The sequence below is a fragment of the Pseudoalteromonas luteoviolacea genome (genome assembly GCF_001750165.1).
Classification (GTDB): domain Bacteria; phylum Pseudomonadota; class Gammaproteobacteria; order Enterobacterales; family Alteromonadaceae; genus Pseudoalteromonas; species Pseudoalteromonas luteoviolacea_G.
In genome coordinates this window covers 2518929-2576599 of the sequence record NZ_CP015411.1, presented here as the reverse complement: position 1 = coordinate 2576599, position 57671 = coordinate 2518929, and the positions used below count along the sequence as shown (strand labels likewise).

General features: G+C 39.3%; 51 protein-coding genes (2 of these 51 cut by a window edge). 33 read left to right on the top strand and 18 right to left on the bottom strand.

Translation table 11 applies throughout. The features are described 5' to 3' along the window. On the bottom strand, positions 1 to 1004 hold the 5' portion of the coding sequence (locus S4054249_RS10940) for a TonB-dependent siderophore receptor (RefSeq protein ID WP_046355528.1). The gene continues 1231 nt to the left of window position 1, outside the view; the window shows 1004 of its 2235 coding nt (coding positions 1-1004); its start codon is at positions 1002 to 1004; its stop codon lies beyond the left edge, outside the window. A gap of 380 nt (positions 1005 to 1384) precedes the next feature. On the opposite strand from S4054249_RS10940, the gene S4054249_RS10935 reads away from it, so the two are divergent. Then, on the top strand, positions 1385 to 2455 hold the full coding sequence (locus S4054249_RS10935) for a sensor histidine kinase (protein WP_046355527.1): 1071 nt from the start codon (positions 1385 to 1387) through the stop codon (positions 2453 to 2455). A 4-nt stretch (positions 2456 to 2459) separates the two neighbouring features. After that, positions 2460 to 3284: a LytR/AlgR family response regulator transcription factor gene (locus S4054249_RS10930; RefSeq protein ID WP_039610027.1), complete on the top strand. Its 825-nt coding sequence runs from the start codon at positions 2460 to 2462 to the stop codon at positions 3282 to 3284. Between the two features lie 92 nt (positions 3285 to 3376). Here S4054249_RS10930 and pyk read toward each other — a convergent pair whose 3' ends face one another. Further along, positions 3377 to 4810 (bottom strand): pyruvate kinase, encoded by a 1434-nt coding sequence (pyk, locus tag S4054249_RS10925; protein ID WP_046355526.1) that lies wholly within the window; start codon positions 4808 to 4810, stop codon positions 3377 to 3379. A gap of 434 nt (positions 4811 to 5244) precedes the next feature. On the opposite strand from pyk, the gene gndA reads away from it, so the two are divergent. Next, complete coding sequence (gene gndA / locus S4054249_RS10920; protein ID WP_046355525.1) at positions 5245 to 6618, top strand: NADP-dependent phosphogluconate dehydrogenase; 1374 nt, start codon at positions 5245 to 5247, stop codon at positions 6616 to 6618. Between the two features lie 68 nt (positions 6619 to 6686). On the opposite strand, the gene ansA is transcribed toward gndA, so the two are convergent. Both ansA and sppA read right to left on the bottom strand, forming a co-directional pair. Then, positions 6687 to 7697: an asparaginase gene (gene ansA / locus S4054249_RS10915; protein WP_046355524.1), complete on the bottom strand. Its 1011-nt coding sequence runs from the start codon at positions 7695 to 7697 to the stop codon at positions 6687 to 6689. An 84-nt stretch (positions 7698 to 7781) separates the two neighbouring features. Then, a complete protein-coding gene (gene sppA, locus S4054249_RS10910; RefSeq protein ID WP_046355603.1) occupies positions 7782 to 9650 on the bottom strand; it encodes a signal peptide peptidase SppA in 1869 nt (622 codons plus the stop codon). 239 nt (positions 9651 to 9889) lie between these two features. Here sppA and S4054249_RS10905 point away from each other — a divergent pair, with 239 nt between their 5' ends. From S4054249_RS10905 to upp, 4 genes are all read left to right on the top strand, one after another. Beyond that, positions 9890 to 11851, top strand: coding sequence for an FAD-dependent oxidoreductase (locus S4054249_RS10905; protein ID WP_046355523.1), 1962 nt, complete (start codon positions 9890 to 9892; stop codon positions 11849 to 11851). Positions 11852 to 11964: 113 nt separating this feature from the next. Beyond that, entirely contained in the window at positions 11965 to 12654 is a 690-nt protein-coding gene (locus S4054249_RS10900) for an HvfX family Cu-binding RiPP maturation protein (protein WP_046355602.1), read from the top strand. A gap of 81 nt (positions 12655 to 12735) precedes the next feature. Further along, the gene (locus S4054249_RS10895) at positions 12736 to 13284 is read left to right on the top strand and encodes an NAD(P)H nitroreductase (RefSeq protein WP_046355522.1); all 549 of its coding nucleotides are present in this window, start codon (positions 12736 to 12738) and stop codon (positions 13282 to 13284) included. 18 nt (positions 13285 to 13302) lie between these two features. Next, a complete protein-coding gene (upp, locus tag S4054249_RS10890) occupies positions 13303 to 13935 on the top strand; it encodes a uracil phosphoribosyltransferase (RefSeq protein WP_046355521.1) in 633 nt (210 codons plus the stop codon). A 56-nt stretch (positions 13936 to 13991) separates the two neighbouring features. Here the strand turns inward: upp and S4054249_RS25880 are convergent, their stop codons facing one another. From S4054249_RS25880 to S4054249_RS10875, 3 genes are read right to left on the bottom strand one after another with little or no spacing between them, the layout of a single operon-like run. Then, positions 13992 to 14642 (bottom strand): TVP38/TMEM64 family protein, encoded by a 651-nt coding sequence (locus tag S4054249_RS25880; RefSeq protein ID WP_080928322.1) that lies wholly within the window; start codon positions 14640 to 14642, stop codon positions 13992 to 13994. 24 nt (positions 14643 to 14666) lie between these two features. Then, a complete protein-coding gene (locus S4054249_RS10880) occupies positions 14667 to 15104 on the bottom strand; it encodes a DUF2141 domain-containing protein (protein ID WP_046355520.1) in 438 nt (145 codons plus the stop codon). A gap of 5 nt (positions 15105 to 15109) precedes the next feature. Then, positions 15110 to 15844 carry an SDR family oxidoreductase gene (locus S4054249_RS10875; RefSeq protein WP_046355600.1) on the bottom strand — a complete coding sequence of 245 codons (735 nt, stop codon included), beginning with the start codon at positions 15842 to 15844 and terminating at the stop codon, positions 15110 to 15112. Between the two features lie 191 nt (positions 15845 to 16035). On the opposite strand from S4054249_RS10875, the gene S4054249_RS10870 reads away from it, so the two are divergent. The 10 genes from S4054249_RS10870 to S4054249_RS10830 all read left to right on the top strand — a co-directional run bounded on the left by S4054249_RS10870 (position 16036) and on the right by S4054249_RS10830 (position 25529). Then, positions 16036 to 16554: a Crp/Fnr family transcriptional regulator gene (locus tag S4054249_RS10870; protein ID WP_052960928.1), complete on the top strand. Its 519-nt coding sequence runs from the start codon at positions 16036 to 16038 to the stop codon at positions 16552 to 16554. Positions 16555 to 16942: 388 nt separating this feature from the next. Continuing rightward, positions 16943 to 17701: an HNH endonuclease gene (locus S4054249_RS10865; protein ID WP_046355519.1), complete on the top strand. Its 759-nt coding sequence runs from the start codon at positions 16943 to 16945 to the stop codon at positions 17699 to 17701. A gap of 207 nt (positions 17702 to 17908) precedes the next feature. Continuing rightward, positions 17909 to 18286: a hypothetical protein gene (locus S4054249_RS10860; RefSeq protein WP_046355518.1), complete on the top strand. Its 378-nt coding sequence runs from the start codon at positions 17909 to 17911 to the stop codon at positions 18284 to 18286. Positions 18287 to 18357: 71 nt separating this feature from the next. Further along, complete coding sequence (locus S4054249_RS10855; RefSeq protein ID WP_046355517.1) at positions 18358 to 18558, top strand: hypothetical protein; 201 nt, start codon at positions 18358 to 18360, stop codon at positions 18556 to 18558. Positions 18559 to 19062: 504 nt separating this feature from the next. After that, positions 19063 to 19623: a hypothetical protein gene (locus tag S4054249_RS10850; protein WP_145925012.1), complete on the top strand. Its 561-nt coding sequence runs from the start codon at positions 19063 to 19065 to the stop codon at positions 19621 to 19623. A 419-nt stretch (positions 19624 to 20042) separates the two neighbouring features. Further along, positions 20043 to 20390: a hypothetical protein gene (locus tag S4054249_RS10845; protein WP_046355515.1), complete on the top strand. Its 348-nt coding sequence runs from the start codon at positions 20043 to 20045 to the stop codon at positions 20388 to 20390. A 400-nt stretch (positions 20391 to 20790) separates the two neighbouring features. Next, positions 20791 to 20964, top strand: coding sequence for a hypothetical protein (locus S4054249_RS26565; RefSeq protein ID WP_155401368.1), 174 nt, complete (start codon positions 20791 to 20793; stop codon positions 20962 to 20964). Positions 20965 to 21373: 409 nt separating this feature from the next. Beyond that, positions 21374 to 21808, top strand: coding sequence for a DUF4231 domain-containing protein (locus tag S4054249_RS10840; protein ID WP_046355514.1), 435 nt, complete (start codon positions 21374 to 21376; stop codon positions 21806 to 21808). A 460-nt stretch (positions 21809 to 22268) separates the two neighbouring features. Next, complete coding sequence (locus S4054249_RS10835) at positions 22269 to 24737, top strand: FAD-dependent oxidoreductase (RefSeq protein WP_046355513.1); 2469 nt, start codon at positions 22269 to 22271, stop codon at positions 24735 to 24737. Positions 24738 to 25067: 330 nt separating this feature from the next. Continuing rightward, positions 25068 to 25529, top strand: coding sequence for a GNAT family N-acetyltransferase (locus S4054249_RS10830; RefSeq protein WP_046355512.1), 462 nt, complete (start codon positions 25068 to 25070; stop codon positions 25527 to 25529). Positions 25530 to 25717: 188 nt separating this feature from the next. Here S4054249_RS10830 and S4054249_RS10825 read toward each other — a convergent pair whose 3' ends face one another. Then, positions 25718 to 27688, bottom strand: a complete 1971-nt coding sequence (locus tag S4054249_RS10825) for a hypothetical protein (protein WP_046355511.1) — start codon at positions 27686 to 27688, stop codon at positions 25718 to 25720. Positions 27689 to 27952: 264 nt separating this feature from the next. Between S4054249_RS10825 and S4054249_RS10820 the strand changes: the two genes are divergently transcribed. From S4054249_RS10820 to S4054249_RS10795, 6 genes are all read left to right on the top strand, one after another. After that, on the top strand, positions 27953 to 29272 hold the full coding sequence (locus tag S4054249_RS10820) for an FAD-dependent oxidoreductase (RefSeq protein WP_052960927.1): 1320 nt from the start codon (positions 27953 to 27955) through the stop codon (positions 29270 to 29272). Next, positions 29272 to 31113 (top strand): flavin monoamine oxidase family protein, encoded by a 1842-nt coding sequence (locus S4054249_RS10815; protein ID WP_046355510.1) that lies wholly within the window; start codon positions 29272 to 29274, stop codon positions 31111 to 31113. Before S4054249_RS10820 ends, S4054249_RS10815 begins: the two co-directional genes overlap by 1 nt. Before the next feature lie 40 nt (positions 31114 to 31153). Next, positions 31154 to 31579 (top strand): hypothetical protein, encoded by a 426-nt coding sequence (locus S4054249_RS10810; protein WP_046355509.1) that lies wholly within the window; start codon positions 31154 to 31156, stop codon positions 31577 to 31579. A 14-nt stretch (positions 31580 to 31593) separates the two neighbouring features. Further along, positions 31594 to 31902: a hypothetical protein gene (locus S4054249_RS10805; protein ID WP_046355508.1), complete on the top strand. Its 309-nt coding sequence runs from the start codon at positions 31594 to 31596 to the stop codon at positions 31900 to 31902. A gap of 435 nt (positions 31903 to 32337) precedes the next feature. Further along, entirely contained in the window at positions 32338 to 32817 is a 480-nt protein-coding gene (locus S4054249_RS10800) for a GIY-YIG nuclease family protein (protein WP_046355507.1), read from the top strand. 346 nt (positions 32818 to 33163) lie between these two features. Further along, the gene (locus tag S4054249_RS10795; RefSeq protein ID WP_046355506.1) at positions 33164 to 33349 is read left to right on the top strand and encodes a YqaE/Pmp3 family membrane protein; all 186 of its coding nucleotides are present in this window, start codon (positions 33164 to 33166) and stop codon (positions 33347 to 33349) included. A 90-nt stretch (positions 33350 to 33439) separates the two neighbouring features. On the opposite strand, the gene S4054249_RS10790 is transcribed toward S4054249_RS10795, so the two are convergent. Together S4054249_RS10790 and S4054249_RS10785 are read right to left on the bottom strand one after the other, a co-directional pair. Then, a complete protein-coding gene (locus S4054249_RS10790) occupies positions 33440 to 34252 on the bottom strand; it encodes a hypothetical protein (RefSeq protein ID WP_046355505.1) in 813 nt (270 codons plus the stop codon). 274 nt (positions 34253 to 34526) lie between these two features. Next, positions 34527 to 35369, bottom strand: a complete 843-nt coding sequence (locus tag S4054249_RS10785) for a LysR family transcriptional regulator (RefSeq protein ID WP_046355504.1) — start codon at positions 35367 to 35369, stop codon at positions 34527 to 34529. A 145-nt stretch (positions 35370 to 35514) separates the two neighbouring features. Here S4054249_RS10785 and rimK point away from each other — a divergent pair, with 145 nt between their 5' ends. The 5 genes from rimK to S4054249_RS10760 are packed head-to-tail and all read left to right on the top strand — an operon-like array spanning position 35515 to position 39017. Continuing rightward, on the top strand, positions 35515 to 36420 hold the full coding sequence (rimK, locus tag S4054249_RS10780; protein WP_046355503.1) for a 30S ribosomal protein S6--L-glutamate ligase: 906 nt from the start codon (positions 35515 to 35517) through the stop codon (positions 36418 to 36420). 20 nt (positions 36421 to 36440) lie between these two features. After that, positions 36441 to 37475, top strand: a complete 1035-nt coding sequence (locus S4054249_RS10775) for a succinylglutamate desuccinylase/aspartoacylase family protein (protein ID WP_046355502.1) — start codon at positions 36441 to 36443, stop codon at positions 37473 to 37475. Then, entirely contained in the window at positions 37472 to 37906 is a 435-nt protein-coding gene (locus tag S4054249_RS10770) for an ATP-dependent zinc protease family protein (protein WP_046355501.1), read from the top strand. Before S4054249_RS10775 ends, S4054249_RS10770 begins: the two co-directional genes overlap by 4 nt. Positions 37907 to 37908: 2 nt before the next feature. After that, positions 37909 to 38409: a DUF1003 domain-containing protein gene (locus S4054249_RS10765; RefSeq protein WP_046355500.1), complete on the top strand. Its 501-nt coding sequence runs from the start codon at positions 37909 to 37911 to the stop codon at positions 38407 to 38409. Continuing rightward, positions 38406 to 39017: a mechanosensitive ion channel domain-containing protein gene (locus S4054249_RS10760; protein WP_046355499.1), complete on the top strand. Its 612-nt coding sequence runs from the start codon at positions 38406 to 38408 to the stop codon at positions 39015 to 39017. The genes S4054249_RS10765 and S4054249_RS10760 overlap by 4 nt, the downstream gene beginning before the upstream one ends. 58 nt (positions 39018 to 39075) lie before the next feature. Here the strand turns inward: S4054249_RS10760 and S4054249_RS10755 are convergent, their stop codons facing one another. Then, positions 39076 to 41700 (bottom strand): TonB-dependent receptor, encoded by a 2625-nt coding sequence (locus S4054249_RS10755; RefSeq protein WP_046355498.1) that lies wholly within the window; start codon positions 41698 to 41700, stop codon positions 39076 to 39078. 149 nt (positions 41701 to 41849) lie between these two features. Here S4054249_RS10755 and S4054249_RS10750 point away from each other — a divergent pair, with 149 nt between their 5' ends. Beyond that, entirely contained in the window at positions 41850 to 42374 is a 525-nt protein-coding gene (locus tag S4054249_RS10750) for a YaeQ family protein (protein WP_046355497.1), read from the top strand. Here S4054249_RS10750 and yfaE read toward each other — a convergent pair. From yfaE to S4054249_RS10725, 5 genes are all read right to left on the bottom strand, one after another. Further along, positions 42366 to 42638, bottom strand: a complete 273-nt coding sequence (yfaE, locus tag S4054249_RS10745; protein ID WP_046355496.1) for a class I ribonucleotide reductase maintenance protein YfaE — start codon at positions 42636 to 42638, stop codon at positions 42366 to 42368. The genes S4054249_RS10750 and yfaE overlap by 9 nt on opposite strands. Beyond that, the gene (gene nrdB, locus S4054249_RS10740; RefSeq protein WP_046355495.1) at positions 42638 to 43768 is read right to left on the bottom strand and encodes a class Ia ribonucleoside-diphosphate reductase subunit beta; all 1131 of its coding nucleotides are present in this window, start codon (positions 43766 to 43768) and stop codon (positions 42638 to 42640) included. Before nrdB ends, yfaE begins: the two co-directional genes overlap by 1 nt. 620 nt (positions 43769 to 44388) lie before the next feature. Next, positions 44389 to 46371, bottom strand: a complete 1983-nt coding sequence (locus tag S4054249_RS10735) for a hypothetical protein (protein ID WP_046355494.1) — start codon at positions 46369 to 46371, stop codon at positions 44389 to 44391. A 180-nt stretch (positions 46372 to 46551) separates the two neighbouring features. After that, positions 46552 to 47019 carry a nuclear transport factor 2 family protein gene (locus S4054249_RS10730; RefSeq protein WP_046355493.1) on the bottom strand — a complete coding sequence of 156 codons (468 nt, stop codon included), beginning with the start codon at positions 47017 to 47019 and terminating at the stop codon, positions 46552 to 46554. Between the two features lie 38 nt (positions 47020 to 47057). After that, a complete protein-coding gene (locus S4054249_RS10725; protein ID WP_046355492.1) occupies positions 47058 to 47255 on the bottom strand; it encodes a hypothetical protein in 198 nt (65 codons plus the stop codon). 270 nt (positions 47256 to 47525) lie between these two features. On the opposite strand from S4054249_RS10725, the gene S4054249_RS10720 reads away from it, so the two are divergent. The 3 genes from S4054249_RS10720 (at position 47526) to S4054249_RS10710 (ending at position 53471) form a co-directional block, all read left to right on the top strand. After that, positions 47526 to 49106, top strand: coding sequence for a sensor domain-containing diguanylate cyclase (locus tag S4054249_RS10720; RefSeq protein WP_046355491.1), 1581 nt, complete (start codon positions 47526 to 47528; stop codon positions 49104 to 49106). 121 nt (positions 49107 to 49227) lie between these two features. Beyond that, complete coding sequence (locus tag S4054249_RS10715; RefSeq protein WP_046355490.1) at positions 49228 to 50634, top strand: YfcC family protein; 1407 nt, start codon at positions 49228 to 49230, stop codon at positions 50632 to 50634. A 272-nt stretch (positions 50635 to 50906) separates the two neighbouring features. Continuing rightward, on the top strand, positions 50907 to 53471 hold the full coding sequence (locus S4054249_RS10710) for a putative bifunctional diguanylate cyclase/phosphodiesterase (protein WP_046355489.1): 2565 nt from the start codon (positions 50907 to 50909) through the stop codon (positions 53469 to 53471). A gap of 83 nt (positions 53472 to 53554) precedes the next feature. Here S4054249_RS10710 and hemH read toward each other — a convergent pair whose 3' ends face one another. Next, positions 53555 to 54574 (bottom strand): ferrochelatase, encoded by a 1020-nt coding sequence (hemH, locus tag S4054249_RS10705; RefSeq protein WP_046355488.1) that lies wholly within the window; start codon positions 54572 to 54574, stop codon positions 53555 to 53557. Between the two features lie 227 nt (positions 54575 to 54801). Here hemH and S4054249_RS10700 point away from each other — a divergent pair, with 227 nt between their 5' ends. Continuing rightward, positions 54802 to 56352: a methyl-accepting chemotaxis protein gene (locus tag S4054249_RS10700; protein ID WP_046355487.1), complete on the top strand. Its 1551-nt coding sequence runs from the start codon at positions 54802 to 54804 to the stop codon at positions 56350 to 56352. A gap of 221 nt (positions 56353 to 56573) precedes the next feature. On the opposite strand, the gene S4054249_RS10695 is transcribed toward S4054249_RS10700, so the two are convergent. Then, positions 56574 to 57671: the 3' portion of a tyrosine-type recombinase/integrase gene (locus S4054249_RS10695; RefSeq protein ID WP_046355486.1), read on the bottom strand. The gene runs 111 nt beyond the window's last position; only the last 1098 of its 1209 coding nucleotides appear in the window; the start codon falls outside the window, past its right edge — the gene reads right to left on this strand; it ends in the stop codon at positions 56574 to 56576.

Below are 57671 nucleotides of genomic sequence, written 5' to 3'. Positions count from 1 at the left end.
CGCTTATCTGCGTTAAACTTTGGTGGCCAAGAGGCAAAAATAGTTCGATACTCAGAAGAGCTATCACTGTAGCGAGTAGACCAATTAACTTGCGTGTCTTCAGAAATACTGTGCTCAACAATTGTTGTGATTGCAAGTTGCTCCGTATCGTAGCGGTCCCAACCTGGTTCACTTACAAAGCGTTCACTTGGGATCTGTCCGTATTTAGCAGGTAAAATTGTGCCTTCATGAGGGAAGAATTGAGTTGAAGAACCTGTTTCGTTTTCTTGTATATTGGTCAGGATTGTTAAGCGAGTATCTTGATTGATATCCCAAGCAAAGCTTGGTGCAAACACAAATGTATTGTCTTCAACAAAGTCTGTTTGGGTATCGCTATTGCGGTATACACCTACAAAGCGAGCCTGGAATTCATCGCTGTTACCAAACGCCGTATTATAGTCACCTGCAAGTTGTACTCTGTCATAGTTACCAACTTGCGCCCAGATCTCACCTTGGGTTTCGCTGTGTGGACGTTTTGAAACTGAGTTTATGATACCGCCTGTTGATCCTTGACCATAAAGGACAGAAGAGGGGCCTTTTAAAATTTCAACGCGCTCAAGTGTATAGGGGTTAGTACGGGTATTGTTATAGTGTCCAAATTGCATCTGCAGGCCGTCTACATAAATTAGAGGGTCTACACCACGCACTTTTGACCAATCACCACGCGTATCAACACCATATGGACCGTTGTATACACCTGCTACATAGCCAATTGCATCTTGCAGAGTTTCTGCTCCTAAATCTGAAATACGCTTAGAAGTGAGTACAGATACAGAAACAGGAGTTTTTGTGATTGGTACATCAGATTTAGATGCACTCGCACTAACATAAGAAATTAGGCCTTTTGGGCTGACCTCAATGATTTCCATGTCATTCTTTTTTGAATCATCAGCATTAGATGCCCCAGAAAAGGCAATTGCAAGTGCCGATAAGAGCATTGGATATTTAGTTTTGAATGAGCGCATGAATTTCCCTTATAATTTAATTATCGCGCGAATACTATTGCAAGTGATAACGATTATCAATGGTGTTTTTGGTGTTTTTTAATGCAGAAACATATCGATAGATGTGTTGTAACAGCTAATCATAAAACTTCATTCAATATTTACATATGTACCCTAACGTTCTACGAATATGATTGCATTGAATACAGTTAATGAAAGGAGTTTTAATGAGTCTTATGACTGATATTTAAGGGTGAGTTTGATTCGTTGCGCAGGTGTTACAGTGTTTCAATGTACTATGAGTTTGCGGTTAATTGTTGGAAATACAGGACTATTGGTAGTGCTTAACGTGTTTTCTATGAGATATAATCCAAGGTAAGTTATAAGAGGTAAATATAAATTTGAATTGGCAAGCTTTAGTCGATAATCGACAACGATTTTTTTGGGTACTACAGATTTCAGGTTGGATCGGTTACGCTCTGGTCAACTACATAGGCTCAAAAGTATTTGAAATGCGTGACATATACGTTTTTGTCATCGTACTCAATGCGTATGCTGGTTGTTTAATGACTGTGCCTCTTAGATATCTATACCGTCGAGTATGGAATGCAAAGCCGTGGGTGCTAATATTCGTTGTTTTCAGTGTCTCATATATTACAGGCACGTTATGGTCCGTGGTTCAAAAGTACAACCTATGGGAGATATATCGTCATGGCTATCGCCCTGAAGAATGGTTTTATTATCTCCAGCAAGGACTTGATTCAGTATATATTGTACTGTGTTGGAGTGGGCTATATTTTGGTATTAAGTATTACCAGTTATTGCAAAGCGAACGTCAAAAAGCGTTAAAAGCAAACACAATGGCACATGAAGCACAATTGAAAATGCTGCGTTATCAGCTTAACCCTCACTTTTTATTTAATACATTAAACGCGATTTCTACGCTAATTTTGGTTGAAGAAAATAAAGACGCGAATCAAATGGTGTCTAGACTGAGTGACTTTTTAAGATACACCTTAAACACAGATCCGATAAAAAAAGTACCCCTTGAGCAGGAACTTCATGCGCTTCAATTGTATCTAGAAATAGAGAAAGTGCGTTTTGATGAGCGGTTAGCCATAGAGTTAGATGTCACTGAACAAGCAAAATATGCCCTTGTTCCAAGTTTAATATTGCAGCCGCTAATTGAAAATTCCATTAAATATGCCATTGCGCACATGGATGAGGGCGGCAAAATTGAAATAAAAGCGCAAGTGTTCGCCAATGAACTATTGTTAGAAGTTGGTGACAATGGTCCTGGGGCTGAACTAACTGATGGGCAGTTGAGTAATGCAAGTGGTGTAGGTATTGCCAATACCAAAGATAGATTAAAAACGCTATACGAGAACAACTACTCGTTTGTGTTATCAAATAATACGCCTTCAGGATTGAAGGCAAATATACGAGTTCCGTTTGAAAAGGCCGAGAATTGAAGTAATGAGCAAGATTAAAACGATAATTGTTGACGACGAGCCGCTAGCGAGAAAGGGCTTGTCAGTCAGACTAAGAGAATTTGAAGAAATAGAAGTAATTGAACTTTGTAACGGTGGACAAAAAGCTATAGATATTTGTCAGCAACAGGATATTGATTTGGTCTTTCTAGATATCCAGATGCCGGGTTTAAATGGCTTTGAAGTAGCACGCATTTTAAGTGAAAGTGTAAAACCTTTACCTGCTATTGTCTTTGTTACAGCGTTTGATCACTATGCGGTCAAGGCGTTTGAAATCCACGCTTTGGATTACATCCTTAAACCAGTAGATGACAACAGACTAAAACAGGCGATTGAGAAAGTGCAAAGTTATTTAAAGAACCAACAAGACAACGCCCATAAGAAAAAGCTAGCAAGCTTTGTGGCGGGAATAACCGGAAATAATTGCGAAGAGATACTTAAAAAATTAGCTACAGGCGATGCAATTGAAGACAAAAAGTTCCCTGAGTCGCTTGCAGTAAAAGAGCAGGGTGAAATTATCAGAGTGTCGACTGCCACTATTCAGTGGATTGATGCTGCTGGTGATTACATGTGTTTACACTGTGCTGATGGCCAGACACATATCTTGCGAAAGACAATGAAGGAACTAGAGCAAGAGCTAGATCCCAAACTGTTTGTACGAGTACACCGTTCTGCAATTGTAAATACTGGACAAATTAGTAAGTTGGTAACACAAAGCAGTGGTGAATATTTGCTTGTGCTGGACAATGGTCAAGAGCTGAAAGTAAGTAGAAGTTACAGAGATAAAGTTAAATCAGCGTTGGCGAGCTAATTTAGCCCCTCGAACGATTTTTTAGTCTGGTAGCCTGGTATAAAAAAGCCCAACACATCGTCGGGCTTAGTTTTTATCTGTTATCGTAATGATTACACAGTGACAATTTTCAACGTATTGGTTGCACCAATAGTTTCCATTAAGTCGCCATGTGTAAGAATTACGGTATCACCTTTTTCAAGAGAGCCACTTTCAACCAGCGAGTTCAATGCATCTTTAACCAAAGAGTCTGCTGTACAGCTTGTTGAATCGAAATATACTGGGTATACACCACGATACAATGCCGTTTGCCCCAGCGTTCTTGCATGGCGAGAAAGCGAGTAGATTGGTAAACCAGAACTTATCCTAGACATCAATTTAGAGGTGTTACCGGATTCTGTTAATGCGACGATAGCTTTAACAGAATCTAAGTGGTTTGCTGCATACATAGCAGACAGAGCTAACGTCTCCGATGTATCTGCAAACATGCTGTCTAGTCTGTGCTTTGAAATGTGTGTTTCTGGCTGAGATTCAGCACCCAAACAAACACGTGCCATTGTCGCGACGGTTTCTTCTGGGTAGTCACCTGCTGCCGTCTCAGCTGAAAGCATAACCGCATCAGTGCCATCAAGTACTGCGTTTGCAACGTCCATGACTTCAGCTCGGGTTGGCATTGGGTTGTCAATCATTGACTCCATCATCTGAGTCGCAGTGACAACGGTTCTGTTTAACGAGCGTGCACGGCTGATTATTTGTTTTTGTTTACCAACTAGCGCTGCATCGCCAATCTCAACACCTAAATCACCTCGAGCAACCATGACTGCGTCTGAGGCCAGTACAATATCATCGATTGCTTCAACTGTCTCAACAGCTTCTGCACGTTCGATTTTTGCAAGTAACTGAGCGTTAGAACCTGCTTTTTCTGCAAGGCCTCTTACATAACGCATGTCGTCGCCGCTGCGCGGGAAAGAAACGGCGATGTAGTCTACGCCAATTTCTGTTGCTGTAAGTAAGTCTTCTTTGTCTTTATCAGTAAAAGCAGGTGCCGTTAGACCTCCGCCTAATCGGTTGATGCCTTTGTTATTTGACAAGACACCACCAACTGTCACAGTACAATTAACTTTTTTACCAACAACTTCATCAACGGTTAGTTGAATTAAACCATCATTCAATAGTAAAAGGTCACCTGTGTTTACATCTTGAGGTAGTTCTTTATAGTCAATACCTACCGCATCAACAGTGCCTTCACCTAGGCCAAGTTCTGCATCTAGTGTGAATTTTGCGCCTACTTCTAGGTTGACTTTACCTTCTGCGAAAGTAGATACACGAATTTTAGGGCCTTGCAGATCCGCAAGGATTGAAACGTGAGTGTCTAGTCTTTTAGCGATTTCTCGAACAGCGTCTGCTCTGTTTTTGTGATCTTGCGCTACACCATGGGAAAAGTTTAGTCGTACTACATTAGCACCTGCGCGAATGATTTTTTCTAAATTATTATCTCTATCTGTAGCTGGTCCCAATGTGGCAACTATTTTCGTGCGTCTTAGCATCAGATTCTCCTGTGGACTGTTCTTGCTAACATCTTTCTTTAAGAAAAAGTGATTAATTATTGGTCTTAAAAAGCGCAATTGAGCAAATATTCTCAGATAATTACGCTTTTATGTAAAGTTTTGCCCTTAAACCCTTTTTCATACACAAATTAAATTATATGATCTGTATGACGTGATTATGACACCGGTGTCAGTGGGCGTCAATCTTAGAGTGAAAGAAGATTAATCTAAACACTCTGACTTACAATGTGTTTAACCAGTGTGTAAAGCAATCTTTTGCTTGTGTTGAACCACGTTGTGAGTAAAAAGTACTAAACTTCAAATTGTTTAGTTCTTGAGGTGGCCCGAGCAGAATATTATTGAATGCTAAGGTATAATGTACCGGACATCGTGTAGACGAATTTAAGTGTGGTTGTTACCGAGGAGGAAACTTAATGCAAGTTGCATTAGTTGGTTTAGGTGTAATGGGCAAAAACCTTGCACTGAACTTAATTGAGAAAGGTATGACATTAGTCGCCTATGATAAAAACCCAGACGCTGGTGCTGAGCTAATTAGTTGTGCGCAATCGTTGGGTGTAGAAGAGCGCCTCCATATCGTATCGGATCTCGGTGATATGGTTAAAAGGCTAGAGCCTCCTCGTTCGGTATTATTATTAGTACCCGCAGGCGAGCTTGTAGACAGTGTTTGTAATGAACTAATTGAAGCCGGCGTGTCAAAAGGCGACATCATTGTTGATTGCGGAAACAGTAACTACAAAGATGGTATTGCACGGAAACTTAAATACCAAAATAAATTTGAATTTGCCACTATGGGTATCTCAGGTGGTGCTGAAGGTGCAAGACACGGACCTGCGATGATGGCCAGTGGCTCAGAAGGCGGTTGGGAGCGATTGGTACCATGGTTTGAAAAAGTAGCTGCAAGCTATAACGACGAGTCATGTTTTGCGCGTGTTGGTCAATCTGCAAGTGGTCATTTTGTGAAAATGGTTCACAACGGTATTGAGTATGCATTGATGCAACTTATTGCTGAAGTTTACCATTTATTACGTATAGGTACTGGTCGCACGCCAAAAGAAGTTGCTGAAGTTTTCGAATCTTGGTCTGAGGGTGAACTTAACAGCTATTTGCTTTCAATTTCACGTCATATTTTAAGTCTAGAAGACAGCAGTCAAACACCTCTTGTCGATCTAATTGACAATAAAGTAGGTGCAAAAGGCACGGGCCTTTGGACTGCACAAAATGCACTAGAGTTGGGGATTGCAGTTCCTTCATTGGTTGCTGCAGTACAAGCACGTCACTTAACGAATACGATCAGTACGCTTGCAGCGAAAGAGATGACTTATCAAGCGAAAGAAACCCAAAAAATCGATATCGATTTGGATGAGCTTAAGTCAGCATTTTATTTTGCTAGCTTGCTCTGCTACCGTCAGGGCCTTGCGTTAATTAAAGGCGCATCACGTTCACATCAGTGGAAAGTTGATCTTGCTAAGACATTACAAACTTGGCGTGCCGGTTGTATCATTCGTGCAGATTATCTTGATGACATCGCAAAGGGTGTTGATTTCATCGATACACTTGAAGCAGAAGCGCATGCACTAAGAAGTATTACAGGGCAAGCTATCCAGACTGGCTTAGCATTCCCAGTACTTGCTTCGACACAAACTTATATTGCAACGCTAAGCACGCCTAGCAATGGTCACCTAGTTCAAGCACAGCGAGACTATTTTGGTGAGCATGGCATTAAAACACACAGTGGTGAGACTTCTCATTTAACTGATTTAGTCGATTTGCCTGAAAAGGTACGTTAATCAAAAAAGGCCACATAACGTGGCCTTTTTTAATGGTGTTTATTAACTCGGTATTGTGTCATTGAGTCTTATCTTGTCAGCTCTCCACGCAAGTTATCTTGCATTAGGTGTCGAATTGTTTCTAGCTCTAACTCCTGACTGAATAAGTAATGTAACTTTGTTAAACATGCTTCAAGCGTCATGTCATAGCCGCTGATCACCCCACAGTTCAATAATGCATTACCAGTTGCATAGCCGCCCATATTCACTTGACCTTGTATACATTGCGTTAGGTTTACAATGACAACACCACGTTCAGACGCACTCTTCAAGGTTGCCAAAATATCGTCCTGTTGTGGAGCATTTCCTACACCAAAACTAAGTAAAATAAGCGCTTTAACATCGGATGACAGTACATTTTCAACCATAGTGGCGCTAATTCCAGGATAGAGGTGCAGTACCGCAATTTGCTGAGATTGAATAGAGGTGACATCTAAGTCTTGATCGACATAAGGGCTCAACTTGCCTTCTTGGAGCTGAATATTGATCCCTACCTGAGCAAGCGGAGCTAGGTTAGGGGATGCAAAAGCATCAAACCCATCAGCATGCGCTTTAAGCGCACGATTACCTCTGAATAACTTATTGTTGAAAAACAAGCTGACTTCGGCAATGGGATAGTTTGCTGCAAGATACATTGCATTTAATAAGTTAACTTGCCCGTCAGATCTAAGCTGAGACAGTGGGATTTGAGAGCCTGTGACGATCACGGGTTTTGTGAGGTTTTCAAACATGAAAGACAGGGCAGATGCTGTGTATGCCATAGTGTCAGTTCCATGCAACACTACAAATCCATCATAATCATCGTATTTAGATTGAATATCTTCTGCGATTAATTGCCAATGCAGAGGAGACATGTCTGAAGAGTCAATGAGCGGACAATATTCATGAATATCAAATAACGGCATTTCTTCACGTGTGAATTCAGCGTTGTTCTTTACAGTTTCTGTGAGATAACCTGCAACGGGCACATACCCTTTGCTTGATTGCTTCATTCCTATGGTACCGCCAGTATAGGCAATGTAGATTTTTTTTCTTTTCATAAAAAAGCCCAGATTTTAATCTGGGCTTAGTATACCAACTGCAGCATCACATTGCAGTTTATTCATTAACCTTGTAACTATGAACTATTGCGACACATCACACATAGTACACAAACTATATATACTGTTTGGGTCGTTATATAGTTCAATCATATTTGCACTTTGTTGTACTTTATTGATTAGTTGATTGATGCTTTGCTGTGTTACTTTTTGCAGTGTATTAGGTTGCGTTGCATTTGGTAATAGTGATTGAACTAATTCGGCGCCGAAAATTTGTTGCATCAGCCGCTCTTTTTCACTAAGCGTTTGTTCTACTGTAAACACTTCATAATTTTCTAGGCTTGCTAGTGCAGCAGCAGATTTAATCGCCTCGTCCTTGTTACCAAGCTTGTCAATTAAACCAAACTCTAATGCTTGAGGTGCTAACCAAACACGGCCTTGAGCAACTTCATTTACATCTTCTTTGTCGAGATTTCTTGCTTCTGAGATCATTGATAAAAACTTGTCATAAGCATCTTCTACACCCATTTGTATAATGTCGGCGTATTGAGGGTCGATACCACGTGAGATAGAAGAAGACCTAAGCTCTGTTGTTGCAACACCATCAGAGTATACGCCAAGCTCTTTCAATGAATTTTCAAACGTGAAAATAGTGCCAAAAATACCAATGGAACCGGTAATGGTAGAAGGAGAAGCCCAGATTTCATTAGCGGATGCAGCTATCCAATATCCGCCTGAGGCTGCAACTGAGCCCATCGAGGCAACTATTGGTTTACCAGCCGCTTTGATAGCTAAAACTTCATTACGAATTTGCTCAGATGCAAACATACTACCGCCACCGGAATCAATACGAAGAACAACGGCTTTAACGTTTTTATTTAGGCGCGCTTTTCTGAGTAGTGCAGCAGTAGAATCACCACCAATCATTCCCGCCTTTCGTTTACCATCGACTATTTGACCTTTAGCAACAACCACTGCAACTTTGTCAGCGAAAGGGTTTGATTGGGCAGGGAAGCTAGATATTGAAGCCAAGTACTCTTTGAATTTTACTTGTTTGTATTTGTTGCCTTTAGCGTCAGTGCCAACCAACTCTACTAGTTTGTCATTAAATTGTTGATCAGTTTCTAATGAGTCAACCCAACCATATTTAATGGCGAATTGTGCAGAGTCGCCTGCAACCGTCGACATTTTCTCGCCAAACTGAGCTAACGTTTCATCAAAATTGTCTGTATCAAATGATCTGCGTGCAGCAACGTCTTCTTTATACTGCCCCCATAAGCTATTTAGCCACAATTTGTTGGCTTCTTTTGCGGCATCAGACATATCATTTCGGATAAATGGCTCAACCGCAGATTTATACGTGCCTACTCGGAATATATGTTGAGTTATTTGCAGTTTATCTAGCGCATCTTTGAAGTACATAGGGTATGTACCGAAGCCTTTTATGCTAATTCCACCATAAGGGTGCATAGAAATTTCATTGGCAGTTGAAGCTAGATAATATTGTGTTTGCGTAAAATAAGGGCCATGCGCATAAACAGGTTTGCCTGATTCTTTAAATTCCTCTAGCGCAGTAGTGATATCTCGTAATTTATCTAAGTGCCCGTGGTATAGACTTTTCAAATCTAAATGTATTGCTTTGATGCGATCATCATGGGCTGCTTTGTTGATAACTTTTACGACGTCATCAACAAGTACTTCCATTGGTTTGTCGCTCGGACCAAATGCATCATCAAACGCTGCATCTACAGGATCAATGTACGTTAATTGTTCTACAAGCATACCCGATAAATTTAATCGTAATACGCTATCTTGTGGTACGAGAATTTCCTCTTCTGATGACATCATAGCGATGACAACGCCAATGATAAGTACAACAAATACCAAGTTTACAAGTAGCCTGCGAGAGAAGTTCAACGCATGCCATATGCCTTTAAATAGTTTTGCGATCAGCTTCAATGTTATTCCTCTGGTTTTAGTACCGAAATGCTCTCATTATTATCATAACTTAGATGCGCGTGGAGTGTTACTTATAAAACGTAACGAAGTATTACTTCGCTCACTTTAGTCGCAATATTGTGGAAATATTATAAATTTATCTACTTTTGAGTAATAAATTTTTGCTTTTTACTTGCCAAAATCTTGAAATTGGTTAATGTTCACAGGTAAGACCAGTTACATTGGGGCGAGCAATGTTAGAACAAAAATTAAAACTTAAAAATTCTGAGCTACGTAACCGCTTGGTCATGGGATCAATGCATACAGGACTTGAAGAGGGGTGGCATAACCGAAAAAGGCTACGCGCTTTTTATGAGGAAAGGGCAAAAGGCGGAGTCGGTTTGATCATAACGGGTGGTTATAGTCCAAACATCCGAGGTAAGCTAACACCCGTTGCGTCTTCTTTCAATTCGCGTTACGACGTGATCAAGCACAAAGCGTATACCGATGCTGTTCATCAACATCAGGGGAAAATTTGTCTTCAGCTACTTCATGCAGGACGCTACGCTTACCACCCGTTTAATGTTGGTCCAAGTAAAATTAAAGCGCCGATTAATCCATACACGCCTAAATCAATGTCGATAGGCATGATTAAAAGTACTATCAAGGACTTTGCCAAGTCAGCTTACATGGCAGAAAAGGCTGGGTATGACGGCGTAGAAATCATGGGCTCTGAAGGGTATCTAATTAATGAGTTTATGGCACCGCATACTAATCATCGTACTGATGAATATGGCGGGACGCTGGAAAACCGCATGCGACTGGCTATTGATATTGTAAAAGCGGTCAGAGCACGTGTGTCTAGTAAGTTTATTATTGTCTTCAGACTATCTGTGATGGATCTAGTGCCTAACGGCTCCACCAGCGATGAAGTCACTGTGCAAGCCCAAGCGCTTGAAGCGGCAGGTGTGGATATTCTGAATACCGGCATTGGTTGGCATGAAGCGCGAGTGCCCACTATTGCTAGTATGGTGCCTCCTGGTGCATTTAGAGAAGCGTCAAAACGTTTAAAAGATGTTGTAGACATACCTGTTGTTGCTGTTAATCGGATAAATACACCTGAGCTTGCAAACAATATTTTAGATAAAGGCGAAGCAGATCTTATCTCGATGGCAAGACCATTACTGGCTGATCCTGAGTTTTTCAATAAGTATGCTGAAAATAAACCCGAGCAAATCAATATTTGTATTGGCTGTAATCAGGGGTGTTTAGACCATGTTTTCAAAGGTAAGCGAGCAACATGTTTGGTCAATCCGCAGGCCGGCTTTGAATTAGACTATCCACTGGAACAAACCTCAAGCACTAAAGATGTGTTAGTCGTCGGTGCGGGGCCAGCCGGGTTATCAGTGAGTTGCTATTTGGCTAAAAAAGGTCACAAGGTTACGTTGATTGATAAAAACGCACAGGCTGGTGGCCAGTTTAACTTGGCCATGCGCATCCCCGGCAAAGAAGATTTTAAATTGGCACTTAAGTATTTTTTAAACGAAGTAATACGGCTTGGAGTCAAAATGGAGCTTGGCAAATCTTACAGTAATGAGATGGCAGGTAACTTCGATGATATTGTATTTGCAACTGGAGTAAGCCCACGTATGTCCAAGATTGAGTGTAGCGACGGCAAACGCGTTTTTGCTTATGACGAAGTTATTCGTAAAGAGGTGGAGCTTGGTGAGAAAATCGCAATTTTAGGGGCTGGTGGTATCGGTTTTGATATGGTTGCCTTTTTAACAGAGCCTGAAAATCAATCAATAGAAGACTTTAAAGGGCAGTGGGGCATTGAGCAGTCCGTTGTGCCATCCAGTGAGCAGCGTAAAATATACATGCTTAAACGCAGTGCAGGTCGCTTCGGTTCAGGTTTAGGGAAGACAACAGGCTGGATCCACCGAGCCGTGGCTAAGCATCACCAAGTTGAGCAAATATCAGGCTGTGAGTATGTTTCTTTTTCCAAGAATGGACTGGTCGTTCGTGTTGACGGGAAAGAGCAAACACTTGATGTAGATACAGTGATAGCTTGTATTGGTCAAACTTCAAATGAGTCCGATTTTGATAAAGAAAGTTTACCTAGTAATCACCATGTGATTGGCGGTGCATTACTTGCCAGTGCGATTGACGCAAAACGCGCGATATACGAAGCTCTGCAAGTCGCAAGAAAGATATAAACAGTCAATAAAAAGGAAAACGGTTCATTAGAGCCGTTTTTTTTGTGCTGCAATAAAAGTTGGCGAGCTTCGGTCTACACTGTATGAATACTAATAAAGGTGTAGATCGTTATATGATTAATAAAATCCAATCCATTTATCAAACTAGCATCGAAAAAGCCGACATTCTAAGTGGACTTGCCCCACTTATTTTGAGGTTAATTGTTGCGCCAGTCATGATCATTGCTGGGTATAACAAACTTAATTTAGCTAAAGAAGATGCTGGCTTTTTAGAAAGCTTGCTAGCAGATGAAAACGTAGTTGCTTGGTTTGGCAATCCAGACTGGGGTCTAGGGTTACCATTTCCTGATTTACTAGCATTTTTAGCAGGTTGGACAGAGTTTTTAGGCGGTTGGCTTATCTTAATTGGACTGATGACCCGCTTGATATCCATTCCGTTGATGGTGACGATGTTCGTTGCAGCTACGCAAGTTCATTGGCATAACGGTTGGTTTTCGGTCGCGCCAGCAAATCCTGATACCAGTGCAGCGCAAGTATTTGCTTGGCTTGGTAGTGATACTGCAAAAGCGAGTTTGGAAAACAGCTTGCAAGTTGCAGAACGATTAGACAGGATTAAATCGATTGTCAGTACCCATGGGTTTCCAGAGTACCTATATGAGAAAGGGAATATCGTGATTTTAAATAACGGTATTGAGTTTGCTGCAATTTATTTTGCGATGTTTTTAAGCTTGTTCTTTACCGGAGGCGGACGTTTATTCAGTTTGGATTATTGGATAGCAAAACTACTTAGCTCAAAGACCTAAAAATATTAGGGAAAGTGCTAAACTTTCCCTAACACTTCAAGTTAAAATAATAAGTGTTTGTATATTATTAAGGAATTACATATGGATGCCATTGAGCTTTTGCTGACACGTCAATCTGACAGCAAGTTATCCTTTCCAGGCCCAAGTGAAGCGCAACTAGAAATTATTAAAAAAGCGGCGTTAAAAGTGCCAGATCACGGTGGCCTAGCACCATGGAAGTTTATTGTTGTTAATGAAGATGCACGAGATAAGTTAGGCGAAATATATTATAAAGCAGCAGTTGAAGAAGAGCAAAATGAGCGGACAGTGTCTCGCGCAAAAGAACTACCGCATCGCGCACCGATGATGATCATTGCTGTATCTCCATATCAAGAACATCCGAAAGTTCCTCGAGTTGAACAAATTGAAAGTGCAGCGTGTGCTTGTTTTGCAATGCAACAGGCTGCATTTGCGCAGCATTTGTCAGGTGTTTGGAGAACTGGCTACTTTGCACAAAGCCCAGCAGTCAAACGTGAGCTAGGGTTGAACGAAAAAGACGAAATTGTCGGTTTTCTTTATCTTGGTACACCAACAATTCAATGTGCGAAACCTGTTCGTCACGAACCCAATTCATTCTTCACTGAATTATAAATTTTACAGAGGCAAGTTATGGCACTTCATGTTGTTGAGCACCCATTACTACAACACAAAATAGGCTTACTACGTGAGCACGGTATCTCGACTAAAAAGTTTCGTGAGCTGGTGTCGGAAGTCGGCAACTTGCTGACTTATGAGGCGACACGTAATTTACCAACCGAAACCACCACGATAAAAAGCTGGACTGGTGATGATTTGGATGTACAAGAGATCAGAGGTAAAAAAATCACGCTTGTGCCGATTTTAAGAGCTGGCCTTGGTATGTTAGACGGTGTGATGCAGCTGTTACCTGCTGCAAAAATCAGTGTTGTAGGATTACAAAGAAATGAAGAAACACTGGAACCTGTTTCGTACTTTGAAAAGTTAGTTGGTAACCTAGAGTCAAGAAGGGCATTGGTCGTTGATCCAATGTTGGCTACTGGTGGCTCACTCATCGCGACAATTGATTTACTTAAAAAATCTGGCTGTAAAAACATTACTGCCATTGTCTTGGTTGCAGCACCTGAGGGTGTTAAAGCTGTTGCAAAAGCACACCCTGATGTTGATGTATTCACCGCTGCACTTGATAGCCATCTTAACGAAAATGGCTATATTGTGCCGGGCTTAGGTGATGCAGGTGATAAAATATTTGGCACACAAGCCTAATCTATTTGGCTGGCAAGCTCATTGTCAGCCATATCTTGTTTAAGAATGCGTTGTCTTTACTTTACCCCTATTTGTTTACTAAATACCCACCAACACACCCAGAAAAAACCAGTTAACCCGATGGCAGCATAGATAGCTGGCTTGGGATTTTCTACTGTACTAATTGAACCCGCATAAGCCGCGATACATGCATACGGAAAGGTGCTTATCATCCAATAAGTTATAAATTTCATAAATGGCATTTTGGTCATTCCAGCCATACATGCTGAAATCTCTGGTAGTATTGGGGTGGCTCTACAGAGTAAGATCACCACTGGGCCTCGTTTTTGAAATAATGCAATGGCATTTGCCCTTTCGATTGGATCTTTAATAAGTTTATCAAATAGTCTGTTACCGTATTTATAGCTAATCGCATAACCTGTAAAACCTGCGAGCAGCATACCTATTATCGCACTTATTCCAGCAGCATAGGGGCCTAGAAAAAATCCAGCTAATAATATAAGTGTCAGCGTAGGGACCGCAATAAATAAATCTAAAAAAAGTAGACCAATCACAATGAATGCGACTAAATGTATGTTTAACTCACCAGCGGCGTTTAACCACGCTTTAATATCCTCAATACTCAGCAACCCGCTTGTTTTTAGCACGATAAAGGTAGATGCAAAAAAGCAAAATAGTATCAACATAATTTTTAAAAGTGATTTCATAAAGAATAAGCCTGCTAAAAAATGTTATGGATAATGGACTGAGATTGAAATGGGTGAGGCAAGGTCAGTCAGTGATAGCTTTGCATCTTTAAACTTGGGAGGGCCACGCCAGCTAATTTTAGCACCATTTGAAAAGCCAAGCCCCTCAGAAGGAATGATACCCGTCCAATTTTTCGAGGTTGTTTGTGAGTTGTCTTCATCATGTAGTACTTTGATTGCAAACTCTGCTTTAGAGGTCGTAAACTCGACACTTAATGACTCTGCCGTTGGACTATGAAACTGAGTTTGCAATGCACTCTTATGCTTTATCGGAAAGCCATTTTCTTCAAACAACATCACCATGATGTGTCCAGGTCGTTTGGTATCTATACCGTTAATTTCCACTTGTACGCTCGTGGCGATTGCGGTTTCAGTTGTCATCAAAATTACTCCAAACATGATTAATTTATATAGTTTGTACATAGACGTTAAGCTCCTTTTAAGATGCGTTTGGCAAGACTTGGTGTAAGGGCATTTAAAATCCGTAAAATTTTAATTTTGCCGATATCATGCTGTGGGTCCTGCCTTTTTAACCCTTTAAGAATTGACTTGGCCGCGCATTCGGCTGATATTTTATTGTCGCCACGACCCTGGGTCATAGGCGTGTCAACTAGAGGAATAAAAGCCTGTAGTACCTTGATATTTGTATGCTCTAATTGGTAGCTTAAGCTTTGTGAAAATAGGTTGAGGGCTGCTTTTGAAGCGCAATAAACACAGGCACTTTTTTTGGCGACAAAAGACAGTCCAGAATTGATATTTAAAATAACCGATTGTGAGTCGCTGGCGTTGAGCGCAGGTAATAGCAAAAATGAGAGTGAACAAACAGCGGTAAAGTTCACATTGATTTCCCGAGCAATTTGTTCGTATTCAAAATTGGGGTCAGTAAATAATGGTTCGTTTTGTACTGCCGCGTTATTGATTAACACATCAATACGAGGATATTGTGCTTTTATTTGTTCAGATAGTGGTTTGTAGCATTCGGGATCAGAAAGGTCTGCAGAGAAACATATAACGTTTTTGTATCTCTTTTTGAGCTGCTCAAGTCGTTTACTATTTCGTGCGATAACAATAATGGTATTTTGGGCATGTAATTGGTCGACAATTTGTCGGCCAATGCCGGATGTTCCGCCTGTTATCACAATGACTTTATTTACTAAGTTCACGTCTGTATCTCCTATGATGAAACTGATGGCTACTTTAAAAGGCCAAAAACGAGACAGCATTAACCTATGTTAAAAATGGCTAAATATTTCATGTAAGCATCGTTCTGTGTGTCGTGTTTTATATTTGCTCACATCAGAAAACTAAGATCTGACGGGTGTGTTATGTCGTATGAAAAAGTAAAGGGAGAAAAATGGAACTACAAAGCTATATAGCGCAAAACGGCACTGTATTAGAAATTGAAAAGGGGCGACAAGTATTCGCGCAAGGTGAACTCTGTGAGTATGTCTATCTAGTGAAGACAGGTTTATTAAAAGCGTTTTATTTAACTGACGATGGTAAAGAGACTATCAAGTCATTTATCCAACCAGGCTCTATCATTGGGAGCCTAAATGCGGCCCATTGCAAAGTCCCTAGCACTTTTAGTTTGCAGGCGCTAGCGCATTGTAAACTTGTACAGATCCCCTTTAACGAATTGCTAGAGTTAAGCAAAGAATCTCTCTCCATCTCCCAAGAATTTATCAACATCCTGCTATCTTTATCATTAAAAAAAGAGCGCAGAGAATTTGAATTACTTACTTTATCAGCATCCCAGCGTTTTAATAATTTGTGTAATGCAGATCCAGATCTTGTTAAAAAGCTCACACAAAATGATATTGCTAGGTATTTAGGGATCACACCAGTTGCATTGAGTCGGATTAAGCATCAATAAGTCGTTAAAATCTTGGTACTTTTCGAATAAAGCTCGTACGTAAGCTATTTCGGTATGCGGTTTACTGCATTCACGGTCACATGAAGTATTGGTTTAGTCGCTTCAATACTTGTGTACTTTATCAAGTAGACCTAAAGAGCATGATACAGAAACTCTCAACGACAGTATTTTTCGGTTCTTTAATAGGAATTGTGTGTCGGTATATCAATGGTTATTAATGAGTTATAAGGCTGCATTTTTAATAAAGTGGGCAAGCCTAATGCTATCTTTTATTCGCTTACATAAATATAATTTCCTGTGGATGAATACAGACTATCTTATGAGTTAAGAATCGTAATGAGTGTGTTTAAAAAACCATCATGAGAAAGTTAGTTAATAGAGTAGAAAAATGTTTATTGAAGAAATTGAATTTAATTTGCTGAGCAAGAAATATAATATTCATTGGAGGCCAATTAAAGATAACGAAATAACCACGGGTAAACGATACATCATATCTGATAAGCAGTTTGAGTTGAGAGGTCAAAATATTAATGTTTTAGAGGTAATTAAAGGTAAATATCGAAGAGTGTCGACCCGGCAAGTAAGCAAGAATAGTCCATATTTGAGCTTTGATGTTTCTTCCTCTCATAGAAGCTCCAAGCAGAAATCCATGCTTCTTCATAGAGCAAGGCTGATATCCTTTGTTGGTGAAGATCCCAATAAAACAATCGCTAGGCATGGCTCTCATGGACAATACAATCATGATTTAGACAATCTGACTTGGGGGACACATGCGGAAAATATGCATGATGCAAAAGAACATGGCGTTCACAAAGGTGACAATAATGCCTCTGCTAAAATAACTAATGAGCAAGCATTAGCAATATACATATTATCTCAGTTAGAACTAATAACTCCAGAAGTGATAAATGCTCTGCCAATTGGAAAAGGCGCTGTGAGTAATATAAAAGCAAAGAGGAAATGGGAGCATGTTGTTACAGGTGATATTGAAAAGCTGGTTGATTTATGCAAAGAAGTTCAATCTGAACGTATGAAATCAGAGCTGAATAAACAAAAAGAAGAGTTAGAGAAACAACAAAAAAAGGAAGTAAAAGGAATAAATAATAATTTAAAGTCAAGGTTGCAACAATTAATATCTGAAATATAACTAAAGTCAATTTTATTAGTGATTTGTCGCAGTAGGTTTTGTATGCCTAGCCGATGATAATTGCTGGACTAACGGTTTATCTAGAAACAATAATGAAGGTGCGATTTTTGTCACTCTGGCACTCTATTTTATGACAAAACAACGCCTTGGACAGCATGTTCGAGATAGTTAGCATATGTATTTATTAGATTGAAAAAAGAGGGGTTAATGAAGTTAATATTTGGGGTTTCATTATTAGTGTTACTGACAGGCTGTATGGGTGTCAACACGATTGAAGGTGTCAAAGCCTCTGGCAAGGTTGATTCAAAGTGCTACAAATCAAGCTCTGTGAAAATGGACGGGAATACTTATGGCGAAACACTGAGTGTTTCAAAACACAAGAAATCTGGGGTAACAGAGATTATTGTTAAAAATATCCTTTACAAAGGACTTCACGACTTTTTGGTGGTCAATATTGCGACTGAAAATGATACGACAAGTGTTACATCATATGCGGCGACGTCTCGTGGTGAATACGCGTTTGAAAAAATCTCCCAAATTGCAAAAGGCCAGATACCAGAAAAGTGCCCAGGTAGCATTTTCTAGCAAGTGCAAAAAATTCGATAGCGAACGTATTGAGAGCGAAATGTTGATTGAAAGTAGGGTAGTTATCTCCAATGTCTAGCAATAGAAAAATGACAGATGAAGAGTTCTGTCAAATGATCACTCTGCTTTCTAAGTTCGCCGACACTGCAATGGACCAATTTGAATTATGGAAGTTTAATAACGATTCTGGAGAGGTACTTGTAAGTATGTCTTTAAGTGTGGGAAAAGATAGTTCAGCATATACTGATGTCACGAAACTCATAGAAAAATAAAGTAACCATAGAGCATGGAGCAGCAGGAAAATTAACTTAGCCAATCGTGCGATGTTGTCTTTCTAATGGCAACAAATAGCATTGCTGCAATTCATAGCTTGTGTGAAACTTGAACTAATACTTGATTAAAACCTCTGCATGCATCCTTTAAATACAAACATAATTGTGAGTTGGCACTGATGGGACTATACCTCTCTTAAGCTCTATCAGAAGGTCACATAGTTGCCTATAAGCAGGATTATATCCTTTACTATGATGCAAAAGTGGCTTTATTGCCTTTTCCACCATTTATAAAATAAGAGAGATTGAGCGTTGTATGCTCAACATCGCTTTCAGCATATTGCATGTAGAGAAGCTTTTCACCATCTAACTTTGGGTATACTTTGGTGACACTCTTCTCGGTTATTGCTATTATTCGCCTTTAAAATCACAGTGGTTAACTTTTTGTTATTTAATTTTTTGTTATTTAACTTTCTGTACGCCTAATTAAATAATCGGGTAAAAATGAAAAAACTTATACTATCTTTATTTTCCATGCTCCTAGTTTCTGGATGTGCAACTTTAAATACGCAATATCAAGGTGACGATTCTGGCTATGCGGTTATGTCTTTTTATATTAAGAATCACAACTTTGCTGGTGATTATGTTGTTTATGAAAATGAAAAAGGTGAATCAGGTCGGTTCTATTATCGTAAAGATGCAGCATGGGGGCGTTCAGAAAGGGATTTTGACGACGAGAGTTATAACGGTCGAGTCGAGCTACATCAATTAAAAGCTGGTAAGTATATGATCACAAAATATGAACAAATCCAAGGTGCGCGTACTTTTGAATATGAGGATTTTGAGCCATATAGCTTTGAAATTAAGAAAAATGAAGCGACATACTTAGGTGAGCTCACAGAATATATTGATGGCATTGGTAGATTGAAGGTGGTCGATAAATTTGAGCGCGATACTCAGATTGCAAAACAGAAAGGTTTACCAGAAAACATAATGATAAACAAGCAGCTTATGAACGAAAGCATGTTAAAACTAGGGGGTTCTAGGTACATACAAATACAGTAGAAATTAAATAGGATATGATCCAAGACGAAATTGAATGAGCTAATGGGTTCGTTCAATTTTATTTAAATTTTTATGTTGCACAGGAAGAAGGTGAACTCTTGGGTTTGATTTTTACTGGTTATTTATAACAGTATTATGATTTAATCAAAGTTATTAACATCATTTTTTGTATTAATAGTAAACACTTCCTGCACCACCTTTTCTATCGAATTAACTTTGCTTTATAAAAATATTAATCTTTTTTAAAAATAATAGTTGTTATAGTTTTATTATGCTATCTTTGCAAGTTAACGCAAAGTGATAGGTGTCTACGTAGTATTTTTTAAGTATGATTTTTGTTAACTATAACAATTCTATTTTGTTGAATTAATTGGTATCATCATTAATTACGAACTTTAAATATTATTAATAGGAAAATTATGTATAAATATTTACTAATGGCTGTAATTTTAGCGTTTTCGCTTCAGGCAAAAGCCAGTGGTGGCACTGATAGTGGTAAAATAGCTCAAATGTATGTTAATGGTGGTTGGACTATGGTTCATATTCCAAATATTGTTACTAATGTACGAGGCTCAAAAAACAATCCAGACAGTTGTAATAATAACTACTGGTTTGCAATTGAGCCAAATGATCCGAATTACACAACATTGCATTCTACGCTGATGGCAGCTCAGATAGCAGAAAAAAATGTACATTTTTGGGTTTCTGGATGTGGTGGGCAAAATCGTCACTACCCAAAAATAGTTAGTGTCTGGTTAACTAATTAATTAAATATAGAGTTCGCCATACTTCTTTTATAAAGCTGATTTAAAAGAATGTGGCGAACTTTATGTATAATATAAAATATATTTTTTCTTTATTTTTAGTAATGCACATAGTGCAAGCAGTAAACTGTTTTATACTTTCCCAAATTCACTTTTGATATGCCTCACATTTTCAAAATCAAGTAGTCTTGCTTAATCCATTTATACTTCGTTATTTGTATGGTTATGATTTCCATCAACTGACAGTGCAATCTTTCTTCATATGCTGGCTCATTGGTATCGTGTGCTAAAACGGCTTAATGCGTGCTTCAAAAGATTGTATTAAATTCTTTCAATTTACACTCAAGACACTTTATGCCAAGAATATTTCTGAACGTTTTTTAAACATGAAAAGGAAATTAGTATGAAATTGCAACTCAGTAAAAAAAATCTTAAAAACTTATGCGATAAAAAAGTTGTAGACTCAGAACAGACGCCATTGATCGCTGGTGGTGCCAGTGCTATTCCACCAACAAGAGTGCAAAAGGGTTGCCCTTATTTCTCTTATTATCCAGTGAATACGTGCCGTCCTCGTTAAATGCATCATCGCAAGGGTACAATTTGTGCCCTTAATTTATACTCGGTTGAAAAAGTAATATTGTTTTATCCTTGAGTTTTTTGTGAAACAAGCCTTTGTCAGCACCCTATAGCCGGTTAGTATAGAGGTTATGCTGCTTTCTACACGTGGATAGATTATAACTCTCGCAACTAGCTTCTACTTTTCCCAACACATATTGAAAACTCATGCTAAGTTCTCACCTGAGTTAAGTTCTATTTTCTGTGAAATTATATAGAGTTATGTGCTAATGTATTGTTACTCTATTCAGCCTCATATCGAGTGAGCTGTACGAGGAACTCTTTCTTGATTGCATCGCTTTTTTAAAGGCTGTCGAGGGGAAGATAAATCTATAGAAAGTGAAGTTTATTAGTTTTACACAGGTCAAATCATGAATAAAGAACAGTACTTAAAAGATAGAGTAGACAATCAGATTAATTGGTATAACAAAAAAAGCAAATCAAATCAAATGTGGTTTAAATCCTTAAGGATTATCGAAATCGTAAGTGCTGCCATTATTCCATTTGTCGCCGGTTATAGTAACTCGATTCCACATGGTATGGTTTTTATTGGTGTATTAGGCGTTATAATCGCTATTTGTGCCGCATTAACTGCTCTTAACAAATATCAAGAAAATTGGTTAGTGTATCGAACTACTTGTGAAGCTTTACTTCAAGAAAAGTTTTTATTTATGACAAATGCTAAGCCCTATAACAATGAAGAGGCATTTAGCAAGTTCGTAACTAGAGTTGAAAGCTTGCTCTCTAAAGAAAACACACAGTGGGCTCGCTCTGTTAAAGAAAAGCCAAATAGCAAATCAAAATAACAAACCAAAATTAGCTGCTTTAACACTTGGGCTTTATGTTCAAATAAGCTTTGAGTTCGGTTTCATAATATGGTTACAGAGTTATATATCGAGGTTTAAAACGAAGGTAACTTCGCATTTGTTGAATGAAGTTACCTTTCTTAGTCCATAAATACCTTCCAAATAATTCAAGGGGTACATGGTGCTCCTTTTCTTTTTTGTAATTTTCATAGCTGAATTCAATGTTCAGATTGACTTTGATATGTTATTGGTCGCTCAAAATACGACTGATTATTGTATGAGGCACCATCTGAAAGAATAGAGTTTGGGGTGCATGTATGCAGAGGGATTAAGGAATATTTCAGACCTTATCAAACATATTGTTGTAATAGCTTTTTGGTAAATCGCGTAATAGATTGTAATAGGAATAAATAATCCCCTTTTCTATAGTGATAACTTCTCACTAACAAGGAGCGAAATTATGTCCTTCATTTCAATGCCAAAAAATTTCCGTAAAAATAAAGCGGATACCGATCCGAAAGGATTTGTTCCTAACTCAATGATAGATACATTGTTTGACTATAAAACTTTTCTAGATAGTAGAGATTTAAATGGCTCGATTGCATTAAAGGCTCCAGAGCAACAAAAAAATATCGCTGTTATTGGGGGGGGAGCCTCTGGTCTAGTTGCGGCATACGAATTGTCAAAAATTGACAATATTCATGTCACTTTGTTTGAGGCGGCTGATCGCCTAGGTGGCAGAATGGATTCTGTGTATGTGCAAGATGGAGATCTCAATCAGAAGGTGTTTGAATTGGGTTGTATGCGTTTTCCCCCAACTTCATATACTTTATATCATTACTTAAATAAATTTGGGTTAAAGGCGACGCCCAACTTCCCCGATCCAGGCAAGGTACCGACCAAATTACTTTATGAAAATGAGGTCATTAATTGGCCGGCAGGCCAACCCACTCCTGATAACGAAGACTTCCAAAGAATAGGTGATGATTTTGGTAAAATCATCAACTTTTTGCTAGGAGACGCTTCGGCACCTGATATTGAAAATCCGAGCAAACTGTTTGATTACTGGGCAATTTACCAATCAGATCCCACTGAGCAAACTAAGCAAAAAGTAGTTGATGCCTGGCAGGGGATCCTTACCCAATATGTCGGAGTCACTTATTTTGATGCTGTATTTGAGTTAGCACAAAACAGATTGCTTGTAAGTCGTCCATGGACTCAAGAAGATATGAATAAATTCGGCGCTTTGGGGGTTGGGGCTGGCGGTTTTGGACCGTTATATGGTGTTGACTTTGTTGAAATATTAAGGCTTTTTGCCAATGGCTGGGAAGATAACCAAGAGTTATTATTAGATGGTATTGGCGCGTTAACACAAGCATTTGAGTTTGCATTATTAGATGCTAGGACAGCAAGTGGAAAACCAAAAGTTAGCATAGAATTGAATGCCAAAGTTAAGAGTCTTGTCAAACTTGCTGGTGACAAGTATGCGTTGTCAGTTAGCAATAATGGCGGGCAAGTGATTTCGTCTCAATTTGATTCGGTGGTAGTGGCAACCACGACTCGAGCGATGGAATACATGGGGCTTACAATAGCAAATGACCTTGATAGTTGTGAGTCTGAAAAGTCACAAGATTTAATTTCCCAGAATGTGAAAGTTGCGATAAGAAACCTCCATTTGATGAATTCATCAAAGCTTTTTGTCACGACTGAGAGTAAATTTTGGTACCCAGAAAACAACCCGCAAGGCAATGAGCTCCCGTTTAACATTCAGACGGATGAACTTATGCGAGGCTTATATTGTCTTAACTATGACGAAGATGTTGATGGAAAGCCAAACACACAAGGTAAGGGCGTAGTGCTGATAAGCTATGTTTGGGGAGATGATTCTTCAAAATTACTAGCGCTGAGTCCTGAAGAGCGTTTTCAACAATTTTTGCCAGCCATTTATGCCGTGAATCCAGAATTTGCAGCGTTACTTGAAAAGCAGACACAAAAAGTATCTTGTATTGACTGGGAAAGTACATCGAATATTTATGGGGCGTTTAAACTCAACTACCCTGGTCAAGAGCAAAGTAACAAAGATGCATTTTTCCAATACCAACAAGAAAATCAGGGTTTATTTTTAGCTGGAGATAGCATCTCTTGGGCTGGCGGTTGGCTTGAGGGGGCAATGCCAACGGGGATCAATGCGGCATGCGCAGCTGCGAAATATGTTGGTGCAAAAGTCATTGATAATTCGCCGCTAACAGATATTGCTAAAAATATGTATGACTATGGTATCGGTAGCAATACAGGCTTTTGTACTTTAAAAGAAAGTGGATTTTTAAGTGCTTCTTCTATTGCCGAATATCAATTTGGGCAAGGGGACTTCAGTATTGAGGCAACTGTTCGGACGCTAAGCCCAGGTACTGTCGTTGGGAATAAGTCTACGGCTGGTGGCAGTGGGGGCTACTTGTTGGTCATTCAGCCTGATGGTTCGATTAAATTCGCGACAGATAACGGTGAAACTTACTATCAGATTGAGAGCGAACTTTCCGATGTAAAAGACGGCAACTGGCATAGTGTTGTAGCTGTTCGTAAAGACGGAGAACTTACACTTCATTTGGATGGAAAGTTACTTGAATCAACTCAGTCTGGAGCCAGCAATCAAAGTCCTCTCAATGTTTCTAACTCCCTAGATGTGCTGATTGGTTCAGTTCAACAAAATCAAGAACCTTTTATTCACTATACTGGTGATGTTTCACAAGTAAGACTGTGGCGTCGCGCTTTAAGTGAGCAAGAAGTTGCTTCTCAGTATGAGCAAGGGACGATTATAGATAAAGAAGGCTTGGTGGCACATTGGCCCTTGGCTATTAATACCGATGATATTTCAGAGAATGAGAATAATGTATCTGTGAATGGTGATGTGACCTTTGAGTCGGTTTCATAGATCTACTTTTGCAGGTATCACAGGCGTGGTACCTGCAAAGCCTTTTGAATACCGCACTAGTACAAATGATGCGTCCATAACTTGTAAATGCTTAGGTTTACATCCTCAAATAAATCTATATTTTTCTCTTTATTACTTTTAATTTAGTGAAATGTCACATGTAGCTTTTGATAATTCACATATTTTTATGTTATTTATTTAAAAATAAGCATTTATTTTTTTGTGGATTTTTATTCTATCTAAGAAGGAATTAAGATATAAATTTAATTAAACTTTGATTTTAAATCGGTTAAGTTCATTATAGGCTATTACTCCCTTAGGAACTATCAGATGAAGTTTACATTAAGACGTACTCAAGAAGAGGACTTAGACTATTTGCTTGAGCTTCGGCGTCTTACTATGGATCAATACTTGTTGCAGGATGGTGTTGATATTAGTGATAAAGAACACCTTTTCCGAATTAAGTTTAATTTTGAAGACGCTAAAATAATACTTGTAAACGGCAAAAAAGCAGGTCTTTTCAAAGCAAGTTATATATTAAAAAGCAAACAGTGGTACATATATCAAGTGCAAATACATCCAGACTTTCAGGGTAACGGGATTGGTGGTCGGCTAATTCAGGATATGTGCAACATGGCGGCGAAAGAAGGGAGCGAAGTTGGATTAAGTGTGTTAAAAAGTAACCCAGCCAAAGCACTATATGATAGGTTGGGGTTCTCTGTGATTGATTCTAACTGTAGTGAATATGAGATGCTTTATAAAAGTAAACTAAGAACACCGGTTTCAACATAAATATCTATTAATATGCTCTGTTTCTATAACTTTCCCACAATGACTATACTACAAACTAGCCATGATTCGTGATTATAAGCAGACTGCAAGATCAATGCGATAAATGAGCCATGGGAATTGATACTGTACGGTTTATGATAAAAAGCCGGCCCAGAGCCGACTTTGTTATACCTTTGACCAGGGATAAATTACAGCGCTCTTACTACAGCGAGTGCGATATTTGCGAAAATGTTTGGTGAGCCATAGCCGCCAGGTAATCTTTGGGTTTGGTCAATCATTATTTCAGGTTCGCCTTTAGGTGACACATTGATACTTTGAGTAGATAACCAATATAAATAGATGTCTAATAAAGCTGGATCAAATTGAGCTAGCTTTGCCCATTGGCTTTGGTATGCGCCTATATTGCGGTAATATGGATCAGTACTCCTGTTATAGCTACAGGCGTCAATTGAACACACATTTGACCTAAATTTCTGATCTGAATCAGAAATAATGAGCTTTTTCACTGTATTGGAAAGACGTATTATATCCTGTTGATCAAAAACACCGAAGCCACCTGCAAGATATGCTTCTACGATAAATGAAAGCGTGTCGCCAGCATGGCTTACATCAATTGTGCCTTGAATAGGCAAGCTCGCAGTCGCGCAATCTTGACTAGAATGACCCGAAGGAGCATAACAACGGATGTTATAAGCATTGGCGTTGTTGGTTGTTACATATTCCAGAGAGTTTTTTAGAATTTGTCCTCTTTGTTTTATAAAATTCTCATATTGGTTTTTAAGTGTTTGGTCTGAGCTGTGCTTATTCAGAAATAGTGCAATTGTCCCAACTCTTCCTATAAAATGAGTTACTCTCAGGTTATTGAATTGGTTAGACTTAGCGTACCATTTTCTCCATATATGTTGTTCTGCAAAATCTTGAATGCTGGTAGCTCTTGCATGCAAGTCGACAAGGTTAGGGTCATCTAATATGACAGCGGCTGTGCGAGCCACGCCTGAACCTGCACGCCACTCATAGTGGTCATGATCATACATCTTGCCATTATATTCATACAGCGGAGTACTAAACCAATCGAGATAGCCATCGCCATTATGGTCTTGACCGGTACTTTTGTATTTTTCACTTAATTGCAAAGCCAATTCAACTAATGTTTTATCCCCAGAAGCTAAGTAAAGGTCTAGTAAACCGTCAATACCAAGCCAAGCGTTATACATAAGTTTGACGTCACATACTTTTCGTTTTCTACCATCAATAATAACTTCAGTATCACAATGTATATTATCGAGCCAACGTGTGGGCGTCCTGGCCATAAATGCCTCTTTTAAGTTGGACACAGTTGGATGTTCTTTGACTCTATAATGAGCTAACTCTTGCGTGACTCCGCCTCGACCTTGACAAAAAACTTCAAGTTCACCGTTATTTACCAAAATAGAGCGGGGAGGCGATGTCCATTGGTAGGATCCGCTTTTTTGTTCACCTTGATAATAAACAACTTCATTACCGGCATTGTTGTAGGCATAGCATTTACTGGCGTTATTATAATTAAAGTTTAATGTTTGTCGCTGGCCGATATAAGCTGTTTGTGGAGAGTAGTGTAGATTGGTGATCGTTGGCTTTGCAGCGGGTGTCAAAGTGTATGATGCAGATGCTGTTGTGCTGCCACCTTGCCCTGAACATTTAAAGTTATAACGAACAGTTCCTGGTTTATTACTGGTAAATGTGTAGCTTCCTGATGTGCCAATTTCTGTCCCCCAAGGGTTTTTGCATGATGTAGCATGTTGTGTCGACCATCTTAAAGTGATTGGCGTTCCGACTTCTACTGAGCGTGGGGAGTATGCAAAGTTTGCTGTTGGTAGTGGGTGAGGTTTAACAGTGCGAACTGCCTTAAATAATGTGCTACCGCCGGGACCTGAGCAGGTAAACCTATATTCAGTTACCCCAACTGATGGGGTGGTTGTATATGAACCGTTGGTACCTATTTCAGTTCCCCATTGATTTTTACAGCTTGTGGCATTGCGTATATACCACCTTAAGGTACTGTTTTGTCCCACTGTGATAGTACTTGGTTGAAAATAGAATGACCCCGTTGGTTTTGGCAATGCGTATGCACTATGCATAGCTAAAAGCGCCAGTGCAGAGATACCGTTTATATATTTCATGTTTAATTTTCCTTAATTGTGTATGCATTGAAGGCGAAATTATACACAAAATTATATTGTACTCCCGAGGTTGTTAACTTTTAGTTATCAAAGTCCAGAAACAGTCACTTAATATCAGTCATTTACATACAGTGTGAAAAATCAAATTCACTACTTTGGTTATTTACGCTCTAAAAGGGGAAGCATTTCGATGTCATGTAAGGGTTTGTAATACTTAAAAATCACATTCTAATTTAGAGTAAAAAACTAAAAAAGGAGTGCTTAATGAATACAAACACATCATATGACCTTATTGTTATCGGTGGAGGTCCCATTGGCCTATCTACTGCTTATCATGGTGCTAAAGAAGGTCTGAAAATACTCGTAATTGAAAAGTTCAGCTACTTTAATAATCTGGGAAGTTCAGCTGGGTATTCAAGACAATTCCGGTTGCAATATGAGCAAGATTATATGTCACAGTTGAGCCTGTCATCACAGCCGTTTTGGTGTCATTTACAGCGATACACGGATGTACCTCTAGTGGGTAGTGAAGGCAGCTTATGGTTTGGACAGAATATTTCTGGTACACAAGAGGGCGGAATTGACAAAGCGAAAGTCACAATGGATACCCTTGGCATCCCATATGAACCTTTGGCAAATGCACAGGGCATCGAGAGCAAGGCAAGCTTTGAAGGTTTGCCAAAAGCGTATTATGGCTTTTTTCAAAAAGATGGCGGAACCATTAATGTCAAAGCAACTGAGCAGGTGCTATACAATGCAGCACTCGCAACAGGAAATGTCACATTTAAGGAATGGGAGAGTGTTGTTAATATAGACAACAGTGAAGAGAACTGTATAAAAGTTTTCACCCAACGAAGTGGGCAAGGCATGGAAACTTTGTCTTATTATCAAAGTGCAAAGCTTGCTATAACTGCAGGGGCTTATGTGAATGATACGGTGCGGTATTTGGGGTTCTCAGTACCCATTTTAATTTGGCAAATGGCATCAGCATATTTTAAGAAAATTGATGAGCATGCTCATTTCCCTTCTTGGTTTGCGTTTCAATCCAAACCCGAAGACAGTCCATACCAACCAGAGAGTGCGACAAACTCACTCTTATATGGCTTCCCCGAATTAGATTGGGCAAACCCAGGTTTTGTAAGGGTTGCAACAGATTTTCCCGATTATAAAATTATTTACGACCCTAGTGAACGTCAATTGGCTCCTTCTGCAAAGTCATTAGATATAGCATCATCTTGGGTAGAGCAGTTTATGCCTGGGCTGGATCCAACACCTCAGCACACTTCTACATGTTTAATTGCCTTATGTAATGATCCTAAGCTTGAAGAACAGCCCGAGTTTTTCTTGGATTATCTCCCCAAAGAACAGCCGAACTCAAAGAATATCGTGACATATACCGCAGGCTGGGCAGGTAAGTTCATTCCAATCATGGGCGATATGATCATCAAAATGCTGCAAGAGCCTGCACTCGAAAAGTTTACTTATAGTGAAGGCGAACGCGTTTTTAATATACCCCGTAATCATTTCGCAATTAACTGGCAACCGGCAGGTGAGGTAAGCCCAGTAAAAAAGGAATCAAAATAATGAAAACATACACAATCTTCGGTGGTGGCCCATCTGGTTTATATACGGCTTGGCGTCTATTGGATAGTGGCAAGTTAGCAAGTGGAGATCAACTCGAGATAATTGAATGGGGTGATTACGATTATGCGCAAAATGGTGAAGGAACACGCTTGCCAGCTGGCCGTATTTGCACATATCACTATCAGAATTGCAGTAAGAATTCCTATATTGAAGTTGGCGGTATGCGCTTCATTGAGTGGGATGATGAAAAGAAAGAAGGACATCAGCTTGTCACTACGACTATCCATAAGCTGGGGCTTGATGGTCAAAAAGTACCTTTTAATACGACTGATGACCCCTTATTATTTGTGCGTGGTCAGCACATGTACCAAAGTGAAATCAACTTCTACAATAGGGCTCCGTACGATACTAACACATCTGTAGATATAGATGCTGAAGTTAAGGTTGGTAATCAGTTTACGGTTAAAGAAACAGTCAGTGTACCTGCTAATGCAGCGCCTGCAGATGATTTAATTGGTAGCGTATCAAACGCCATTGTTACTAAAAATGCAACCAATAGAGTTCAGCAATGTCAATTTTATTCAGAGGGTGTCTTACCTGATGGTTTTGAGTCATATGTATATAAAACTGGTGATTTGGCAAGCAACATTGGTTATTGGAATATTTTGTATGATCAGGCGTATAACGAAGGGTATCAATACGCAGCAGATGCTAATGGCTATAGCTCAAATGTGATTAACTGGAATGCTGCGGATGCGGCTGTTTACAATGGAGAATTTGCACCTGGTGGTAAATTTAAAACATTGAAAACTGGGATGTCATCGCTGTTTGTAAGCTTATATAACGCGTGCATCTCACTTGCTGAAAATCATAATATTGATTTCAAAGTGACAAAGTCGACTCGATTACATTCAATTTGGAGTAAGTCTGGTAAAACTCTGTTCCATACTGCTTCAGCGTGCAATCCGGACACACCAAGCAACAGTGTAAAAGAAACCGATTATGCATTTTTGGCTATGCCGCCTCACGCTGTTAAGGCCGTTGCTGCGGCTACTCGGTATTTGCCAGAAGAACAAGAACGTGTGAATTTTCTAAACCAAACCAATGTATCTAACTACTTAGAGTCTGTTATAGAACAACCTTCGTTTAAAGCCGCTATGTTTTTTGATACGCCGTGGTGGGAAGACAATTCACTGCCATTTAAGCCTAAAGTTAACACGTATACCCAAACATACGGGCCCACAATTACGGATCTGCCGATAAGACAGGTATATTATTTTGGTAATAACGCACCTGTTAAGAGTACGAAACCTGTATATGGGATTTTGGCATCATATGATGATATGCGCTTTACAAACTTCTGGCGTGAGTTGGAGTGGTCTATTGATGAGCAGCATACAGTTGCACCGAGCACCGATACTCAGCCACTTGTGGGGGCAAAGAAAGCGACTAATGCAATGCAAAGAATGCTCAGGTTGCAGCTGGCTAGATTGCATTATGGTAATGAACATGTCGATCCCAAAGTGATCCCTAAACCATTAGAAACAACTTTTATGGATTGGGGACATAATCCTTTTGGCGCAGGTTATCATGCGTGGGCATCACATTATAATATTTGTAAGGTAATGCAAGATATACGCACTCCAGAGTTACTGGCTGGTATGGATAAATCTGCGAATGTGTTTATTATTGGTTCCGCGTTTTCAAATGACCAAGCATGGATAGAAGGTGCGTTTTGTACAGCTGAGTCGGTGCTGATGGATTATTTTCACATTGATACAATTGCAACTGATTTACAGGATTACCCTCTAATTTGCGGTACTTGCGATATAAGGATGTAGTTTAAACTTCATAAAGATAACATTTTGGAAAGGATAGAGTATGCGGAAAGTTAGGTTTTGGCTAGTGGTGTTAGCCTGTTTTATGTTGTCGGCTTGTCAGTGGGCCAAAATTGCTCATCATGATCCACAGGTGAAATTGCTGTTGGTGCAGACAAAGGTAAGAATTGATATGCATTGGCATAGGATGTTGTTAACAGAGAAGCAATCGCGCGACTTTCTAAACTACAAACAAAACTATCATGCCATAGAGGTAGATATTCAAGTTTTGAAGGCGCTTAACGAACATAGGGCTTATAACTCTGAGTCTGTTACTCAAAGCGAAAATTTACTGAAATTATGGAGACAAGACATATCTAATCACCAACAACATAATACACTGGGTGACACTTTAATTAAACGCCGATCTAAACAGTATAATCGGGTATTAAAAGCGATGCTTGTTGCCGAAAATGCTAAACCAGAATAAAAGGAGATATTGATATGAACATAGATGAACTTATAAGGGACACTGGCGACTTTCTGTGTAGAGAATTTTCAGCTGATGTTGAAGATGTTGCAGAAGGTGTCCATAAAGCGTTAGGTGCGAGTAAAGAGTCTATTGCTCAGCTGATTACTGCTCGAGCCAATGGAGAGTTAACGGAAGACGAGTTTAACGCTGAACTTCAAAGGGAATCATTGGTTTTTGAGACGGAGTTATTGACTTTAAAAGTCATAGCAAAAGCAACGATAACCAAAATATGTCAAGCGGCGATAAGCTATATTTTAAAATCAGCGAATTCAATCTCTTAGTTTTAGAGTGATGCATAATCATCTGGTGTTATTCAACTTCGATAGCACCAGTCTTTACATTTTAATTCTGCTTAGTTTTTTCATGACTTGCTCATCGTTTTTTTATTAGTATGTCGGTGCTAGCAGTTTTCGCGTTTTTCTTATTCGTAATCACCGTTAATTTCAGATTTTTAGCTCAGCGTTAAGAGAGCCGTAAATCTTTTACGAACGATATTCTACCTTTGACTTCCGCTTTATACATGAAACAGAAACGCGACGTCTATTATATTACACCTAATTACACTTGGTTGATATTTAACTATAACTTCTTTAGTTTGTAATGGGGTTGGTATTAATAGTATGGTTTGAAATTTTGGAGGTATTTGTTAAATCAATATTTTTATTTGGCCCAAGCTATTTTATCAACGTTGGCACAAAAAAGTGGTTAGTTAGAAAATGAATTTAAAAAGAATCTTTGTTTATTGGTCAGAGCCATATGCAATCAAATATTGTTTAAAAGAAAACGTTTACAATTTATGTAAGGAAACACCTAAAGAGATATCTCAATCTTTTGGTGTGTATCAGATTTATGGTGATCATCCTATATATGGTCTCAATGTATTGCTCTATATTGGCATGACAAAGTTGTCTAACAATCGTAATTTTGAGAAAAGAATTCAAGAGCACCTAGACGGTAGGTTTTGGCAACACCATGGATTAACTGTGCGTTTTGGTGAGATTTATCATAAACAAGCACCTGTTACGGATGTTCAACAAATTAAAGATGTTGAGTCACTCTTAATAGCCTCAAATATGCCAGCATTGAATCGGCAAAATATAGACAAAGCATCAAACAGTTGTGCAAACCTACTCGTTAGAAATGATGGATTTAGAGGCTCTATAGTACCTGAGTGTTCGGGTGAGTTCTGGTGTTGAATTGTGACGCAATCTAAAAAATGACTTAGGAGTTTGGCTTACTAATTGATATGCCAATCAACAGAGCATTCAGATAAACAGTCTCAATCGTGCTGTGATAAACCTAAGAACTAGTTTTTTGGTATGGATTAATGTTGCTTAAAGGTAATTTTTTTTGTGTTTTTTGTTTAATGGTTTTGTGTTTTTAAGCTATCTTTAAACCGTAGCTGACATCAGACTCAGTCTCTGCTCTGTGCTGAGTATTTAATGAGTCAAAACTTAACAGTTACCATTAGCAGTAGAATGCAATCCATATAGCTAGCTTGAAGCTAGCACGTTTTTTTAGCATAACAAGTAGAGAGTGAATATGAGCTCAAATAATGTCAGTATCCTCAACTTAATTTTTGCAATTTTTCTTCCTCCTATTGGTGCGTTTTTGCAAGTTGGCTTCAGTCTGCACTTTTTTATCAATATTGTGTTGACCCTACTAGGCGGACTGCCAGGTATGATCCATGCTATTTGGCTGGTAGTGACCAATAAAACAGGTGACTAAACCTTATAGTAAAAAAAGGGGCTAATCGAGGGGGTGGTTAGCTCTATAACCTTTCTTTTCTTCAACCTTGAGTTTGTGTGTTATGAGTAACTATGCCACAGGTGTACTCCAAACATTTACTGATACTGGCTCGCCGTGACGGTAAGTTTGGTTGATGAGCCTGCCGGCAAAATTGAAACCAGCTTGGTGCAAAACTTTGTTTTTATCGAAATTGTCAGATAAACATTGTGTCTGTATTAGTGAGATCCCCAATGTTGTCAAATGTGAATTGGTATGTGTTATCAGATCACGTTTTACGTCTAACGTATCGAGATGATCTGCAATAACTATATTTGAAATACTTGCTACAGCCGACTTAGATGAGTAAGTGACTCTAACATACGCCACGATATTATTGAGAAATTCAAACACAAGATAATCACTACCTTGTTGCATATCATCGATGATTGCTCGTTCGCTTTGATTATATGTTGCGTAATGGCAAGCCTTGCTAAATTGTAATTTGGCTATGTCTATTGCATCACTTTGTTGTGCCAGACGGACCATAGATAAGCCAGAAGGTATTATATCGCTTTCATTTGATACAGAAGTAATGGCATCTAATACAGAGTCATGCTCTGTTTTACCAATTTCTTTTGCTCTTGCATTGTCAAAATATTTAGCAATGTACAAAGCACTTCGTGAATCACAGTAGCAAGGGATGCAAGCTTCTACTTGATAATCTTTTTTTATAAATAGATCGAGTTGAGACTCGTGGATCATGTAACTAATTTTAGTATTACATAATTTATGCGTTTCTTGTTCAATTGACTCTATCGTGTTCTCTCTTAACCTAGAGTGGGTCAAATTTGCAGACGTTAGCCTATTGGCAGTACTAAATTCTAGGGTGTTATCTACACTCATTTGATTTTTCTCATTTGCTTTAAATTTTTGTTTTAAGCTTTATTGTTAGAGCTCTAATCTTTTCGAGGGTTTTATCATGGCATGTTTGAGAGTTAATTTCAATTTTGGCCAATATTTATGGGGTGGAATCTAAATTTTCAGTGATTTCTTGAGGGTGGTTTGTTTGAGTTCTAAATAAATGTATTGGTAAGTAAATATAAATATGCATCGATGAATAAATTTAATTCTTTAAAGTCTCTAGTGTGATAAATAAAATCTATCAACCTGGTAGCGATTAGTTGCGTAAATAAGGGAAAAGCATCAATGAGTCTTTGATCAGATCTGCCTTATTACTTTTTGCCAAATACATAGCAAAAATCTCTCTGGTATAAACTGGGGCTTTTTCGACTAAAAACAGTTTTTTCTTGCGGATCAAGTCAAAGCACATTTGCCTTGGGAGATATGCTGTGCCGCCAGCCTCTGTGATAAAGTTTAAGGCAATTCGGGGCTGACTCATGGTATGTTTAATCGTCGTAGTGTCAAAAAAGTCTCGAATGAACTGGCTATTTACTGCCTCACCATAATCAACCTGTATTATGCTTTCAATTTGGTCTAATTCTAAATTTTGATAGGTTGATACTAATTGCAATGGCACTGTACTTACTTTCTCTGTGACGATCTCTTCGATGTAAGGCGGCTCGAATATGAAAGCAATATCTATCAATCTTGCCAGCAGCTGCTTTCTTAATTCTAAAGGTGAATAGTTTTGAATATGAAGCTGAACATCATCTAAGTTTCTATCAATTTTTTGCAGCCAATCTTGTAAAACAATGTCCCAAATGGACATCATTGACCCGACAAACAACTGGCTTACATTGCCTTCACTGACACCTACGTCTTGCTTTAGCTTTTGCCACATAATCATCATTTCGTTGGCGTGCTTCACAAGCCTATGTCCTTCCGGTGTAAGCTTAAGGCGCTTTTGGCTTCTATCAAATAGTAATACGCCCAGTTCTTGTTCGAGTAATTTTATTCGGCTGCTAATTGCTGCTTGTGTTATGTAAAGGTTATCAGCCGAAGCCCTAAAATGTAGAGTTTGGCTAACTTCTAAAAAGGTGGTAAGGAGCTCGATTTTCATTCATTAAGTCGCAAAAAGAGTCAAAACGCTAGCTTAGTTTAATAAAAATAATTTATCAAACTATGAATTTTATTTCGTTTTTCTTTTCAGTAAAGCTGGCTTACATTTGCGTCATCAAACATACAGACACAGTGAAATTATAAAAATGAAAATCGCAATTTTATCTCGAAGTGAAAACTTGTATTCAACACGCCGTTTAAAAGAAGCGTGTATAAAAAGAGGCCATGAAGTGGATGTAATAGATACCTTGCATTGCTATATGGATATCACAAGTAGCAGGCCTGCGGTCCGTTACCATGGTGAGGAGCTACCTAAGTACGATGCAATTGTGCCACGCATTGGGGCATCAATTACATACTACGGGACGGCCGTTGCAAGACAGTTTGAAATGATGGGGACATTTAATGTCAACGAGTCTGTCGCAATCAGCCGCTCTAGAGATAAATTACGTTCTTTGCAGCTTTTATCTCGCAAAGGCATTGGGCTACCTAGGACGGGTTTTGCTAGCAAGCCAGATAATATAAAAGACTTAATTAAAAACGTCGGTGGTGCGCCACTTGTTATTAAACTGCTAGAGGGGACTCAGGGAATAGGGGTTGTGTTGGCTGATACGGCAAAGGCAGCAGAAAGTATTATCGAAGCTTTTATGGGCCTCAAAGCAAACATACTTGTGCAGGAGTTTGTTAAAGAGGCTGGTGGGGCAGATATCAGATGCTTAGTGATCGGCGGCCGTGTTGTGGCCGCAATGAAGCGCCAAGGTGCAGAAGGAGAGTTTCGCTCAAATTTACACCGAGGTGGTACTGCTGAGATTGTAAAGCTCACAAAAGAAGAGCGAGAAACTGCCGTGAATGCAGCAAAAGTGATGGGATTGAATTTTTGCGGAGTAGACCTACTCCGTTCAAATAATGGGCCAATGGTCATGGAAGTGAATTCATCTCCTGGCTTAGAAGGTATTGAAAGCGCAACGGGGTTAGATGTTGCTGGTAAGTTGGTTGAGTTCATCGAGAAAAATGCAAAGCCAAATTCAACGCGCACCCGTGGTAAAGGTTAATTAAATAGGACTGTAAACGTATGTCATTAATAACCATTGGTGGTAAAGACATCTTGTTGGGTCAAACGTGTCAGGTTGATATACCCGTTGCGAAACTTTACACAGATGCTGATGTTCATTTACCTGTGCACATTGTCAGAGCCAAGAAGCCGGGGCCGACTATTTTTGTCAGTGCGGCAGTACATGGTGATGAGTTGAATGGCGTTGAGATAATCCGACGATTACTCACCGTAAAAAACTTTAAAATAACAAAAGGGACGTTAATAGCAGTGCCAATTGTGAATGTATATGGGGTGGTAAATCAGTCAAGGTATATGCCTGACAGAAGAGATCTCAATCGTAGCTTCCCTGGGTCTGATAAAGGTTCGTTGGCGGCAAGGCTCGCTAATACGCTATTAAAAGAAGTCGTGGCACATTGTGACTACGGGATTGATTTGCATACAGGGGCGATCCATAGATCAAACCTGCCGCAAATTCGCGCTAATTTAGCGGATGAGGTCACGCTTGAGCTGGCAAAGTCGTTTGGTGCTCCAGTGGTGCTAAACTGTGAAATTTTGGAGGGATCGCTTCGTGAAGCTGCTGCAACATGTGATACCCGAGTGCTCGTATATGAGGCTGGTGAAGCTTTACGGTTTGATGAGCTCTCTATACGCATGGGGATAAAAGGTATTGTGAATGTCTTGCGCTACTTGAAAATGATGTCTTCTAGGGGAGCAAGTGCCAAGAAAACGTTTAGTTTTATTGCCGACAACAGTAGTTGGGTCAGAGCCAGTGCCAGTGGGATCGTGGCTAACTATTTCAACCTTGGCGATCAGGTAAAAACGGGCGATGTATTGGCCGATATTGGTAATCATTATGGTAAGACTTTAGGGCAAGTTGTCGCAATGAAAGATGGTGTGATCATTGGAAAGCAAAATATTCCGTTAGTGCAAGAAGGTGAAGCGATGTTTCATATTGCGTTTTTTTCAGGGCCTAGTCAGCAGGTATCAAAAAAGATCGAACATGTTGAACAAGAGTTAGTTGTCAATACAGAATCAAGTGAACAGCTATTATGAAAGACAAAATGATTATTGGACATATTGAGGCGATTAACTTATCAGAATTTGGTATTACATGTTTGCCTGTAAGAGTAGACACCGGCGCGCAAACCTCATCACTGCATGTTGATAATATCAAGCAAGTGTCAGTAAAAGGCAAGCCAGGGGTTGAGTTTGATATTCATCCAGAGATGCACAATGTAGATAAAGTGATCCGATGCAGTGCACCACTTCATGATGTTAGGAAGGTCAAGTCATCGAATGGCATGAGTGAGCAGCGTTATGTGATTAAGACACGTGCCCAGCTGGGGGATTTTGAATGGGATATAGAAGTAACGCTGACTAATAGAGCCGATATGACATATCTGATGTTGTTAGGTCGGCAAGCGTTAAGCGGTTTATTTTATGTTGATGTATCACAAACATTTGTTATGTCTAGTGAGGTGTAATTATGAAAAGTGACAAAATTGAAAATTTTGCAAAAGCGTCTTTAGGTACTGAAGGCGATGAATTAGGCCCTGTTGAAAAAAGTGTTGTCGACAGTATTTCTTCACAGGAAGTGATTGTCGCAAATATCAATGAGAGCTTTCATGATGAACTGACGTTTGGTCAGCGCATGGCTGATAAAGTGGCTGAATTTGGCGGTTCTTGGCGTTTTATCATTATATTTGTGTCAATTATGGTATTTTGGGTCGTGCTGAATACAGTGTGGTTGACACAGGAAGATGCATTCGACCCATATCCTTTTATTTTGCTGAATCTCGTGTTATCGACGCTTGCAGCTGTTCAGGCACCGATCATTATGATGTCTCAAAATAGGCAAACATCGAAAGATAGACTGGCATTTAGCAAAAGTTATGAGGTTAACTTAAAGTCAGAACTTGAGATCATGCGGCTTAACCAAAAAGTAGATGAAATACATAAATTACTGATAAAAGAGAGTAAAAAATGACAGACAGCGCTATCCTTGATACAGCAATACTTTGGGTACAACAACAAGGTGTCCCCATATTTTGGTCGGCCATTGTTGTGCTGTGTTATATAGTTCTGACGCGACAGCTGTTTCCTAAAATTGATAAAAGTGTTGATGAAGGCGGGTTCAAAAACGACGCTCTGAAAAAAGCCTATTTAACCGTTCGATTTTTAAGTGGCATTGTGGTCGTTGCGGTGTTGCTGGTGGTTTGGGGTGTAGACATCAGCGGTATGATGTTGGTTTCTACCTCAATTTTAACTGTGACAGGTGTAGCATTATTCGCCAATTGGTCTGTACTGAGCAATATCACAGCATATTTTGTATTGTTATTTCACAGTGCATACAGACGTGGCAACTTTATAAGAGTGATTGACGGTGATAACTACATCGAAGGCTATATTGCAGACATCGGTGTTTTTAACACTCAGTTTATTACTGAAGATAGAGAGGTGGTGATTTACCCTAATAACTTATTGTTGGGGCGGCCGACGCAAATAAATCCAAGAACGCGTGTTGCTGGTATGGGCAAAATAGCTCAGGTTTATGAAAAAAAGAGCAGTGACACCAAAGATAAGGAAAGCACTTAAAATAAAAATGCTGCCCCGAAGGACAGCATTTTGGGTCTCTATAAAAGAAAGGAACTGGTTAGAAGTAAGCTCTGATACCAAGCTTAACATTGCGCCCAGGCAGAGGCGCTTGGTCCTTGATGAATGAGCTATGTACGAAGCCTAACTCGTCAGTCAAGTTTTCAAGGTTTAGGTAACCAACCATGTCGATACCTTTAACAGCAAAGTCGTAGCTCATGCTGGCATCTACAAGTGTGTAACCTTTCGTTTCAGTCTCGTATGATGTGATTTTGTCTTGCTCTAGGTAACGGGTAATTGTCATGTCTGCTGAGAAAGGACCTTTCTCATAGCCATAGCTTACGCCTAGTTTGTTGCTAGGAATACGTGGAAGGTTTTGGCCATTATCTAGCTTAGCGCGTAGGTGATCACCAAATACTTTCACACGATTAAAGTCATTAATCTGGTAATGGACGTCAAACTCTAAACCGTATAGCTCAGCGTCTTGACTAACAAACTGGTATACATCACGTGCACCTTCATGCTCGTGATCAGCAACTTCTAAACCATGCTCAGACGTAAAGAAATAGTTTGTTTTCTCTTGATAATAGAAATCAGCAATGTCGTTATAGAAGAAGTTCACCGTGTAGCCGAAATCACCGATAAAGCGACGGAAACTAATATCTAAATTCGTTGCAGTTTCTTTTTCAATATCTGTTGGCTCAAAATGAATTTCAGTGCCTTCGATGTGGTAACCAAGACCTAACTCATAAGTGCTTGTTGCGATATGCAAGCCGTTAGACAATAGCTCAGCAGTTAGCGGGGCACGTTCTGAGCGCGATAGACTAACAGCGACGTTATGGCCTGGTGCATAAGTATAAACACCACCTACTGACGCACTAACATTGGTCATATCAAGTGTGTAGTCAGTAATTTGAGTGGTTTTTACTAAAGCTTCTTCGTGCCCATGGTCATGGTCATGGTCATGGTCATGATCGTGTTCTTCGTGATCATGCTCATCGTGGTCTTCTTCATGTCCAATATGCGTTTCAGTGATGCGGCTAGATAGCTCGTAATTTTCAATTCGTGCGCCTAACTCTAACGTAAAGTCGCCAAACTCACGCTCTTCTAATACGTAGAAAGCATGTGTTGTGGTGTTAGTTGCAGGGGTAAATGCTTCAGCACCTTGTGCTTCATAATCGCTGTCAGAATAGTGGTAGCCAAAAATACCATGCCACTCACCAATACGGTGTTCGAAATTGGTTCTTAGCTCAGTTGTTTCATTTTTGAACACTGTGCCAACCATGCCAGCTTCAATTTCAGCATGTTCATAATCAGTGTAACCAGCGCGTACTTGGATTGACTCAAGCCAGTTGTTATGAAGGGCATAGTTGAACAATGCTTGCCAACGATCTTGTTTTACGCGTGCAAACACATTGTGGTTTTCTTCGTCGTGCCCGTGTGCATCTTCATCACCATGGTCGTCGTGGTCGTGCTCATCATGACCGTGCTCGTCGTGGCCATGTTCATCATGATCATGCTCATCGTGGTCGTGCCCGTGATCATGGTCATGTCCGTGGTCGTGCCCGTGATCATGGTCATGTCCGTGGTCATGTCCGTGGTCATGACTGTGTGCAGGGATACCATAATCGGTCTCGATGCTACCGTACGAAAGGCCTACAGTCATATGGTCAGTGACATAGCTTGTGCCAATGTTAAATACTTCAGAGTCGATAAACGTATTATCTACTTTTTCTGCGTATTCAGCTGCGTGCTCCTCACCTTCATGCTCGTCATGGCCATGTTCTTCATGGTCGTGATCATGCTCATCTTCGTGGTGTTCATCATGATCTCCAGGTAACTTAAAGCTCGGCGTTTCATAGTCACCGCCTTTGCGCTTAACACCATCAAAGTGGAAATTGAAACCGTTGTGGCCAGCTTCAAATAGTGCAGCAACTGTATTGGTATTTGAATTTGTATCATGGCTGTAATCAACAGCACCTTGAGGCGCTTCCACAACATCTGTTGGAATGCGATTGTCAACAACATTTACAACACCACCAATTGCGCCAGAACCATATAGTAGGGTAGCTGGGCCACGTAGTACTTCAATTTGTTCTGCGCTTAATGCGTCGTTGGTGTTTGCATGGTCAGGACCAATACGAGATGCGTCACTGCTGTCTAATCCGTTTTGTGTGATTTTAACACGAGGACCATCTAAGCCACGGATGATTGGGCTTGAAGAAACTGGGCCAAAGTAGCTCGCATTGATACCAGGCAAGTCTTTTAGGGTTTCACCTAAAGTAGGCTTTGCTGAATTCTTTAATTTATCACCGCTTACTACTGTTACAGGTGATGCCATCTCCATGTTACTTTTGTGAAGTGCTGAAGCATATACGACGATGCTTTCAATAGAGCTTGGTGTAAGTGTAACAGTTACAAAAGGAGAATCTGGGTTTACGTCTAAACGTTGATCGATAAAGTTGTTTTTTGAAACGTGAAGCTCAGACGCTGCGTCTACAGCAATAGTAAAGTTACCATTGTCATCTGTTTTAATCGTTTGAGACTTACCGTGTAGATGAACATTAGCGTTGCTAATAGGAAGATTGTTGTTATCAACTACTTTACCGCTTAACTCACCAGCAAAAGCTGACGTTGACAGCATTACTGCGCTGACACTCAGAGAAATCAAAGATTGTTTAAACATTGTACTTCTTTTCTGTATGTGATTGTGAACGTGTAATAATATAACACTGCAAAACCTATAAAACAATGATGTTATACTATAACTTTATATTTGAAATATGTTTGTCTGTTCCTATATTTAAAATAATAAAACGTTCATAGGACGAAACAATGACAGGGCCATTCGTCTTTAAGGTAAGATTGAAAATTGCTGATTTGTTTCATCAAGCGAATCATCTAGAGACTTTCACAGCTGCTCTTCAAAAGGCGGAGACACTCCCGCATTTTGTGCTTAAGCTGATAGCTTACTGCGCTTTGTCATACAAAGATGAAGTTCGATGGCTTAACAGCAGAGAAAAACACCACCCAGACGTGTGGCATGAGTTAGAAAATGGTGAGATAGAAAACGCACTGTTTGTAGAATTTCCAGATTTGAGCGCACTACAGCGATACACGCGTCTTTATAGTAAAATCATCATTTTTAACACCAATAACGAACAATGGTTTGACGAGTTAAAGCCCCATTTAGTTGCTTTTAACAACTTAAAAATCTTTGCGATTGAATCGCGTTTTGTTGATGAATTGGTGGAGGCACTGACTCGTAGCTTACATTGGGATGTGATTATTGATGATGGCGCCATTAGTATTAGTAATGGCGACGATTACTTTCAAAGCGATGTTGTTCGCTTAAGTTAGCTTAATCACAACATCAGTAATTGGTTTCGAGCAACACAGCAAAACTTCTCCATCCCTTACAAATGCCAAAGGTTCTTGGTTATAAGCAACTTGCCCATCTAAAAGCTTGGCTCTGCATGCGCCGCAATAACCTTCACGACATTGATAAGGAATTTCGATATTGTTTTGTTCTAAAGTGCATAGTAGAGAAGGTGACTGAGCCGAAAATTTAAGCGGCTCATCATGGTCTTCAATTGAAATCTTCAGTTGTGGCTTTTCTTCCATTATAGGTCGAAATCACCAAAGTCTGAAGCGCTTACTTCAGCATCAATTTGACCTACTAAGTATGAACTGATCTCAGCCTCTTGCGGCGCTACCTGAACATTATCAGATACTAACCAAGCGTTGATCCAAGGGATTGGGTTGCTCTTGCTCTCAAACTGAGCTGGTAAACCGACAGCGGTCATACGTACGTTTGTTATGTACTCAACGTACTGGCACAGTATGTCTTTGTTTAAGCCGATCATTGATCCGTCTTTAAATAAGTACTCTGCCCATTCTTTTTCTTGCTCAGCAGCTTCAACAAACATCTTAATCGCTTCTTGTTCACACTGGGCTGCAACGATTGACATTTCTGGATCGTCTTTGCCTTCTTGCATGATATTTAACATATGCTGTGTACCAGATAAGTGAAGTGCTTCATCTCGAGCAATTAGCTTAATGATTTTAGCGTTACCTTCCATAAGTTCACGTTCAGCAAATGCGAATGAGCAGGCAAAGCTTACATAGAAACGGATAGCTTCAAGAATGTTTACAGACATAATGCAAAGGTAAAGCAGCTTTTTAAGTTCAAACAAGTTGATGTGAACTGTTTCACCATTTATTTGGTGTTTACCTTCACCATACATGTTGTAGATAGATACTTTCTCGATTAATTCGTCATAATATTTAGTAACCGAGTCTGCACGTTCACTGATCTTCTCATTCTCTACGATATCATCAAAAATTACTTCTGGTTGTTTAGTCACGTTTCTGATGATATGAGTGTATGAACGGCTGTGAATTGTTTCACTGAATGCCCATGTTTCAATCCAAGTTTCTAACTCAGGAATTGATACTATTGGTAAAAGCGCAACATTTGGAGAGCGGCCTTGAACACTGTCAAGTAACGTTTGATACTTTAAGTTACTCAAAAATATGTGCTTTTCATGCTCAGGCAGCGCTTGAAAGTCTAATCTATCCTTACTTACATCGACTTCTTCTGGACGCCAAAAGAAAGAAAGTTGTTTTTCAATTAGCTTCTCAAATATTGGATATTTCTGCTGATCATAGCGAGATACATTAACAGATTGGCCAAAGAACATTGGCTCTTTTAGTTGGTCATTATGTTTTCTGTTAAACGTAGAATACGACATAAATAATACTCGATACCAAAAAATTTAGCGGCTGTTGACAGAGCACTAACCGCGGAAAAGTTTACAATTTATCATAACTTGAAGTGGACAAAACCACACAAATAGTGTGTTCAGATTCTGCACCCAAATTAGAACCTGGCCACTTCATGTCATCAAACCCAAAGCGTGTTTTTCAATATACGAATGTATCACAGAAATAGATTTTTCACCGCAAATATATTTCAGACAATTGGCACTTTCGCGTCTTGACAAAAGTGTCACTATGGGTGTAACAATGTATCGTTTTATTGATTCAGGTTTGTATTTAATCAATAATAACAGATGGTTAATTTGACTTATTGGACTGGGTTGTTTTTTGACTACTGAATAATAAATGGATATCAAATTGAAAAATGTAAATTTTCATTTGTATCTTAGGTTGAGTACAAAGCACCGGCTTTTGATAAATATTTTTATGAGTTAACTATAATTTATAGCTTACTTGTGATGTGAAATTGTTGGGCAATGAATAGGGCATGGTTAATTTGCCGCTGTATGTGTCAAATACGTTGCGTTTAGTATGAGTTTAAAACTGAGTGCTTAAAATGACTTTTAAGCACTCAGGGTATCAAAGGGCGCTTTTAACCACCTGACCCTCCAGTTGCGGTAACGACTGTTACGTCAACTTGCATATCTTCGTTTATATTTCTATATCTAAACATCTTGATTGATTCCAGATCCTCATTGAGGAATAACATAATAACTGGTCCATCATCATCGTCGCCATAATTTACCTGAATTCTAGGTTCATCCAACGGCTGGCCACTGCTATCTCGTCTTCTATCGAAAATTGCCACGATCATCGATGTGTCAAAACTGAGACCAGTATCAAAATTAATTGTACCGCCTGATTCAATAATAACCGTACCTCGACTGTGTCCAGTTCCTGTGACTGTATATGTATTTGCAAATTCAGTGATTAATTCAAGGTTTTCTATTTGACCGTCTGTCGACTTTTCTGTGAACTGGCCTAAGAAAACATTTTCAAGGGTACTTAAGTTCACTTCATTGAGCTTCTCATTTAACACGGATACTGAGTATTTAAATCCATTTTGCTCGTCTGTGTAAACGTAATTAGCATCAACCTTTTCAAATTCCTGAATTTGGATTTGTGCATCAGGGCTAGGATCGATAAATAAGGCACCTGAGCTTGAGAATGTGAATTCTACTACTTGGCCATCGCTATATGGAGAGCCACTGTTACTACTTACTGCAAAGGTGAGTGTAAAGACTTTGCCTTTTAATGCATCAGGTAGCACATCATTGCTATCATCAGAGTCATCATTGTCGTCACTTGAATAACCAGGCGTCCAGGTGTAAGTAAGGTCCGAGGTTGAAGTGACGCCTTGCGTGGAAATTGTGTATTGTACACTGACAACCAGTTTGCTTTCATCTGCGCTGACTAGTTGAAAAGAAAAATTAGACACAGTAATACCTTGTGACTCGATTTGTGTCTTTATTTGTTGCTCAATTGCACCCAAATCTTCAGGATTTGGTGCAGGGATATTTTCAAGTTTAATCTCAGGTAAGTTGACAGAAATACCAGCAGTAGTAGAAGTACCTGTAATGGTTAACGTAGGCACTGTGTCATCGCTACCTTGATCATCATCATCGTCATCATCACCACCTGGTATGAGGCCGCCTGGGATAAAATCAAATGAGATATCATCTAGATTCAGGTCTTTTAAAATATCTTCAAGACCTTCTAGCGTCTTTTTGATGTCATCTAATGAAAATATTCCATTTATGTCTGCCGACAATGCTGCCACGCCGAAGCTATTGGCATATGCGCTGATTTGACTTGATAAATCTGATACAAAGGTGTCCGCATTATACACCGGGTTTTCGAAGACTTGATCGCCTACCTTTCCATCTAGCACATTATCTAGAAAATCAGCCTTTAAACTGTTTAAAATAGCAATAGCGGGATTGTCTTGGCTGGATCCTAGTTTGGCAAGGCCAGCAAGTGTTGTTGCGTATATGCCAGCTTGGTCATTATTAATTGAGCCTGCAACGTTTTCTGACACAAGTTGTGGTGCTTGCAAAATATTATCAAGTGCTGGTGCTAGGGCGTTTTTTATTTGCTCGTTGACCGCATTCACTGACGTAGCATCGACCACATTTGCAGAGATGATCGAGTTAGCTGCTATTTCGGTTAAAGTGGTAACACCGACTTGATCTTGCAGTGATGCCATGACCGCTCTTAGGGTCGTTGTTGATGGTAAAGGCAAAAATTGTCCTTTAGATTCGTCGAAATACTCAGACTCGGCGGTTGGTTTTACTTCAACAATGAAAGGGCCCGTTGTACCACTGGGGACAGTGATGATGGCTGTACCATCTTCTCCGGTTGAGCCTGTTGCGCCTTCTACAACTTGTTTATTCGCTAATGTTAATAATTGGACGTCAGCATTTTTTATCAAACCTAGTGATGGGGTGACAGTGACTTTAGTGCTTTGATCGACAGGATTAGTGACTGGATCGTCATCATCGTTATCTAAACAGCCAGACAACGATAATAAGGCCAAACCCAAGCATAATCCTTGGAATGGTTTATACATGTTCATAGCAATGCCTACAAGGTTATTAAAATGGTTTTGCTATTGCATCTACCAACCTGTCAATTCCTTGTAATTACTGCTTTATACCCATGTTCGCTTCCAGCTAATGTTGAATGCACGATCCAATAGCTTTATAGAATGTAGCCCAAATTTGCTATTTTAGAAGTTTTGTAAAAAAACATGTGCTCAAAGTGTGTCAATTCTATCAACGATGACTTCACGGTGGCTGAATTTACAGGTGTTTTCTGTCAATGTTAGCTTATCGAGATAGCGACCTGCTATCACTGTTGTCTCACCTTCGTTATTTTTGTTTTTTAGATACAAAATGAAATTGGAGTTGGCGCTAAGAAGCGAGTTTTTATCTAAAAAAATTTGGGTACTGGTCATAAGGTGAATCGATTTTTTTGTCGCCCTTGCTGATTCAAATCTTGATGCAAGTGCTTGGTGGCCGGCCAGAGATATATTCAACTTTGCTACATTAAACGTTGCGTCTTCGGTGAATAAGCTCACATACTGCTCGGTCGTTCCTTTGTCTCTTATTTCAGTGTATTGGTATAACGTTTGCTCACATTGTTGATGTACAGACTGGTTTATTGGTTTGGTGAGTGAACAAGCTGTTAGAAAAACGAGAGGGATTGCGCAGAGCTGTTTCATATATTTCCTTGTTATTTTTATAGACTTCCTTTTTAGCGTTATTTTGAAGAATGCTTGCTTTTTTTTCTAGCGGCAACAAATCTGGAAGCCAGTGCATATACAACATACACCAATATCAAAGAATTGCCGAGTACTAATACATCCTTGTCTTCCGTTATCAACCATAAAAACGCAAGTGCAACAGCGGCAATGGTGAAGTGTGTCACTAAGGGATTAGATTTACTCTTTTTACCCATTTAAAAACCCTAAACTAAATACAAGATGACATTATAAAGTGAAACAAGAGCACAAACCATGCTTTTGGAACGTTTTATTAAGCCCAAATTGCTAAGTAACTGTAATCAACAGAAATTGACTTCAACTGCCGTTGCTATGTAATTAGTTACTTCAAACTAAAGGATTAATATTAAAGTTGTACTAATGATCTGCTTCTTGACCTAGGTTAATTTTTTACCTGAATTAGGGTTTTAAAATATAAGTAGAGCAGGGAAAACATATGACTTTATATGGCTAAGATAAATTTATTAGATGTGTTAAAGCACGTTTTTAGAATCGATTTAAAAAAACTCATATTGGCTTTGGCAACTGGGGGGGTTGTATTGTCTCTCTTCAATGCAGTTATTGCGAGCTATCAAGTCCATAGGGAAGCGTTTATTCAAGATACTTTGCATGCTAATCAAACTTATGCAACAAAACTTGCAGAAGTTACACAGCTCTTTTTGCAGTCAGTAAATAGCCAGTTAAATGTCAGTGCATATCATATTGCAGAGAACATTGATGATAGTGCATTAATCAATGCCGAACTAGATCGTTTGTTGTCACAAACTAATAGCTTTGATTCATTAGTTGTGGTGAGCCGCGCGGGTAAAATTATCGCTGTTAGACCTGAGTTGCCGGTGATAGGGGAGTCGATCTCTTCACAACAGCTAGATAAAGTGATGTTGCAAAAACCTATTGTTCTTGACCCTTTCGTCTCTCCGGCTGGAAATTTGATGATTAGCCCAACTTATCCGCTTTTTAACGGCCATGGTCAATATCTTGGCTTTGTTGCGGGGGGGATTTACCTGCATGGTGATACTATTCTTAATCGGTTGCTTGGCAGGCATCATTATGCTGATGGTTCATATTCTTACGTTGTAGATAAAAAACAACGTATTTTGTATCACCCAGATCCAAAAAGAATTGGAGAACAAGTATCAAATAATACTGTGATAGAACGTGTTTTAAATGGACAAGCAGGGGCAATGGAGTTGACAAATAGCGGTGGTAATCAGATGCTTGCTGGCTTCGCGTCTATACCCATGACTGGGTGGGGAGTCGTGAGTCAAAGGCCACTTATTTCAATTTTAAATCAGCTTGCAGTAACCCATAAATCTGTTGTTTATTCCAGTGTCCCTTTTACTATTGTAATTTTAGGATGGGTGTTTGTAGCTGGGTGGCTAATTGCAAAGCCTTTAGCATTACTAGCAAAGCAACTAGCGACTGTAGAAAAACAGAGTGTAGCTAATTCAGGGGTAAGTGCTTGGTATTATGAAGCGGCTAACCTTAAATATGCTTTAATCCAGAACCATCGTACGGTTCGACAGGTGATAAAGTCTCTCGATGCAGATAGAAAAACAGACAAGCTCACTTCTTTACATAATAGATTGTCACTGGATCTGTGGCTAGATAATACAATCAATTCAAAAATTGGGTTTTCAGTATTGGCGATTGATATTGACCACTTCAAATCTATCAATGACAGTCATGGTCACTGCACAGGTGATAAAGTGCTCAAAGAACTTGCAAATCTAATGATTCAAAACGCAAGGGGAGATGATTTCTGCTGCCGGATAGGTGGGGAAGAGTTTTTAATTTTTATGCCAAATCAGTCTATTTCTCAAGCAATGGCAACAGCTGAAAGGTTAAGAAAATTAGTTTCAAATCACATTATGCCCGACGGAATCAGTATTACGGTATCAATCGGTGTCTCTACATGGCCAAACAACTCAATGAGAATAGACAAAACGATTGAATTGGCAGATAGAGCTTTGTACCAAGCTAAAAGAGCAGGAAGAAATAGAAGTTGTTGTCTTGAAGCTGCTTAATATCATTTTTTGTTCATAAAACGGCTAATCGTTTACAAACTTTTAGCTTAGGCAATGATCTTTGTCTTAAATGTGGGTAAGATGCGCGCCAAATTATAATATTATTGATTTGGAGTAGTAAATGGGACAAACTTTGAAAGTGCCACATACACTCGTGCTGTTGCTTGGCATGATGGTGGTAGCCCTGTTAGCCACATGGGTGGTACCTCAGGGCTTTTTTGAAACAAGCGTAACCGAAAGCGGCAGGCAGATAGTTGTCGCTGGTACTTATCAGCTCGTAGAGCAAAAACAATATCTTACTCCATGGGATCTGTTAACTGCAATTCCAAAAGCATTCGCTCAAGCACAAGATGTAATTTTCTTCGTATTAATCGTAGGTGGTGTACTGAGCATTGCTCGTGCAACAGGCACAGTTGATGCGTTGATTGGTCGCTTATTGGAAAAGCATGGTACAAAGCCACAACGTCTTATATTTATGGTTGTGTTTTGTTTTGCTTTGGCTTCGAGCACAATTGGTACTGCTGGTGAATATATCCCATTTGTATTGATCTTAGTTGCACTTTGTAAGGCCATGAGACTAGACGCAATGACCGCTGTAGGTATGATTGTCGCTGGTTATGGCATTGGTTATGGTGTATCAGCGTTTAACCCATTTACTGTTCTTATCGCACAACAAATCGCTGATATTCCGGTTTATTCTGGTATTGAGTTAAGACTCGCGATTTTCATTCCGTTTGTTTTAATCGGCTTTCACCACGTGTGGAGTTACGCAAAAAAAGTCTCAAACGATCCAAGCAAATCTATGATGATTGGTGTGCCTTGTCCACTAGAAGGACAAGCAAAACCAAATTATCCTAAACTTAATAGTCGTCACCAGGCGGTGTTATTTAGCTTTATCATTACGTTATGTATTGCTGTATGGGGTATTGCAACCAAAGGGTGGTATTTATATGAACTAGGTGGTTTATTTGTCGCTTGGGGTGTTGTGATTGCTGTAATTGGTAAATTATCTGCAGATGAAACAGCAGAGCGCTTTATTGAAGGTGTATCAGATCTTGTTACGACTGCTGTTTTAATCGGTGTAGCACGTGGTATAGCACTTATCCTAGAAGATGGCCAAATTTTGCATACGCTGGTATATAGTCTTTCGTCACCACTGTCTCACGTGGCTGCAGAAATATCGGCCGTAGGCATGTTAGTTATTCAAACTTTCTTAAATACATTTATTCCTTCAGGTTCGGGACAAGCATATGTAACTATGCCACTCATGGTGCCAGTCGGTGATTTAGTTGGTGTACCACGTCAGGTTGCTGTACTTGCTTACCAATTTGGTGATGGTTTCTCAAATATGATTATACCAACTAACGCAGTACTGATGGGTATTCTGGGCATGGCCGGTGTTCCATACACACATTGGTTTAGGTTCTGTTTACCTCTGATTGGTAAGTTATTACTGGCTGCATCAGTTGTTCTTGTATTGGCAGTGAGCTTTGGCTATGGCTTAGATGTTCAGCCAATTATTGAATAAAGTTAATTTTTCTTTCAAAAAGCCGTCTTTATAAGACGGCTTTTTTTTGCTTTTTAAATGGTATTCTTTTTATAAAAATAATATGTTTGTATCTATAAGCGGTAAAGCTGGAATTGAAAAGTTTAAATATTGTTATTTATATATTTCAAAATCTTGTTATTGATATTTTATTGATCTATCTTCATATTTCAAAATGTTGATTATTTATCATTGTGAGTTGTATTAATTCCAGTTCATATTAATAACTATAATTATTAAAAGATTCTTAAACGATGACGCTATCATTCAGTACTTTTTATAATTTGCCAAGTAGCGAGGCTCGCTATGAATTGGCACTCAATCTGATTTACGACAAGTTTCGGCCAGCTCATTGTTTAATTGGTAAGTTCATTGATTCAGATACGCGAGTAAAAACGGTTGCTTATTCGGTCAATGGAGAAAAGTCCAACTATATTATCTATGATCTCGAAGGGACGCCTTGTAAAGACGCAAAAGACAGCCAAAGTGTTTGTTCTATCAGTTGTAATTTACAGCAAATGTATGCTGAGGACGAAATATTAAAGATTTTTGATATCGATGGTTATCTTGGTGTAACACTCAGAGCATTAGACCATAAGCCTATTGGTATTATGGTCTGCCTATTTGATGAAAAGATAGAAATATCGAGCGATGAAAAGCATTGGTTTAGAGAGTTAAGCTTACTTGTTGGTGCAGAGCTAAACCATAACCTAGAATTGGCCTCTCAAGAAATTTTGGTAAAGCAGTTAGCGAAAGGGGAGCGGATCGCAAGGTTGAGCTCATGGTCTTGGAATATAAGCAGGAATATTCATAGCTTTAGCCAAGAAATGCAAACCCTAGTTAACTTGCCAGATCAAGCAGTCGATTTCGAGATGTTTTGCGAAAGCCTCAAAGACAAAGACCAAAAATCTCTTAGAGTGTTGATGCAGAAATTACGGCATGGACAAATAAACCATATAGATATTAATGTTTCACATCGAGATAGAAGTCAATTCAAAGGGTTATTTCGAGTTATTGGGCATATAGAGCGATCTGATGAGCAAGAAGATGAGCGGATTTTTTGCGCGTCGGTTCAGGATATTTCATATATTTACGCCCTTAACAAACAACTTGAGCTCACTAATGTGGTATTTGAGCATGCCACCGAAGCCATTATGATAACCGATAACAAAAATCGTATTGTCATGGTGAACAGGGCGTTTGAACGTCTAACAGGTTACTCTGATACTGAGTTACTTGGTAGAAACCCTTCGGTATTGTCTTCGGGTAAACACAGCGCTGAATTTTATCAAAAGATGTGGGATATACTCAGTAAAGAAGGCACATGGAAAGGTGAGATTTATAATCGAAGAAAAAACGGACAAATCTTCCCAGAAGAGTTAACCCTCAATATCGTTCGTGACGAAGACGATGAAATTGTCAATTATGTTGCCATTTTCAGAGATATTACTGATTGGAAACGTAATGAAGCTCAATTGACATTTTATGCAAATCACGAGCCCCTTACAGCATTGATTAATCGACGTTGCTTCATGGACATTCTAGAGTCAAGGATATCTCACAACCGTAGTACATTGCAGCCATGTTCATTGTTATTTATCGGCCTAGATCACTTTAAAGAGGTGAATGATATTTACGGCCCAGAAATAGGTGATAAAGTACTTGTCTCTGTGGCACGTCGGTTAAAAAATGGTTTAAGGAGGGCAGATACTATTTCGCGATATGGGGGAGATGAGTTTGCCATATTGCTTGATTCAATGGATGAGCAAAGTGCCTATGATATTGCCTCAAAGTTAAATGAAAAGCTAAAACAGCCTTATGTATTTAATGAGTTGACTATTGAGCTGACTGCCAGCACAGGAGTTGCACAGTTGGATTGCCAAAAACGTATTACGGCAGCCAAATTTATTCGCAATGCAGCCCATGCTTTAGAAAGTGCGAAGAAAACTAACAGAGGGAGTGTAGCGCTCCATAATCAAGAAATTCAAACTGCGTACCTCAATAAAATTGCGTTAAGAGATAAGCTAAGACACGCAATCAAGCATGATCTATTGAACGTCTATTACCAACCAATTGTTGATCAATCGACAGGGTACATTGTTAAGTTTGAAGCTTTGGTTCGTTGGTTTGATGATGAGCAAGGAATGATCTCTCCAGGAGCATTTATTCCTATTGCAGAAGAATTTGGTTTGATACAGCAAATAGGGCACTTTGTTTTAAAAAGAGCATGCCATGACTTAAGCATAATACACTCTCATGGGTATTCTGACGTGAGTATTTCTGTCAACCGCTCGGTTAATGAATTCAAAGTGAGTAACAATCAATTTGACTTGGTGACTGAAGCAATCGAAAGTGCCAATATTCCATTTGATAGCCTAACAGTGGAAGTTACAGAGTCGATGGCGACAAATCATTACACCTGGCAATTGCTAAGAGACTTAAGAGAAAAGGGAGTGAAAATTGCACTCGATGACTTTTGTACAGGTTATTCATCCTTAAGCCACTTAATCGAAAACCAGGTGGATTATCTGAAAATAGATAAGTCTTTTGTTGATAGCTTATTACAGGATAAGAGTAAGCAAATAATGATCTCTTGCCTAGTTGATATGGCAAAACAACTTGGTATAAAAGTTATCGCTGAAGGGGTTGAGTCAGAGACTCAACTTAGCGTGTTAAAAGGGCTTGGTTGCGATCATATACAAGGTTACTACTACAGCCCGGCAAGGCCGATAGGGGCTTGTATACATTTGCTAGAAGAGTTTAATGGTGAAGAGTCGATTGAACTTAATATGCTAAACATCACTTCAAACAGGGTCTAGTTAAGCTGCGTACGAGTGATAATGACTTATGATTAAAATAAGGGCCTGACCTGTCAGGCCCATCTTAAGGTTTAAATCGATGGTTAAATATGAGGCTTTAGGATGTCATAAAATGCTTCAATATGGTCATCTCTATCGTTAAGCGCGGGAATATAATCGTAACGTTGACCTCCTGCTTCGATAAAATACTCCCTATTTTCTTCTTCTAATTCCTCAAGTGTTTCCAAGCAGTCTGCACTGAATGCTGGACTTAATATCGCTATATGTTTAGTGCCTGATTGAGCTAACTCTTTAAGTGTGAAGTCGGTGTAAGGTTTGAGCCATTCTTCTCGGCCAAATCTGCTTTGAAAGGTCGTCATGACCTTATTTTTATCTAGTCCTAGCTTGGCAACCACTGCATTGGTCGTAAGGTGACAAAAACAATGGTATGGGTCACCGTTAGTTAAAAACTTTTTCGGCGTACCATGATAAGAAAAGAGGATCTTATCCGGTGTTGGGTTGTTGTCTAAATATTCTTGCACTGAATTACTCAGTGACATGATATATTGCTCATTACCATGATAACCATTAATGAAATGTAGCTCAGGTACCCAGCGCCATTTAGTTAATACTCGAGAGACAGCATCAAAAGTAGAGCCAGTAGTTGCACTTGAATATTGAGGGTATAGCGGTAATACGACAATTTTAGTAATGCCTTTTTCTCGTAATTCTTCTAAGCCAGCTTCAATTGAAGGGTTACCGTAACGCATGGCCATCACAATCTCTACATCAGTATGATTTTGTTGAATTAAATACTCTCTTAGTTTTTGGCACTGCTTTTTAGTGATATCGATAAGTGGGGAGCCTTGTGCTGTCCAAATACTCTGATAAGCCTTAGCAGATCTGCTTGGACGAATTCTTAATATGATGCCATGCAGTATCATCATCCAAATAATACGCGGAATTTCCACGATACGAGGATCTGATAAAAACTCTCTGAGATACACTCTAAGTGCTTGTGTAGTTGCTGCATCTGGGCTGCCTAAGTTGGTTACGAGTACGCCAACTTTATTGTTGAAACGATTTTCATGTGGATTGTCTGTAATTGCCGAAAATCTGGACACTTAGCACTCCTTGGTGGCATTTTTAAACGGGTAGTATTTTACAATAAAGCGTATACGTTAAACATGCTTATTTGGATCTAACTCACGTGTTTTTAATTTAAATCATGTCAATACGTCTTTAAATTGTAGTATTTGAGTGAAAATAGGTTGCTTATGTACGATATAAGTCGTATGTTCCTTTATCCGGCGTCGAGTTTTAATATAATTTGCAGAGAGTTCTAAGTTAAATGCGAGTTAATCAACCAGTTACGAATCGTGAACAACGATTTGCACCAGCAGATAAACTCATTTCAGTTACTGATTTAAAAGGCACAATCATTGACTGTAATGAGCATTTCATCAACATAAGTGGCTATTCAAAAGAAGAATTAATAGGTCAACCTCACAATATAGTTAGACACCCTGATATGCCTGAATTGGCATTCAAAACCATGTGGACCCAACTAAAATCAGGTAAACCTTGGATGGGTATGGTAAAAAACCGTTGCAAAAATGGTGACTTTTACTGGGTTGATGCGTATGTAACCCCGATGACTGAAAATGGCCAAGTAATTGGTTATGAATCTGTCAGAACGTGTCCTAGTCGCGAAAACATCGAAAGGGCAGAAATGCTCTACCGTTCGATTCAAAATGGTAGCAAAGCAAGCTTTAAGCTGCCTAGACTAAGAACAATTTGGCCCGTTGCTGCGTTTGTTAGTTCTCTCGCCTTATATGCGTTTGGCTCTGAATCAGGTGCATTTGCATGGCTTATGGCCAATAGTGTGGCTATTTTTGGTTACAATCGATATCGCGATAATGAGCAACTTGAAAGAATTAACCAAGTGTTAAAACATAGCTTTTGCGATGACGTGTCTAAACAAGTGTACTCTCCTTGGCAAGGGAAAATGGCTGAGTTGCATGTAAAGCTACTGAGTGAGCACGCCCATTTAGATACGGTGATCACACGAATTGAGCATGCCTCCAAACAAGTGACTGCTGGTGCTGAACAAACAACAGATAAAAGCCGTTCAACGACGGAGCGACTTACACAACAACAGCAAGAAACGGAGCTTGTTGCTACTGCAATGAATGAGATGGCGACGACCATTCATGAGGTCTCGCAGAATGTACAATCTACGTCTGCAGATGCCACTGATGCACTTGAACTTGCCAAAGAAGGTGCCAAGAGCTCAGAAGAAACTAAATCATCTATTGAGAGTCTAGGTGCAACTGTTATTGATATAAAAGATTCCGTTCTGGGCGTTGCGCGTCAAACCAATAAGATTGCCGATGCTGCACAAATAATTGAACAAATTGCAGAGCAAACAAATTTATTAGCATTGAATGCAGCTATCGAAGCCGCGAGGGCTGGTGAACAAGGTAGAGGGTTTGCTGTTGTTGCTGATGAAGTTAGACATCTTGCACAGCGAACTCAGGAATCGACGAAAGAGATCCATGCTATCATTGATGAACTAACACAGAGCACCCAAGAGTCTGAATTAATCGCGCAGCGCGGCGAGACAGAATCACAATTAGGGATCGAAAAGCTCAACGCATCCACGCAAAAAATTGAGCATATTTATTCTTTAATAGAAACCATGAGCGTTAATAGCATGCAAATTGCTGCTGCAGTTGAAGAGCAGGCAACTGTTTCTGAAGATATTAATAAGCAAGTCGTGAATATTGCTTCATTGGCCAATTCTAGTGTTACGAGCTCACTTGAAAGCCAAGAGATAAGTGAAGAGCTTACGCGTGTCGCTAAAGATATGCATGAACTCGTGGTAAGGTTTAAAAGGTAAATTTTTTATTGAGGGCCTTTTTGGCCCTTAAAAATGGATACTTAAGAACACATCATACATTACAATGTTAAAACTAGCTATTACATCTTTGAATAGAATCGAATTAGGTTCACAAACGACAGCAAAGGAATGAACACATTTATGTGCAACAGTGGTGATTAATTACCTATAAGATGCACATAAACAATGTGCAGCTTACCTAGGCTAGTATGGCAGTAAGATTAAAGTTTTCTTTTAACCCCCGACTTTGCACGCTCTTTAACATTGGTTTGAATATAAATTTGATCTGTGGTCGCAATTTTGGAGTGACCAAGGTCCTCAGACAAGTGCTTTAGAGGCCTAGTTTGTGCATCATGTGTTGCACCAGTATGCCTTAGCCAATGACTCGTTGCTGCTTCCAAATTTTCTGACTCTTCACTGAAACCATCTTGTTTTAATTTATCGATGGCTAAATCAAAGCTTTCTTGAACAATACGTCGGAGCTGACGCACATTCATGCCACCTTGACCTCGTAATTTGTGAATAATTGGGTGTGGTTCATCAACTCGGGGGAGGGACGTCAAGCCTCTAGACTGCCTGTATCGCTTTAAGTACAGTACAAAATCATCGCTCAGAGTAACATCTCTTAGCTTATTACCTTTGCCCATAATTCTTAAAAACCAAAAGCCATCTTGATCCTGCCAAAAATGGCTCATAACGGGGGACCACTGTGGGCGCTCAGAAAGCTCTGATATACGAAGGTAAAGCCCTTTTAGGCACGCTAACGTAAATAGGTTCCTTTCAAGTTTTGGGTTTTGTTCACATAAATCTTTGGTAACACCAAAAACATACTCCCATTGTAAATCGCTAAGTGTGTCAGGAAGTTTAATTTGCGACTGAACAACTAAATAAGGACAGTTCTTTTTAACAACCGGGACAAAATTGGCAAACGCCTTTTCTTCTAAAATAGCAAACTTATAAAATACATTAAGTGCGGTAAACATTGAAGCGAGTGTTTGTTGGCTAACCCCATTTTCTTTATAAACAAATGGACGCCAGTTAGGGTTAACTTGTCGCGTTCCCTGATGGTTTTTAAATCGCCATTGTACAGAGTCAGCAAGCCATGTTTTATCTGGCTCTACAACAAAATCAACATATGACTCAATGTCTTCGCGTTTTAACTCAAATACTGATTTTTCTTGTATCAGCCAGCTCCATAAATGGAAACGTTCAATTTCATTCCTAAAGCGATTAAATGTTGCTTCGGATTTTCGTCCGTACACATACAAAAATTGATAAAGAAATTTAAGTTCTTCCAAGCATACGTTGTCTTCTAGTCG

Excerpts from the sequence above, each read along its gene's own strand:
- S4054249_RS10850 (WP_145925012.1), top strand. The coding sequence starts at position 19,063 with ATGAAAAAACTTATACTATCTTTATTTTCCATGCTCCTAGTTTCTGGA.
- S4054249_RS10810 (WP_046355509.1), top strand. The coding sequence starts at position 31,154 with ATGCGGAAAGTTAGGTTTTGGCTAGTGGTGTTAGCCTGTTTTATGTTG.
- S4054249_RS10765 (WP_046355500.1), top strand. The coding sequence starts at position 37,909 with ATGAAAAGTGACAAAATTGAAAATTTTGCAAAAGCGTCTTTAGGTACT.
- pyk (WP_046355526.1), bottom strand. The coding sequence starts at position 4,810 with ATGCTAAGACGCACGAAAATAGTTGCCACATTGGGACCAGCTACAGAT.
- S4054249_RS10870 (WP_052960928.1), top strand. The coding sequence starts at position 16,036 with ATGGAACTACAAAGCTATATAGCGCAAAACGGCACTGTATTAGAAATT.
- S4054249_RS10720 (WP_046355491.1), top strand. The coding sequence starts at position 47,526 with ATGGCTAAGATAAATTTATTAGATGTGTTAAAGCACGTTTTTAGAATC.
- S4054249_RS10725 (WP_046355492.1), bottom strand. The coding sequence starts at position 47,255 with ATGGGTAAAAAGAGTAAATCTAATCCCTTAGTGACACACTTCACCATT.
- yfaE (WP_046355496.1), bottom strand. The coding sequence starts at position 42,638 with ATGGAAGAAAAGCCACAACTGAAGATTTCAATTGAAGACCATGATGAG.
- rimK (WP_046355503.1), top strand. The coding sequence starts at position 35,515 with ATGAAAATCGCAATTTTATCTCGAAGTGAAAACTTGTATTCAACACGC.
- S4054249_RS10900 (WP_046355602.1), top strand. The coding sequence starts at position 11,965 with ATGATTAATAAAATCCAATCCATTTATCAAACTAGCATCGAAAAAGCC.
- S4054249_RS10895 (WP_046355522.1), top strand. The coding sequence starts at position 12,736 with ATGGATGCCATTGAGCTTTTGCTGACACGTCAATCTGACAGCAAGTTA.
- S4054249_RS10770 (WP_046355501.1), top strand. The coding sequence starts at position 37,472 with ATGAAAGACAAAATGATTATTGGACATATTGAGGCGATTAACTTATCA.
- nrdB (WP_046355495.1), bottom strand. The coding sequence starts at position 43,768 with ATGTCGTATTCTACGTTTAACAGAAAACATAATGACCAACTAAAAGAG.
- S4054249_RS10800 (WP_046355507.1), top strand. The coding sequence starts at position 32,338 with ATGAATTTAAAAAGAATCTTTGTTTATTGGTCAGAGCCATATGCAATC.
- S4054249_RS10865 (WP_046355519.1), top strand. The coding sequence starts at position 16,943 with ATGTTTATTGAAGAAATTGAATTTAATTTGCTGAGCAAGAAATATAAT.
- S4054249_RS10775 (WP_046355502.1), top strand. The coding sequence starts at position 36,441 with ATGTCATTAATAACCATTGGTGGTAAAGACATCTTGTTGGGTCAAACG.
- S4054249_RS10785 (WP_046355504.1), bottom strand. The coding sequence starts at position 35,369 with ATGAAAATCGAGCTCCTTACCACCTTTTTAGAAGTTAGCCAAACTCTA.
- ansA (WP_046355524.1), bottom strand. The coding sequence starts at position 7,697 with ATGAAAAGAAAAAAAATCTACATTGCCTATACTGGCGGTACCATAGGA.
- S4054249_RS10835 (WP_046355513.1), top strand. The coding sequence starts at position 22,269 with ATGTCCTTCATTTCAATGCCAAAAAATTTCCGTAAAAATAAAGCGGAT.
- S4054249_RS10730 (WP_046355493.1), bottom strand. The coding sequence starts at position 47,019 with ATGAAACAGCTCTGCGCAATCCCTCTCGTTTTTCTAACAGCTTGTTCA.
- S4054249_RS10710 (WP_046355489.1), top strand. The coding sequence starts at position 50,907 with ATGACGCTATCATTCAGTACTTTTTATAATTTGCCAAGTAGCGAGGCT.
- gndA (WP_046355525.1), top strand. The coding sequence starts at position 5,245 with ATGCAAGTTGCATTAGTTGGTTTAGGTGTAATGGGCAAAAACCTTGCA.
- S4054249_RS10750 (WP_046355497.1), top strand. The coding sequence starts at position 41,850 with ATGACAGGGCCATTCGTCTTTAAGGTAAGATTGAAAATTGCTGATTTG.
- S4054249_RS10715 (WP_046355490.1), top strand. The coding sequence starts at position 49,228 with ATGGGACAAACTTTGAAAGTGCCACATACACTCGTGCTGTTGCTTGGC.
- S4054249_RS10840 (WP_046355514.1), top strand. The coding sequence starts at position 21,374 with ATGAATAAAGAACAGTACTTAAAAGATAGAGTAGACAATCAGATTAAT.
- S4054249_RS10795 (WP_046355506.1), top strand. The coding sequence starts at position 33,164 with ATGAGCTCAAATAATGTCAGTATCCTCAACTTAATTTTTGCAATTTTT.
- S4054249_RS10905 (WP_046355523.1), top strand. The coding sequence starts at position 9,890 with ATGTTAGAACAAAAATTAAAACTTAAAAATTCTGAGCTACGTAACCGC.
- S4054249_RS10855 (WP_046355517.1), top strand. The coding sequence starts at position 18,358 with ATGTCTAGCAATAGAAAAATGACAGATGAAGAGTTCTGTCAAATGATC.
- S4054249_RS10860 (WP_046355518.1), top strand. The coding sequence starts at position 17,909 with ATGAAGTTAATATTTGGGGTTTCATTATTAGTGTTACTGACAGGCTGT.
- S4054249_RS10760 (WP_046355499.1), top strand. The coding sequence starts at position 38,406 with ATGACAGACAGCGCTATCCTTGATACAGCAATACTTTGGGTACAACAA.
- S4054249_RS10790 (WP_046355505.1), bottom strand. The coding sequence starts at position 34,252 with ATGAGTGTAGATAACACCCTAGAATTTAGTACTGCCAATAGGCTAACG.
- S4054249_RS10700 (WP_046355487.1), top strand. The coding sequence starts at position 54,802 with ATGCGAGTTAATCAACCAGTTACGAATCGTGAACAACGATTTGCACCA.
- S4054249_RS10805 (WP_046355508.1), top strand. The coding sequence starts at position 31,594 with ATGAACATAGATGAACTTATAAGGGACACTGGCGACTTTCTGTGTAGA.
- S4054249_RS26565 (WP_155401368.1), top strand. The coding sequence starts at position 20,791 with ATGAAATTGCAACTCAGTAAAAAAAATCTTAAAAACTTATGCGATAAA.
- S4054249_RS10815 (WP_046355510.1), top strand. The coding sequence starts at position 29,272 with ATGAAAACATACACAATCTTCGGTGGTGGCCCATCTGGTTTATATACG.
- S4054249_RS10880 (WP_046355520.1), bottom strand. The coding sequence starts at position 15,104 with ATGTACAAACTATATAAATTAATCATGTTTGGAGTAATTTTGATGACA.
- S4054249_RS10845 (WP_046355515.1), top strand. The coding sequence starts at position 20,043 with ATGTATAAATATTTACTAATGGCTGTAATTTTAGCGTTTTCGCTTCAG.
- S4054249_RS10735 (WP_046355494.1), bottom strand. The coding sequence starts at position 46,371 with ATGAACATGTATAAACCATTCCAAGGATTATGCTTGGGTTTGGCCTTA.
- S4054249_RS10930 (WP_039610027.1), top strand. The coding sequence starts at position 2,460 with ATGAGCAAGATTAAAACGATAATTGTTGACGACGAGCCGCTAGCGAGA.
- S4054249_RS10830 (WP_046355512.1), top strand. The coding sequence starts at position 25,068 with ATGAAGTTTACATTAAGACGTACTCAAGAAGAGGACTTAGACTATTTG.
- upp (WP_046355521.1), top strand. The coding sequence starts at position 13,303 with ATGGCACTTCATGTTGTTGAGCACCCATTACTACAACACAAAATAGGC.
- S4054249_RS25880 (WP_080928322.1), bottom strand. The coding sequence starts at position 14,642 with ATGAAATCACTTTTAAAAATTATGTTGATACTATTTTGCTTTTTTGCA.
- S4054249_RS10825 (WP_046355511.1), bottom strand. The coding sequence starts at position 27,688 with ATGAAATATATAAACGGTATCTCTGCACTGGCGCTTTTAGCTATGCAT.
- S4054249_RS10820 (WP_052960927.1), top strand. The coding sequence starts at position 27,953 with ATGAATACAAACACATCATATGACCTTATTGTTATCGGTGGAGGTCCC.
- S4054249_RS10755 (WP_046355498.1), bottom strand. The coding sequence starts at position 41,700 with ATGTTTAAACAATCTTTGATTTCTCTGAGTGTCAGCGCAGTAATGCTG.